Source organism: Kocuria arenosa, assembly GCF_042879215.1.
Lineage (GTDB): Bacteria > Actinomycetota > Actinomycetes > Actinomycetales > Micrococcaceae > Kocuria > Kocuria arenosa.
This window is the reverse complement of record NZ_JBHZTA010000009.1, coordinates 106,442-150,656: the sequence shown is the minus strand read 5'-3', so window position 1 is coordinate 150,656 and position 44,215 is coordinate 106,442. Positions and strand designations below refer to the sequence as shown.

General features: G+C 67.2%; 51 protein-coding genes, 1 pseudogene and 1 riboswitch (1 of these 53 only partly in view). Of the genes and pseudogenes, 32 read left to right on the top strand and 20 right to left on the bottom strand.

Features of this window, described 5'->3' with window-relative positions; all coding sequences use genetic code 11:
* A partial coding sequence (locus ACFYE3_RS15445; RefSeq protein WP_387610576.1) for an SRPBCC family protein occupies nt 1–170 on the bottom strand: 170 nt, incomplete at its 3' end.
* Nucleotides 171–421: 251 nt separating this feature from the next.
* Between ACFYE3_RS15445 and ACFYE3_RS15440 the strand changes: the two genes are divergently transcribed.
* Nucleotides 422–670 carry a WGxxGxxG family protein gene (locus tag ACFYE3_RS15440; protein WP_387610568.1) on the top strand — a complete coding sequence of 83 codons (249 nt, stop codon included), beginning with the start codon at nt 422–424 and terminating at the stop codon, nt 668–670.
* 196 nt (nt 671–866) lie between these two features.
* On the opposite strand, the gene ACFYE3_RS15435 is transcribed toward ACFYE3_RS15440, so the two are convergent.
* Nucleotides 867–1,349, bottom strand: coding sequence for an AI-2E family transporter (locus ACFYE3_RS15435; RefSeq protein WP_387610567.1), 483 nt, complete (start codon nt 1,347–1,349; stop codon nt 867–869).
* Between the two features lie 113 nt (nt 1,350–1,462).
* Nucleotides 1,463–2,155 (bottom strand): annotated as a pseudogene (locus ACFYE3_RS15430) (AI-2E family transporter); the annotation flags it as partial.
* Nucleotides 2,156–2,559: 404 nt separating this feature from the next.
* Between ACFYE3_RS15430 and ACFYE3_RS15425 the strand changes: the two are divergent.
* Nucleotides 2,560–3,738 (top strand): helix-turn-helix domain-containing protein, encoded by a 1,179-nt coding sequence (locus ACFYE3_RS15425; RefSeq protein ID WP_387610565.1) that lies wholly within the window; start codon nt 2,560–2,562, stop codon nt 3,736–3,738.
* 387 nt (nt 3,739–4,125) lie between these two features.
* Here ACFYE3_RS15425 and ACFYE3_RS15420 read toward each other — a convergent pair whose 3' ends face one another.
* Nucleotides 4,126–4,605 carry a DinB family protein gene (locus ACFYE3_RS15420; protein ID WP_387610564.1) on the bottom strand — a complete coding sequence of 160 codons (480 nt, stop codon included), beginning with the start codon at nt 4,603–4,605 and terminating at the stop codon, nt 4,126–4,128.
* A gap of 128 nt (nt 4,606–4,733) precedes the next feature.
* Nucleotides 4,734–5,108 carry an ArsR/SmtB family transcription factor gene (locus tag ACFYE3_RS15415; RefSeq protein ID WP_387610562.1) on the bottom strand — a complete coding sequence of 125 codons (375 nt, stop codon included), beginning with the start codon at nt 5,106–5,108 and terminating at the stop codon, nt 4,734–4,736.
* An 84-nt stretch (nt 5,109–5,192) separates the two neighbouring features.
* Here ACFYE3_RS15415 and arsB point away from each other — a divergent pair, with 84 nt between their 5' ends.
* The 7 genes from arsB to ACFYE3_RS15380 all read left to right on the top strand — a co-directional run bounded on the left by arsB (nt 5,193) and on the right by ACFYE3_RS15380 (nt 11,564).
* Complete coding sequence (gene arsB / locus ACFYE3_RS15410; protein ID WP_387610560.1) at nt 5,193–6,287, top strand: ACR3 family arsenite efflux transporter; 1,095 nt, start codon at nt 5,193–5,195, stop codon at nt 6,285–6,287.
* 25 nt (nt 6,288–6,312) lie between these two features.
* Complete coding sequence (locus tag ACFYE3_RS15405) at nt 6,313–6,750, top strand: arsenate-mycothiol transferase ArsC (protein ID WP_387610559.1); 438 nt, start codon at nt 6,313–6,315, stop codon at nt 6,748–6,750.
* A 62-nt stretch (nt 6,751–6,812) separates the two neighbouring features.
* A complete protein-coding gene (locus ACFYE3_RS15400) occupies nt 6,813–7,292 on the top strand; it encodes an arsenate reductase ArsC (protein WP_387610557.1) in 480 nt (159 codons plus the stop codon).
* Entirely contained in the window at nt 7,289–8,302 is a 1,014-nt protein-coding gene (trxB, locus tag ACFYE3_RS15395) for a thioredoxin-disulfide reductase (protein ID WP_387610555.1), read from the top strand. Before ACFYE3_RS15400 ends, trxB begins: the two co-directional genes overlap by 4 nt.
* Entirely contained in the window at nt 8,295–9,737 is a 1,443-nt protein-coding gene (locus tag ACFYE3_RS15390; protein WP_387610554.1) for an FAD-dependent oxidoreductase, read from the top strand. The genes trxB and ACFYE3_RS15390 overlap by 8 nt, the downstream gene beginning before the upstream one ends.
* A 28-nt stretch (nt 9,738–9,765) precedes the next feature.
* Nucleotides 9,766–10,401 carry an arsenate reductase ArsC gene (locus tag ACFYE3_RS15385; RefSeq protein ID WP_387610553.1) on the top strand — a complete coding sequence of 212 codons (636 nt, stop codon included), beginning with the start codon at nt 9,766–9,768 and terminating at the stop codon, nt 10,399–10,401.
* Between the two features lie 83 nt (nt 10,402–10,484).
* Nucleotides 10,485–11,564 carry an ArsO family NAD(P)H-dependent flavin-containing monooxygenase gene (locus ACFYE3_RS15380; protein WP_387610551.1) on the top strand — a complete coding sequence of 360 codons (1,080 nt, stop codon included), beginning with the start codon at nt 10,485–10,487 and terminating at the stop codon, nt 11,562–11,564.
* 34 nt (nt 11,565–11,598) lie between these two features.
* On the opposite strand, the gene ACFYE3_RS15375 is transcribed toward ACFYE3_RS15380, so the two are convergent.
* Together ACFYE3_RS15375 and ACFYE3_RS15370 are read right to left on the bottom strand one after the other, a co-directional pair.
* On the bottom strand, nt 11,599–12,132 hold the full coding sequence (locus ACFYE3_RS15375; RefSeq protein ID WP_387610575.1) for a GNAT family N-acetyltransferase: 534 nt from the start codon (nt 12,130–12,132) through the stop codon (nt 11,599–11,601).
* 50 nt (nt 12,133–12,182) lie between these two features.
* Complete coding sequence (locus ACFYE3_RS15370; protein ID WP_387610549.1) at nt 12,183–12,551, bottom strand: metalloregulator ArsR/SmtB family transcription factor; 369 nt, start codon at nt 12,549–12,551, stop codon at nt 12,183–12,185.
* A gap of 99 nt (nt 12,552–12,650) precedes the next feature.
* Here ACFYE3_RS15370 and ACFYE3_RS15365 point away from each other — a divergent pair, with 99 nt between their 5' ends.
* On the top strand, nt 12,651–13,151 hold the full coding sequence (locus tag ACFYE3_RS15365; protein WP_387610547.1) for an ArsI/CadI family heavy metal resistance metalloenzyme: 501 nt from the start codon (nt 12,651–12,653) through the stop codon (nt 13,149–13,151).
* Nucleotides 13,152–13,451: 300 nt separating this feature from the next.
* On the opposite strand, the gene ACFYE3_RS15360 is transcribed toward ACFYE3_RS15365, so the two are convergent.
* Nucleotides 13,452–14,387: an ADP-ribosylglycohydrolase family protein gene (locus ACFYE3_RS15360; RefSeq protein WP_387610546.1), complete on the bottom strand. Its 936-nt coding sequence runs from the start codon at nt 14,385–14,387 to the stop codon at nt 13,452–13,454.
* Between the two features lie 48 nt (nt 14,388–14,435).
* Nucleotides 14,436–14,849, bottom strand: coding sequence for a MerR family transcriptional regulator (locus ACFYE3_RS15355; RefSeq protein WP_387806144.1), 414 nt, complete (start codon nt 14,847–14,849; stop codon nt 14,436–14,438).
* Nucleotides 14,850–15,097: 248 nt separating this feature from the next.
* Between ACFYE3_RS15355 and ACFYE3_RS15350 the strand changes: the two genes are divergently transcribed.
* The 3 genes from ACFYE3_RS15350 (at nt 15,098) to ACFYE3_RS15340 (ending at nt 19,825) form a co-directional block, all read left to right on the top strand.
* Nucleotides 15,098–16,636: a SulP family inorganic anion transporter gene (locus ACFYE3_RS15350; RefSeq protein WP_387610543.1), complete on the top strand. Its 1,539-nt coding sequence runs from the start codon at nt 15,098–15,100 to the stop codon at nt 16,634–16,636.
* Nucleotides 16,637–16,733: 97 nt separating this feature from the next.
* On the top strand, nt 16,734–18,815 hold the full coding sequence (locus ACFYE3_RS15345) for an acyltransferase family protein (RefSeq protein ID WP_387610541.1): 2,082 nt from the start codon (nt 16,734–16,736) through the stop codon (nt 18,813–18,815).
* A 101-nt stretch (nt 18,816–18,916) separates the two neighbouring features.
* Nucleotides 18,917–19,825 (top strand): DUF1963 domain-containing protein, encoded by a 909-nt coding sequence (locus ACFYE3_RS15340; RefSeq protein ID WP_387610539.1) that lies wholly within the window; start codon nt 18,917–18,919, stop codon nt 19,823–19,825.
* Between the two features lie 394 nt (nt 19,826–20,219).
* On the opposite strand, the gene ACFYE3_RS15335 is transcribed toward ACFYE3_RS15340, so the two are convergent.
* Entirely contained in the window at nt 20,220–20,813 is a 594-nt protein-coding gene (locus ACFYE3_RS15335; protein ID WP_387610537.1) for a recombinase family protein, read from the bottom strand.
* Nucleotides 20,814–21,064: 251 nt separating this feature from the next.
* Between ACFYE3_RS15335 and ACFYE3_RS15330 the strand changes: the two genes are divergently transcribed.
* From ACFYE3_RS15330 to ACFYE3_RS15310, 5 genes are all read left to right on the top strand, one after another.
* Complete coding sequence (locus ACFYE3_RS15330) at nt 21,065–21,508, top strand: hypothetical protein (protein WP_387610535.1); 444 nt, start codon at nt 21,065–21,067, stop codon at nt 21,506–21,508.
* Nucleotides 21,505–21,816: a winged helix-turn-helix domain-containing protein gene (locus tag ACFYE3_RS15325; RefSeq protein ID WP_387610533.1), complete on the top strand. Its 312-nt coding sequence runs from the start codon at nt 21,505–21,507 to the stop codon at nt 21,814–21,816. Before ACFYE3_RS15330 ends, ACFYE3_RS15325 begins: the two co-directional genes overlap by 4 nt.
* Before the next feature lie 272 nt (nt 21,817–22,088).
* The gene (locus ACFYE3_RS15320) at nt 22,089–22,511 is read left to right on the top strand and encodes a hypothetical protein (RefSeq protein ID WP_387610531.1); all 423 of its coding nucleotides are present in this window, start codon (nt 22,089–22,091) and stop codon (nt 22,509–22,511) included.
* A 377-nt stretch (nt 22,512–22,888) separates the two neighbouring features.
* Nucleotides 22,889–23,104 carry a hypothetical protein gene (locus tag ACFYE3_RS15315; RefSeq protein WP_387610529.1) on the top strand — a complete coding sequence of 72 codons (216 nt, stop codon included), beginning with the start codon at nt 22,889–22,891 and terminating at the stop codon, nt 23,102–23,104.
* 253 nt (nt 23,105–23,357) lie between these two features.
* Nucleotides 23,358–24,053 (top strand): response regulator transcription factor, encoded by a 696-nt coding sequence (locus ACFYE3_RS15310; RefSeq protein WP_387610527.1) that lies wholly within the window; start codon nt 23,358–23,360, stop codon nt 24,051–24,053.
* A gap of 84 nt (nt 24,054–24,137) precedes the next feature.
* Here the strand turns inward: ACFYE3_RS15310 and ACFYE3_RS15305 are convergent, their stop codons facing one another.
* Complete coding sequence (locus tag ACFYE3_RS15305; protein WP_387610525.1) at nt 24,138–24,479, bottom strand: hypothetical protein; 342 nt, start codon at nt 24,477–24,479, stop codon at nt 24,138–24,140.
* 436 nt (nt 24,480–24,915) lie between these two features.
* Here ACFYE3_RS15305 and ACFYE3_RS15300 point away from each other — a divergent pair, with 436 nt between their 5' ends.
* From ACFYE3_RS15300 to ACFYE3_RS15255, 10 genes are all read left to right on the top strand, one after another.
* Nucleotides 24,916–25,950 carry a CBASS cGAMP-activated phospholipase gene (locus ACFYE3_RS15300; RefSeq protein ID WP_387610523.1) on the top strand — a complete coding sequence of 345 codons (1,035 nt, stop codon included), beginning with the start codon at nt 24,916–24,918 and terminating at the stop codon, nt 25,948–25,950.
* Entirely contained in the window at nt 25,937–26,959 is a 1,023-nt protein-coding gene (locus ACFYE3_RS15295) for an SMODS domain-containing nucleotidyltransferase (RefSeq protein WP_387610521.1), read from the top strand. Before ACFYE3_RS15300 ends, ACFYE3_RS15295 begins: the two co-directional genes overlap by 14 nt.
* Complete coding sequence (locus tag ACFYE3_RS15290) at nt 26,956–28,716, top strand: ThiF family adenylyltransferase (RefSeq protein WP_387610519.1); 1,761 nt, start codon at nt 26,956–26,958, stop codon at nt 28,714–28,716. Before ACFYE3_RS15295 ends, ACFYE3_RS15290 begins: the two co-directional genes overlap by 4 nt.
* A gap of 151 nt (nt 28,717–28,867) precedes the next feature.
* Nucleotides 28,868–29,062 (top strand): hypothetical protein, encoded by a 195-nt coding sequence (locus ACFYE3_RS15285; protein ID WP_387610517.1) that lies wholly within the window; start codon nt 28,868–28,870, stop codon nt 29,060–29,062.
* 21 nt (nt 29,063–29,083) lie between these two features.
* Nucleotides 29,084–29,557 carry a hypothetical protein gene (locus tag ACFYE3_RS15280; RefSeq protein ID WP_387610515.1) on the top strand — a complete coding sequence of 158 codons (474 nt, stop codon included), beginning with the start codon at nt 29,084–29,086 and terminating at the stop codon, nt 29,555–29,557.
* Between the two features lie 72 nt (nt 29,558–29,629).
* On the top strand, nt 29,630–30,292 hold the full coding sequence (locus tag ACFYE3_RS15275) for a hypothetical protein (protein WP_387610513.1): 663 nt from the start codon (nt 29,630–29,632) through the stop codon (nt 30,290–30,292).
* Between the two features lie 130 nt (nt 30,293–30,422).
* Complete coding sequence (locus ACFYE3_RS15270; protein WP_387610512.1) at nt 30,423–32,087, top strand: HsdM family class I SAM-dependent methyltransferase; 1,665 nt, start codon at nt 30,423–30,425, stop codon at nt 32,085–32,087.
* Nucleotides 32,088–32,999, top strand: a complete 912-nt coding sequence (locus tag ACFYE3_RS15265) for a hypothetical protein (RefSeq protein WP_387610510.1) — start codon at nt 32,088–32,090, stop codon at nt 32,997–32,999.
* Nucleotides 33,000–33,317: 318 nt separating this feature from the next.
* The gene (locus ACFYE3_RS15260; protein ID WP_387610508.1) at nt 33,318–33,656 is read left to right on the top strand and encodes a hypothetical protein; all 339 of its coding nucleotides are present in this window, start codon (nt 33,318–33,320) and stop codon (nt 33,654–33,656) included.
* A gap of 273 nt (nt 33,657–33,929) precedes the next feature.
* Nucleotides 33,930–34,259 (top strand): histone-like nucleoid-structuring protein Lsr2, encoded by a 330-nt coding sequence (locus tag ACFYE3_RS15255; RefSeq protein WP_387610506.1) that lies wholly within the window; start codon nt 33,930–33,932, stop codon nt 34,257–34,259.
* Between the two features lie 460 nt (nt 34,260–34,719).
* On the opposite strand, the gene ACFYE3_RS15250 is transcribed toward ACFYE3_RS15255, so the two are convergent.
* The 3 genes from ACFYE3_RS15250 to ACFYE3_RS15240 form a co-directional block, all read right to left on the bottom strand.
* Nucleotides 34,720–35,070, bottom strand: a complete 351-nt coding sequence (locus ACFYE3_RS15250) for a hypothetical protein (protein WP_387610505.1) — start codon at nt 35,068–35,070, stop codon at nt 34,720–34,722.
* On the bottom strand, nt 35,067–35,366 hold the full coding sequence (locus ACFYE3_RS15245; protein WP_387610503.1) for a hypothetical protein: 300 nt from the start codon (nt 35,364–35,366) through the stop codon (nt 35,067–35,069). The genes ACFYE3_RS15250 and ACFYE3_RS15245 overlap by 4 nt, the downstream gene beginning before the upstream one ends.
* 211 nt (nt 35,367–35,577) lie before the next feature.
* A complete protein-coding gene (locus ACFYE3_RS15240) occupies nt 35,578–35,826 on the bottom strand; it encodes a nucleotide-binding protein (RefSeq protein WP_387610501.1) in 249 nt (82 codons plus the stop codon).
* 206 nt (nt 35,827–36,032) lie between these two features.
* Here ACFYE3_RS15240 and ACFYE3_RS15235 point away from each other — a divergent pair, with 206 nt between their 5' ends.
* Nucleotides 36,033–36,398 (top strand): hypothetical protein, encoded by a 366-nt coding sequence (locus ACFYE3_RS15235; RefSeq protein WP_387610499.1) that lies wholly within the window; start codon nt 36,033–36,035, stop codon nt 36,396–36,398.
* Nucleotides 36,399–36,869: 471 nt separating this feature from the next.
* Here ACFYE3_RS15235 and ACFYE3_RS15230 read toward each other — a convergent pair whose 3' ends face one another.
* Together ACFYE3_RS15230 and ACFYE3_RS15225 are read right to left on the bottom strand one after the other, a co-directional pair.
* Nucleotides 36,870–37,343, bottom strand: coding sequence for a DUF4383 domain-containing protein (locus ACFYE3_RS15230; RefSeq protein WP_387610497.1), 474 nt, complete (start codon nt 37,341–37,343; stop codon nt 36,870–36,872).
* A gap of 370 nt (nt 37,344–37,713) precedes the next feature.
* Entirely contained in the window at nt 37,714–38,283 is a 570-nt protein-coding gene (locus tag ACFYE3_RS15225; RefSeq protein ID WP_387610495.1) for a hypothetical protein, read from the bottom strand.
* A gap of 561 nt (nt 38,284–38,844) precedes the next feature.
* Here ACFYE3_RS15225 and ACFYE3_RS15220 point away from each other — a divergent pair.
* Nucleotides 38,845–39,051, top strand: a complete 207-nt coding sequence (locus ACFYE3_RS15220; protein ID WP_387610493.1) for a cold-shock protein — start codon at nt 38,845–38,847, stop codon at nt 39,049–39,051.
* Nucleotides 39,052–39,153: 102 nt separating this feature from the next.
* On the opposite strand, the gene ACFYE3_RS15215 is transcribed toward ACFYE3_RS15220, so the two are convergent.
* The 4 genes from ACFYE3_RS15215 to ACFYE3_RS15200 all read right to left on the bottom strand — a co-directional run bounded on the left by ACFYE3_RS15215 (nt 39,154) and on the right by ACFYE3_RS15200 (nt 41,522).
* A complete protein-coding gene (locus tag ACFYE3_RS15215) occupies nt 39,154–39,291 on the bottom strand; it encodes a hypothetical protein (RefSeq protein WP_387610491.1) in 138 nt (45 codons plus the stop codon).
* A gap of 167 nt (nt 39,292–39,458) precedes the next feature.
* A protein-coding gene (locus tag ACFYE3_RS15210) for an IS5 family transposase (RefSeq protein ID WP_449274657.1) occupies nt 39,459–40,291 on the bottom strand; the annotation gives its coding sequence in 2 pieces (ribosomal slippage) (nt 39,459–39,943 and nt 39,943–40,291; 834 coding nt in all).
* Nucleotides 40,288–40,806, bottom strand: a complete 519-nt coding sequence (locus ACFYE3_RS15205; protein WP_387610488.1) for a hypothetical protein — start codon at nt 40,804–40,806, stop codon at nt 40,288–40,290. The genes ACFYE3_RS15210 and ACFYE3_RS15205 overlap by 4 nt, the downstream gene beginning before the upstream one ends.
* A gap of 194 nt (nt 40,807–41,000) precedes the next feature.
* Complete coding sequence (locus ACFYE3_RS15200) at nt 41,001–41,522, bottom strand: ParA family protein (RefSeq protein ID WP_387610486.1); 522 nt, start codon at nt 41,520–41,522, stop codon at nt 41,001–41,003.
* A 946-nt stretch (nt 41,523–42,468) separates the two neighbouring features.
* Nucleotides 42,469–42,654, top strand: a riboswitch (cyclic di-AMP (ydaO/yuaA leader).
* Nucleotides 42,655–42,659: 5 nt separating this feature from the next.
* Between ACFYE3_RS15200 and ACFYE3_RS15195 the strand changes: the two genes are divergently transcribed.
* Together ACFYE3_RS15195 and ACFYE3_RS15190 are read left to right on the top strand one after the other, a co-directional pair.
* The gene (locus tag ACFYE3_RS15195) at nt 42,660–43,160 is read left to right on the top strand and encodes an NlpC/P60 family protein (RefSeq protein ID WP_387610484.1); all 501 of its coding nucleotides are present in this window, start codon (nt 42,660–42,662) and stop codon (nt 43,158–43,160) included.
* A 219-nt stretch (nt 43,161–43,379) separates the two neighbouring features.
* Nucleotides 43,380–44,215, top strand: partial view of a pyridoxal phosphate-dependent aminotransferase gene (locus ACFYE3_RS15190; protein WP_387610482.1) — the 5' portion only. It continues 364 nt past the right edge of the window; 836 of the gene's 1,200 nt are visible here — the first part of the coding sequence; it begins with the start codon at nt 43,380–43,382; its stop codon lies off the right edge, out of view.

Below are 44,215 nucleotides of genomic sequence, written 5' to 3'. Positions count from 1 at the left end.
CGGCGCACACCACCGAGCTCGGCGACCCACTCGAGGCGGTCGTCGCCGAGCTGGGTCACGCTCTTCACGCCATTCATGAAATGGGGGAAGTCCTCGAACTGGGTCCACTGGTTGTACACCGTGCTCAGCGGCACCTCGACCACGACAGTCTTCTCGACCTTGGTGCTCATGGCATCTCCTTCGATCCGTTCCGACGATCAGGACTGGCGACAACTCGCCCATTCGCCAGGGTACTGACGCTACCGTCCGCCTGTCCCGGATGGCCATGCTCACGCCATGAGGGTGAAGCTGCCCTGCGTCGTCCTCCGCCGGGCCGGTCGAGGCCTCTGACCTGCAGGAGTCGCCGGAGAACTGTGTTGGAAGTAGGGTGACGATCAGACCTTCAGACGAGGGTCCTTCCCCGCACCGAAGGAGAGCGAAGATGCGCAAGACCGCAGCCACTGCCGCCCTTTCCCTGGCCGCATTGACCGGCGTGGCAGCCCCTGCCGCTGCCGCGGAAGTGGCCGTTCCCGCCACCACGACCCAGCAGAGCGAAGACGACAACGGCGAGATGGGCCTGTGGGGCCTGGCCGGCCTGCTGGGCCTGGCCGGTCTGGCCGGACTGAAGAGGAACAAGAAAGATCACACCGATCGCGGCTACAACACCGGTGTGGATGGCCCCGGCCGCTGAATTCTCGGTGGTGCAGACCTGAGAATCCGCACGCTTGAAGCACAAGGGCCCGCTTGTTCACGAGCGGGCCCTTGTGCTGTCCCCGGTTGACCAGGATCGGGCCGGTTTCGGCCGTTGATCTCCTCGCCGTCCCAGTATCAGATCGTTCATTGGTGAGGGATGGCCTGAGGTCGCCGCCCTGCTGCCCGCCCTGAGGTCATTGCTGCTGTCGCTGGGCCTGGGCGTGTAGTCGTTCCTTGGCCCGGGTCCGGCGGAAACGCTCCAGTTGCGCCATGACCTGCTCGCGGGTAAACCGGTCGTGACGGGCGTGCTTTTTGATCTCCCACGGGTAGTAATAGGGCTCCCAGGCGATCTCGTCGTCGGTGCGCCAGTGCCCGCCCGCCAGGTAGCGCACCACCGTGTTGAGGAAAGCCAGGACCGGGACCGCGAACAGGGCCCCGGAGATGCCGTAGAGGATGGCCCCACAGGCCACGGCCAGGAACACTGCCAACGGGTGCAGGGACACTGCCTTGCCCATCAGCAGCGGCTGCAAGACGTTGCCCTCGATCTGCTGCACCAGCAGCACCACCGCCAGCATGAGCAGCGCATTGGTGAATCCGTTGGCCACCAGCGCCACCAGCACCGCAACAGCCCCGGTGGCCACCGCTCCCACGATGGGAATGAAGGAGCCCAGGAACACCAGGATGCCGATGGGCAGCGCCAGAGGCACCCCCGCAGAGCTGCCCCGCCCCCGATGCCCACGGCGTCGACGAAGGCCACGAACCCCTGCATCCGGGCGTACTGCACCAGTGATCCCCACCCGTGCCGGCCCGCTCCGTTGATCGGCCGACGGACGTGGGACGGGAACAACCTGACCACGAACAGCCAGATCCGCTCTCCGTCCATCAGGAAGAACAACAGGGTGAACACCATGATCACCACACCGGTCAGCACGTTGCCGGCCGTGGCGCCGAAGGACACCGCCCCGTCCAGGATGGCCTGGCTGTTGTCCTGGACGGTGGTGCCGAAGTCGTTGATCCAGTCGTCGACGGTGCTCGCGCTCAGGTGCAGCGGTCCGTCCTCGAGCCAGTCGAGCAGCTGCTGGGTGCCTGCCACCACGCTGCCGGACAGTTGGGCGAAGCCCAGCACGATCTGCCGGCCGGCGATCACGAGCAGACCCACCACCACAGCGATCAGCCCCAGCACCACCAGTCCCGCCGCCATCCCGGCCGGCACGTGCTGGGCCCGCAGCCTCTTCACCAGCGGGAAGAGCAGCCCGGCCAGCAACCCGGCGATGAGCACCGGGATGATGACCACCGTGATCCGGGCGAGCAGATAGCCGGCCAGACCCACCGCCGCGAGGATGATGATCAGCCGCCACGACCACGCCGCGGCGACCCGCACCGGCACCGTGACACCTCCGGCGGCGTCGCCGTGGACCGGCGGCAGCTTGTTGCTGCGCCCAGGAGCCAGCGGACGCTGGGCGCCGTGCGATGTCGAGGGCATGGTCACATACTGGCACGCCCACCGACCACCACGGTGCGGGTCGAATCCGCCCCCCTCGGCCCTGACCGTGATCGGCTGGGCGACCGGCGACCGGCCACCGGCACCGGGTCGGCAGATCATCCCGCCGCTCCTGTGTGCGTGCCACGTGGAGATCGGACCTTACAGTGTTGCCTTGGACCCTGGCCCGTGTGGTGGTGCCGGCGGTGCAATAGAAGCAGGACCGATCTGCTGATGCTCAAGCAACCGGTCGCCGGGTGCTCGGCTCACCCTGCACAGGACAGCAGATGCGATCGGGCCAGATCGCCAACCATCGGCGTTCTACCTGACGCGTTGAGTGCTGCTCGTCTTCTGCGGGCCCGAGAGACGGTGGCGAGACCAGGAAATGGGGGTGCGCGGTGGTTGATGTGGATCGTGATCTGCCGTGGACGGCGCTGCCGCCGGCGCTCACGCCGCTGCTGACGGGGCATGTGCCCGCCTTCACGGAGGAGTTGCTGTCGGGGGTGCACCGGGACGTCCTGGTCTACGCCACCTCCTTGGACGGTCCGTTGCGGGGCGAGATCCAGCGGGGGGTCGAATCCGCCCTGACCCGTTTCCTGGACCTGGCCGGAACCGCCCAACCGGCTCTGCGCGATGAGGACCGGCTCGTCTATGAGTTGCTCGGCCGGGCCGAGGTCCATCAGGGCCGGCTCATGGACGCCCTGTTCGGCGCCTACCGCTCCGGGGCCCGCACCACCTTGCGGTCGATGTCGAAAGTGGCCATGGAAGCCGGGGCCGAGGCCTCGGTGCTGATCGTTTTGGCGGAGTCGGTGTTCGCCTACATCGAGGAGCTCTCCGCCGCCAGTGCCCAGGGCTACGCCGCCGAGCAGTCCGAGCGGGCCGGTGAGCAGGACCGGCTGCTGGACACGGTGGCGGAGATGCTCATCCGCGGCCACGCCGAGGAGGACGCCGTGCGGGCGGCCGTGCTCGCGGCCGGCTGGGCCCTGCCCGAGCGGGTGGTAGTGGTGACCCTGCCCGCCGACCAGCGCACGGGGCTGCGATCCCGCCTGGGCGCCCGCGCCCTGTTCACCTCCCGCCCCGGCGACGTCGTGGCGGTCGTGCCCGAGCCCTCCTCACCGACAGCGCGCCAGGAGCTGGGGCGTGCCCTCGCCGGTCGCAACGCGGTGGTGGGTCCGGGGCGCCCCTGGCAAGCAGCACCTGACTCCCTGCGCCTGGCTGTGATGGCCCGGGACCTGCTGCAGCACAACCCCGAGGAGGAAGGACCGGTGTGGGTCACGGAGCACCTCGCCCAGCTGCTGCTGCTCAGTGACCGCGCCATGGTCGAGGACCTCACTACCCTGCGGCTGGCCCCGCTGGAGCAGTTGCGCCCCGCTCAGCGGGAGCGGCTGGGGGCGACCTTGTTGTCCTGGCTCAAGCACCACGGGCACCGCGCCGCGATGGCCGCCGAGCTGGCCGTCCACGAGCAGACGGTCGGCTACCGGGTCAACCAGCTGCGCGAGGTCTTCGGGGAAGCACTCAACGACCCGCAGGCCCGGTTCGAGCTCGAGCTCGTCCTGCGCGCCCGACCCCATCAAAATCCCTCCTGAGCAACGATCACTGCGGTGCCGGGTCTGCCGGCCGTGGCACCCGGGTGCCGATGGTGGCCGCACCCACCGGTCCGGCCAAGCACACACCTGGTGAGGTCACAGAATCGGACAGTTCAGTCGGCTTGTTGGAAGAAGCCCTACTGCAGCGCGATCCGTATCGCACACGGTCGATTTGGCTTCAGGACTGGCACCATCTCGATGACCTCGCCTGGCGGGCTAGCCTCTAACCGGCCATATGTAAAGCGGAGGGGAGGAGTTCGCGTTCACCCCTTACCCATGGCCCCATCAGCATCAGCTTGGTTAATCCTGAAGTGACGATCCCGCCCCGAACCCAGGACGCCGAACTAGCCATCTCGACCGCGATCCCGAGCTCGCGAGAGGGGCTCTTCAAAATGGCCGGCTGAGGGTCAGCTGCTGTCGGTGGTGGTCGTAGTGCTGAGTGCCGTAGTGGTAGATCTCGGCCAGACTCATCCACTCCCGGAAGTACGGGTCCCAGGTCACGGGCATGTGCATCCCTCGGACCAGTGCGGCCGCGGGCTCGGCCTCCAGCTGAGCCTGCAGGGCGTCGAGGGTGCGGTCGAACCACCGGATGAGACGCGGGCCGCGGATCATCCGGGCCGCCCCGCGGTCGCTCTGGTAGTTGACGATGTGGAAGGGCCGGGTGCCGGCCTCCAGCACCTGGGCGAAGGTGCGGCTGACCGGTTCGGGAAGACGACCCATCAGACGCACCAGCGGGATCAGGCGCCGGACGACCAGGTAGCCGAAGAACATGTGGAACAGCAGTTGCCCGTTGGTCCACCGGGTGCCGGACGAGGGTCGGTGCAGGTCCGCTGGAGTCGCTGCGGCCACGAGGGCATGGAAATCCACCCGAACACGCTCAAGCTCGTCGCGAATCTCCTGGGGGGTGGGTGCGGTGCCGCTCATCGTGATCCTCCCCTCGTGCGGTGTGCTGGATGGGAGAGGGGCCGTTGCTCGGGGGACTTTGCGCCGGGGCGTCAGCGCAGGTCCAGGAACGCCCGCAGTTCGGCGAAGGCCTCGGGCACCACGGAGTAGTGCGCCCACTTGCCGCGCTGCTCGCGGGTGAGCAGACCGGCGTCGACGAGCTTCTTCATGTGGTGGCTGACCGTGGGCTGGCTGATGTCCACCACCGCGGTCAGATCGCACACGCAGACCGCACCGCAGCCCTGGGCCGCCACATGGGAGAGCAGGCGCAGCCGGGTCGGGTCGGACAGGGCCTTGAGTCGCCCGGCGATCCGCTGCGCGTCGTCCACGCCCATGGGCCCGCCCGCCAGCGTGCAGCACTGCGCGTCCGGCACGCCCTGGACGCACTCATCCGCGGTGGTGGCCTGGCGGTCCGGTGCGAGAGTCATCACCCCATCCTACATTGACCAATGTCGATGTGACCCCTAGTGTTTCCGATAGATAGTCGTCAATACGAAGGGCTGCCCCTGATCATGAGCAACACCACCACCGCCCCCGCCCCCCACCAGGGGGTGATGAAGGACCTGTCCTTCCTCGACCGCTGGCTGCCCGCCTGGATCATCGCCGCCATGGTCGCCGGCCTTCTGCTGGGCCGGTTCGTGCCCGGGCTGGACACCGCCCTGGAGGCCGTGCGGATCGGGGAGGTGTCCCTGCCGATCGCGATCGGGCTGCTGGTGATGATGTACCCGGTGCTGGCGAAGGTCCGCTACGACGAGACCCACCGTGTGGCCGGTGATCGGCGACTGTTGGGCGCCTCCCTAGTGCTGAACTGGGTCGTCGGGCCCGCCCTGATGTTCGCCCTGGCCTGGATTTTCCTGCCCGACCTGCCCGAGTACCGCACCGGGCTCATCATCGTGGGACTGGCCCGGTGCATCGCCATGGTGCTGATCTGGAACGACCTCGCCTGCGGGGACCGGGAGGCCGCGGCCGTGCTCGTGGCGATCAACTCGGTCTTCCAGGTCTTCGCCTTCGGCGCCCTGGGCTGGTTCTACCTCCAGGTCCTGCCCTCCTGGCTCGGGCTGCCGACGACGTCGGCGGAGTTCTCGGTGTGGTCCATCGTGATCTCGGTGCTGGTGTTCCTGGGGATCCCGCTGGTGGCCGGGTTCCTCACCCGCACTCTGGGTGAGAAGGCCAAGGGCCGCGAGTGGTACGAGGGCACGTTCCTGCCGAAGCTCGGTCCCTGGGCCCTGTACGGGCTGCTGTTCACCATCGTGCTGCTCTTCGCCCTACAGGGCGACGCCATCACCTCCAACCCGTGGGACGTGGTGCGCATTGCCTGGCCCCTGCTGGTCTACTTCTTCCTCATGTTCGGCATCGGGCTGCTCGCCTCCCGTGCCCTGGGGCTGAACTACGCGAAGTCCACCACGGTGGCCTTCACCGCCGCCGGCAACAATTTCGAGCTCGCCATCGCCGTGGCCATCGGCACCTTCGGGGTCACCTCCGGACAGGCCCTGGCCGGGGTGGTCGGCCCGCTCATCGAGGTCCCCGTCCTGGTGGCGCTGGTCTACGTGTCCTTGTGGGCCGGGCGGAAGCTCTTCCCCGGTGATGCCACCGTCCCCACCCGCTGACCCCATGACGTCCGAGGAGTACCCGATGAGCACCGAGACCACCAAACCCTCCGTCCTGTTCGTCTGCGCCAAGAACGGCGGCAAGTCCCAGATGGCCGCCGCCCTCATGGAAGAGCGCGCCGCAGGTGCCGTGGAGGTCCACTCCGCCGGCACCAAACCCGGCAACAAGATCAATGCGCTGTCCGCCGAGGTCGTCGCCGAGGTCGGCGCCGACATGTCCTCCGGAACACCGAAGCCCATCGATCCCGAGCTGCTGCGATCCGTGGACCGGGTCGTGGTGCTGGGCGATGAGGCGCGCGTCGAGCCCGTCGAGGGCATGACCGGCACCATCGAGACCTGGCACACCGACGAGCCCTCCACCCGCGGGATCGAGGGTGCCGAGCGGATGCGCCTGGTCCGCGACGACATCGACACCCGGGTGCAGCAGCTGCTCACCGAGCTCACCGACGGCAACCCCGCCTGAGTCTCCTGTCCCCTGCCCCTCCCCTTCCCCCTCTCTTCGTTGCGACAGAACGGATGATCCCCATGACTGCTGAGCCCACTTCCGCGACCCCCGCCGAGACCACGGACAAGCCCTCCGTCCTGTTCGTGTGCGTGCACAACGCCGGGCGTTCCCAGATGGCCGCCGCCTACCTCACCCACCTCTCCGGCGGGCGCATCGAGGTGCGTTCGGCCGGCTCCGCCCCGGCCGATGCGGTGAACCCGGCCGCCGTGGAGGCCATGGCCGAGGAGGGCATCGACATGAGCGCCCAGACCCCCAAGGTCCTCACCGACGAGGCGGTGCAGGACTCCGACGTGGTGATCACCATGGGCTGCGGGGACGCCTGCCCGTTCTACCCGGGCAAACGCTACGAGGACTGGGCGCTGGAGGACCCGGCCGGCAAGGGCGTGGAGTCCGTCCGGCCCATCCGCGACGACATCAAGGCCCGGATCCAGGCACTGATCTCCGAGCTGCTGCCCGCCGACGACACCACCGCCACCACGTCAGGGCGGCCACGGTCATGACCACGAACACCACCACCGGCCCCGCCACCGTTGCTGCGACGGACCAGCTGATCATCCTCGGCTCCGGCCCGGCCGGGTACACCGCCGCGATCTACGCCGCCCGGGCCGGGTTGGCCCCGCGGGTGATCGCCGGGTCCGTCACCCACGGGGGTGCGCTGATGAACACCACCGAGGTGGAGAACTTCCCCGGCTTCCCCGGCGGGATCCAGGGCCCAGAACTCATGGCGGGCCTGAGCGAGCAGGCCGAACGCTTCGGAGCACTCATCGACTACGACGACGCCGCCACCGTGCAACTCAAGGGTCACCTCAAAGAGGTCACCACCCTAGAGGGCAAGACGTACCGGGCCCCGGCGGTGATCGTGGCCACCGGCTCCGCCTACAAGGAACTCGGCCTGGACGAGGAGAAGCGCCTGTCCGGGCACGGGGTGTCCTGGTGCGCGACCTGCGACGGGTTCTTCTTCCGGGACCAGCACATCGTCGTGGTCGGCGGCGGAGACTCGGCCATGGAGGAAGCCCTGTTCCTCACCCGCTTCGCCGCCACGGTGACCGTGGTCGTGCGCCGCGACGCCCTGCGCGCCTCGCGGATCATGGCGCAACGGGCCAAAGACAACGAGAAGATCCACTTCGCCTACCACAGCGCGGTCACCGCCATCCACGCCACCGACAAGGTCACCGGGGTGACCCTGAGCGACACCACCACCGGGGCCACCCGGGAACTGGCCGCCACCGGGGTGTTCGTGGCCATCGGCCACACCCCGCGCACCGACCTGGTGGCGGGTCAGCTGGAGCTGGACGAGGAGGGCTACATCACGGTGGACTCGCCCACCACCGTCACCAATCTGCCCGGGGTCTTCGCCTGCGGGGACGCGGTGGATCACCGCTACCGCCAGGCCATCACCGCCGCCGGCACCGGGTGCGCCGCCGCCCTGGACGCCGAACGCTACCTGGCCGCCCTGGAAGATGCCGAGTCCATCGCCACCGCCCTTGTCGAGGAGACCACCCATGCCTGAGACCACCACCACCGCCGACACTGCTGTTCTGCCGGTGATCGTGATCGGGGCCGGGCCGGTGGGTCTGGCCGCCGCCGCGCACCTGCTCGAGCGCGGCCTCACCCCGCTGGTCCTGGAAGCCGGCGAGTCGATCGGCGCCGCCATCCGGGAGTGGGGCCACACCCGCCTGTTCTCTCCGTGGCGCTACAACACCGACGCCGCCGCCGCCCGGCTGCTGGAGACCCAGGGGTGGACCGAACCCGACCCCGAGGTCCTGCCCACCGGGGCGGAGCTGGTGGAGCAGTACCTGCAGCCCCTCGCAACCGCCCTGTCAGGACGGGTCCGCACCGGTGCCCGTGTGGTGGCCGTGAGCCGGGCGGGGATGGACAAGACCCGCACCGGCAACCGGGAGTCCACCCCCTTCCTGGTGCGTGCCCAGCACCCCGACGGGACGTGCGAGGACATCCGGGCGTCGGCGGTGATCGATGCCTTCGGGACCTGGGCCACGCCCAACCCGCTGGGTCAGGCCGGGCTGCTGGCCCCGGGTGAGGCCGAGGCCGTGACTGCCGGGCGGATCACCGCCCCGCTGCCCGATGTCACCGGCCGCGACCGGGCTCGTTTCGCCGGCCGCCACGTGCTGGTGGTCGGGGCCGGGCATTCTGCGGCCAACACCCTGCTCGAGCTCGGTGCCCTGGCCGAGACCGAGCCGGGCACCCGGATTTCCTGGGCCGTGCGCTCCGCTGATGTCACCGGCGTCTACGGCGGGGAGGACCGCGACGAACTGGCCGCCCGGGGCGCGCTGGGCACCCGGCTGCGCCATCTTGTGGAATCCGGGGTGATCGAGGTGCACACCTCCTTCATTATCACCGGCTTCACCTCGACCGCTGAGGGGTTGACCGTCCGGGCCACCACCCCCACCGGGGACGAAGAACTCAGCGTGGATCTGCTGGTGCCGGCCACCGGCTTCCGCCCCGACCTCGCGATGCTCACCGAGCTGCGCCTGGAGCTGGATCCGGCCGTGGACGCCGCGCGCCGGCTGGGCCCGTTGATCGACCCGGAGTTCCACTCCTGCGGCTCCGTCACCCCGCACGGGGAGAAGCTGCTGGCCCACCCGGAAGCCGGCTTCTACATCGTGGGCATGAAGTCCTACGGGCGCGCCCCGACCTTCCTGATGGCCACCGGCTACGAGCAGGTCCGCTCCATCGCCGCCGCCCTGGCCGGAGACCGCGCCGCGGCCGACGACGTGCGCCTGGCGCTGCCGGAGACCGGGGTGTGCTCCACCGACCTGGGAGGGTCCTGCGACCTGCCCGCCCCGAGGCCTGCAGACAACAGCACCGAGCATCAGAGCTGCTGCGCCCCGGCCGTGGCTGAGGATCCGGCCGATGCCTGCTGCTCGGCCCCGCAGCCGGTCACCATCGGGGCCGCCCCGGTCTCCGTCCGCTCGTCCTGCTGCTGACCATCACTTCACGACACCAGGAGTCGCCATGACCGAGTCCACCTCCACCTCCGAACTCGACACCCACGTCCTGCAGCGCACCGCCGCCCACTTGGCCGAACGCTACGCGGGGATCTTCTCCCCGGAGACGGTCGAGCGCTACGTCTTCGAGTCCTACACCACGCTCTCGCGCACCGCGCGCATCCGCACCTACCTGGCAACCACCGCCGGGCACTTCGCCGATGACCGGCTCCGGGCCCTGGCCCAGTCCCAGGGCAAGATCGACAAGCCGGTGGCACAGGTGCTGTTCGTGTGCGTGCACAACATCGGCCGCTCCCAGATCGCCGCGGCCCTGCTGTCCCACCACGCCGGAGACGGCGTGGAGGTCCGCTCCGCCGGGTCCCTGCCGGGGGCCGAGGTGCACCCGCTGGTGGTCGAAGCCCTGGCCGAGCGGGGGATCGACCTGTCCGGGGCCTTCCCCAAGCCGCTGACCGACGACGTGGTGCGCGCCGCGGACTACGTCATCACGATGGGCTGCGGGGACGCCTGCCCGGTGTATCCAGGTAAGCGCTACCTGGACTGGGGCATCGCCGACCCCTCCGAGGAAAACCTGGAAGGGGTGCGGGTCATCGTCGAGGCCATCGACGCCCGGGTCCAGGCCCTGTGGGATCAGATCCGCAACTGACCACACCCTCAAGTCCGGCCCCGCCCCGCACGGGGCGGGGCCGGACCCAGGTGGAGAGCGAAACCAATGGGAGGCTGAGCATCATGGGACACCAGGTGGACGTGGCGATCATCGGCGCCGGCCAAGCCGGTTTGGCCGTGGGCTGGTATCTGCGCCGCCGCACGGACCTGTCCTTCGTGATCCTCGATGACCAGCACACCCCCGGTGGCGCCTGGCGGCACACTTGGGACTCCCTACGGCTGTTCTCCCCTTCCTCTTTCTCTTCCCTGCCCGGCCGGCTCATGCCGCCCACCGGGGCGCAGAACCCGGACGCGGCCCATATCATCGACTACCTCACCGACTACGAGACCCGCTACGACCTGCCCGTCCGCCGGCCGGTGCACGTGACCGCCGTGCACCGAGACGGGGAGGGCTTCCGCCTGGAAACCACCGCCGGCACCTGGTCCGCCCGGGCGGTGGTCAGTGCGACCGGGACCTGGTCCCAGCCCTTCTGGCCCACCGTCCCCGGCCAACGAACATTCACCGGGACCCAGGTGCACAGCGCCCACTACGGTGGCCCGGCACCGTATGCGGGAAAGCGAGTGGTAGTGGTGGGCGGGGCGAACTCCGCCGCCCAGATCGCCGCCGACCTCACCGAAACCAGCCAGGTCACCTGGTGCCTGAACGGGGCCCCGCAGTACCTACCCGATGAGGTCGACGGCCAGGAGCTCTTCCGCGTGGCCACCGAGCGATCCCAGGCCCTGGCCGCCGGGCAGCCGGACCCCGGCGGGGTCGCCGCCCTGGGCAACATCGTCGTCGTACCCCCGGTCCAGCGCGCCCGCGACGCCGGACTGCTGCGGCCCACCCCGATGTTCGACCGCTTCACCCCCACCGGGATCGCCTGGGCCGACGGGCGGGAGCAGGAGGTGGATGCGGTGATCTGGTGCACCGGCTTCCGCCCCTCCCTACGCCACCTGCGGCCCCTGCAGGTACGGGAAGCCGATGGCACGATCCGCACCGACGGGACCGCCTCGATGCAGGTTCCGGGGCTGTACCTAGTGGGCTACGGAGACTGGACCGGGCCCGGCTCGGCCACCCTCATCGGAGTCGGCCCCACCGCCAAGGCCACCGCCGCCGCCCTGAAACGGCAGCTGAGAACCCCGACGCCGGTGCCCGCCCACTGACCCCCGGCATGCCCATCAAGCGACGGGGGCAGTTTCAGGTGCCGACAGTGTCGCTGCGCCGCTCAAGCAGGACCACATCGCGCCACCGCCCCGCCTGGGGTCCGTGGCTCATGCGTCCCAGCCGCCGGCGCACCCCCACCGGCTCGAAACCGAGCTTCTGATGCAGGGCCAGGCTGGCGGTGTTCTCCGGGCAGATCTTCGCCTCGATCGTCCACACCCCCGCGGCCTCCGCCGCGGCGATCAGGCTCTCCAGCAGGAGCCGCCCCACCCCGCGCCCAGCCGCCTCCGGATGGACGTAAACGGACTCCTCCACCACCCCGGCGTAGACCTGGCGGGCCGAGACCGGGGAGGCTGCGACCCAACCCAGCACAGCACCATGCTCATCCACGGCCACCTGGCGCAGGTGCGCCGGCCGGCCCGCCGCGAAGGTCTCCCAACTCGGTGGCCGGGACTCGAACGTGGCCTGGCCGGTGGCGATCCCGGCGGCGTAGATTCCCTGGACGCCCGGCCAGTGGGACTCCTCCAGCCCGACCACGGCGACCGACCCCGCGGCGCCGCCCGGCAGCATGTGTTCGCCCACCGGCATCGCCACCCCGTCCAGGGGCGCGGGGGTGCTCCTCATGCGGTGGCGGCCTCGGGGGCGAACAGGGTCACCAGAGCCTCCAGCGCCTCCGGACGGGTGCGGTAGTACACCCACACCCCGCGCTTGTCCCGCTCCAGCAACCCCGCCTCGTGCAGCACCTTGAGATGGTGGCTGATCGTGGGCTGAGACAGCTCGAACCCCGGCAGCAGATCGCACACGCACGCCTCCCCACCCGGGTGGGAGAGCACCATCGACAGCAGCTGCAGCCGCACCGGATCAGCCAAAGCCTTCAGCAACGGAGCGATCCGCTCCGCCCGCTCCCGCCCCAACGGCTCCCGCGACAGCGGAGCGCAGCAGGCCACGGCGGTCGGTGCCACCGAGGAATCGTCACCAGAAATAGACATAAATCTATATTGACCGCCGCCGATGTCGATGGCAACGTTAAGACATCGACGGTGATCTATATCCGATGATCGGCCGTCTGTTCAGGAAAGGAAACAGCCATGTCCAGAGTCCAGCTCGCCCTGCGCGTTGCCGACCTCGAGGCCTCCATCACGTTCTACTCCACGCTGTTCAACACCACCCCGGCCAAGCGCCGACCCGGCTACGCCAACTTCGCCATCACCGAGCCCCCGCTCAAGCTCGTCCTGCTCGAGGGCGAGCCCGGGGAGGAAACGCGGATGGACCATCTCGGGGTGGAGGTCGAGTCCACCGAGGTCGTCAACGCCGCCGCCCACCGCCTGGCCGACGCGGGGCTGGCCACCCGACCCGAGGAGGAGACCACCTGCTGCTACGCCGTCCAGGACAAGGTCTGGGTCACCGGCCCTGGCCAGGAGCCGTGGGAGGTCTACACCGTCAAGGCCGACGCCCGACCGGATCTGGAAGGCCAGACCGATCCTGAGCAGTCCGCGGTGGCCGGCGACGGCACCTGCTGCACCACTGACGACCGGTCCGCCCCGGCGGACGCCGGCGAGCAGACCACCAAGCAGCCCAGCTGCTGCTGACATACCCCTGAGGTCGAGCCGCCGTCGCGCGAGGGCGGCTCGGCCCCGATGGCCTGACGAACCGGCTACCGGCAGCCGTGTCGGCCAATGGACCGTCATTTCCAGGCAATGTCACCGGTAGCCGGCCCACGTGTGATGCAGGGAGCAAAGCCCGCGGTGACTTACTGAAGGCGGCTCGATCGGCATTGTCCGGGCGATCCCGGATGTAGCGCCTCCGGGCCGGGCTGCAGCGTGCGCGTGGAAGGGTTTCGGGCACAACACCGGATTGTTGCCGCGTAGCAAAGGCCCCGGTCCGGGGAGTTAGGTGTCGATCGACGCGGACACCAGGCGTGCGGCCGTGGCCGTAATCTGGTGGGCGGCTTCCAGGCGGGTGGTCCAGGCGGCCGGCAGCCTGGTGTGGCCGTGCCGGGCGCCGATCAGCGCCCCGGTCATCGCCGCGATGGTGTCGGTGTCCCCGCCGCAGCTGACCGCGAAGCGGAAGGCCGCCTCGGGGGATTCCGCCCGGGCCAGGAAGACGTACACGGCCAGCGGCACCGATCCCAGGGCGCTGACGTCGTGGCCCAGGAGGGCGGCCGCTTCCTCCGGACCGGCCTGCCGGGCGAGCAGGGCACGAATCTCCAGCAGCTTCTCGTGCCAGGCCCGCGACGGCACCACGGGGTGGAGCTGGTCCAGGAAGGCCGCAGCGTCCAGAGCGACGGAGAGGTCGCTGTGCAGGGCCAGGTGGGCGGCGGCGGCCTGCAGGGCCGCCCCGTGCAGGCCGTGCTCGTGGGCGTGGGTGATCTCCGCGCTCCGGCGCCCCAGATGGGCCGCTTCCAACACGGTCCTGCTCACGGCCGCGACCGGGGCGGCCCGCATGGCCGCCCCGTTGCCCCAGGACCCGGTGGGGAACACCGACACCGCCGCCTGACGCCAGGCGGTCCCGCCGAGGACGGCGGCCAGCACCTGGGCGGCCCCGGGCCCGTAGCCGCGCAACGGTTCATGGTGCCAGGCCACGGCGAAGTCCGAGGCCAGCACCGCCTGGTTGATGCCTCCCTGGTGGCTGAGGTGCTCGGCCAGCACCAGGGTCATCACGGTGTCATCGGTGTGGTGCAGCGCCTGGGAGGAGAACGCCCACCGGGTCAACGCCGTGGCCGGTACCACCTCCCGCCCCTCGAACGGGGCACCGAGCCCGTCACCGACCGCGGTACCGGTCAGCATCCCGTGGACGCGGTCATGGAATGTCGGCGAGGGAACCATCACTGCCTCCTCGGGGATCAGTGCCGACCTGGCGGCGCCCGGTAGCAATCACGCCACCTCGGTCGCCCGGGCCTGTCCTTGCCGCAGGGCCTCGATGAGCCGATCGGCGCAACGCAGTCCTTCGGCCAGTCTCCCCCGTTGCTGATCGGCCTCAAAGGTGTGCGCCGACAGATCCCGCAACAACGCTGTGCGCCCGGTCCGGGTCAGCGGGGCTTCCAGCTCGGTGAGGGTGTGCAGCACCTCGGTGACCCGCTCCAGGGACCAGCCCAGGGCCTTCATCCCCTGGATGCTCTGCAACCGTTGGTAGTCGTCCTCGGTGTAGAGCCGGCACCCGCCCTCGGAGCACCCAGAGGGCGGCAGCAGCCCGATGGTGTCGTAGTGGCGCAGGGTCCGCAAGGACACCCCGGCCCGCACGGCCAGCTCCCCGATCTTCAGCATGGTGGCGCACGACCTTCTGCCCATGTGAGGCACCTCCTACCGCCGACCCCACAACCCTACCATCACGTTAGGGTAGAGTTGAGGGGTCGGGGCGGCCGGCCGGCCATCGCACCCCGGTCCCGCCCCTTGCCCGGCGCGACGGCGCGCCCTCTTCTTCTTGCCTCACACAGACCTCACCGTGGGCGCCCGTACGCCCGGAACCGCAGCATCGGAGCCTTTCTATGCCAGACACCCACGACGAACGCCCACCGCGCACCGGATCCCTTCCAGTCATGAGTCCGGCCGAGGAGGACCAGAAGGCCCCCGGCCACCTCGAGCTGACCCCCGAGCAGCGCCAGTCCGTGCTGGGCACCCTGCGGTCCCCGCGCCGGCTCAAGACCGAGGTCCTGGCCGGCCTGGTGGTGGCTTTGGCGCTGATCCCCGAGGCCATCGCCTTCTCCCTGATCGCCGGGGTGGACCCCCAGGTGGGCCTGTTCGCCGCCTCCATCATGGCCGTGACCATCTCCTTCCTGGGCGGGCGTCCGGCCATGATCTCCGGGGCCACCGCAGCCACCGCGCTGGTCATCGCCCCGCTGGTGGCCTCCCACGGCATCGACTACTTCATCGCCGCGGTGATCCTGGCCGGCATTTTCCAGGTGGTCCTCGCGCTGGTCGGTGCCGCGAAGTTGATGCGCTTCATCCCGCGCTCGGTCATGGTGGGCTTCGTCAACGCCCTGGCCATCCTGATCTTCACCTCCCAGATCCCCGAACTCATCGGGGTGCCCTGGCTGGTGTACCCGCTCACCGCCCTGGGCCTGGTGATCATCTTCGTGCTGCCGCGCTTCACCAAGGCGGTTCCGCCCCCGCTGGTGGCCATCGTCGTGGTCACTCTCATCGCCGTCCTCGCCGCGATCATCGTGCCCACGGTCGGCGACAAGGGCGAGCTGCCCGACGCGCTGCCCACCTTCTTCCTCCCGAACGTGCCGCTGACCCTGGAGACGTTCCAGATCCTGGCCCCCTACGCCTTCACCATGGCCATCGTGGGACTGCTCGAGTCCCTGATGACGGCCAAGCTCGTCGACGACGTCACCGACACCCACTCAAACAAGACCCGCGAGTCCTGGGGCCAGGGCGGGGCGAACATCATCACCGGCTTCTTCGGCGGCATGGGTGGGTGCGCGATGATCGGCCAGACCATGATCAACGTGCGTGCCTCCGGGGCCCGCACCAGGATCTCCACCTTCGCCGCCGGCGTGCTGGTCCTCGTGCTGGCCGTGGCCCTGGGCCCGGTCGTGGCGATCATCCCGATGGCCGCGCTGGTGGCCGTGATGATCTTCGTCTCCTACGCCACCTTCGACTGGCACTCCATCCGCCCCACCACCCTGTCCCGGATGCCCCGGTCGGAGACCATGGTCATGCTCTCCACCGTGGTCGTGACCGTGTGGACCCACAACCTCGCCATCGGCGTGATCGTCGGCGTGCTGGTCGCCATGATCGCCTTCGCCCGCCGCGTCGCCCACATGGTCACCGTGGAACGCACCGTGCAGACCCACTTCGGCGAGGAGATCGCCAAGTACACCATCAGCGGGGAACTGTTCTTCGCCTCCTCCAACGACCTCTACACAATGTTCGACTACGCCGGGGACCCGAAGCACGTGGTCATCGACTTCTACGACTCCCACCTCTGGGACGCCTCCACGGTGGCGGCCCTGGACTCGGTGACGGACAAGTACGCCCACTACGGCAAGGACGTGGAGATCGTCGGCCTGAACCAGGCCAGCCGCCGGATGCGGGTACGCCTGGGCGGCAGGCTCAACAACGGCGGGCACTAGCAGCACCGGAACCGGTGCCGGGCCCTTTCTGAGGGGTGGCCCGGCACCGGTTCGGCAGCTCTCCACCCGCCACCGACCCGGACAGGCACCGTCTCTCATGACGCACCCGACACCGACCGCCACCACGACACCGGCCGTTCCCGCCCCCCGGACCCGGCACCGCCCGGACCTGCAGGGTCTGCGCGGGGTGGCGGTGCTGCTGGTGGTGGCCTTCCACGTGTGGACCGAGAAGGTCTCCGGCGGGGTGGACGTCTTCTTCGTGCTCTCCGCGTTCCTGCTGACCGGTTCCTTCGTCCGTCGGATCGAGACCGGCCGGTCCCTGGCGGTGCGGGCCTACTGGGTGCGGACCTTCGCCCGGTTGCTGTGGCCGGTGGCGGTGATGCTGCTGGCCGTGCTCGCCGCGGTGTTCCTCTGGTTCCCGCCCAGCCGGTGGGCGGAGCTGCTCACCCAGGCCTGGGGCTCGCTGTTCTACGTCGTGAACTGGGTGCTGGCCGCCCAGGCCGTGGACTACTACGCCGGCAACACCGCGGCCACCACCCCGCTGCAGCACATGTGGTCGCTGTCGATCCAGGGCCAGGTCTTCCTGGCCTGGCCGCTGCTGCTGGCCGGGACCGCCGCCGCCGCCCGGTGGACGGGAATCCGGTTCCGCCCGGTGGCCTGGGGTGTGTTCGCCGCCGTGTTCGCCGGCTCGCTGGCCTGGTCGGTGATCGCCACCGCCACCGCCCCGGAGGCCGCCTACTTCAGCACCCTCACCCGCCTGTGGGAGTTCGCCCTCGGCTCGATGGCCGCCCTGGTGCTCGCCACCACCGGCACCTCGAGGACGACTCCCCCGCACTGGACCACCCTGGCCCGGGTGACCGGGGTGATGCTGGGCTGGGTGGGGCTGACCGCGATCGTGGCCACCCCGTTCCTCATCAGTGCCGACATCCGCTTTCCCGGCACCATCGCCCTGGCCCCCACACTCGGGGCGACCGCGATCCTGCTCGGCGGGGCGCTGGCCCCGGACTCCCGGGCCGGCGTCACCCGGCTCCTGGCGGCTCGCCCGCTGCAGTGGTTCGGGGACCGCGCCTACGGGATCTACCTGTGGCACTGGCCGCTGCTGATCCTCTACCTGCTGCTCACTGCCCGCGACACGGTCCCGGTGCTGCACGGGCTTGGCATCATCGCCGCTTCCGTGCTGTTGACCCGGGCCACCGCCCTGCTGCTGGCCGGCTGGCGCGCCCTGCCCGGGATCCGAGCCGGGCACGGGATCCGACTGATCGCCACCGGAATGCTCGTGGCCCTCCCGCTGACCGGAGCCCACAAGTACACCGTCCTGCGCGATCCCACCGCCGGAGTGGAACGCACCGCGGAGAACTACCCCGGGGCCGCGGTGCTGCGCGGAGAGGTGACCGACGTCCCGGACGTGCCGATCATCCCCACCGACGCCGAACGCGAGCACGAATGGGGCGACACCGGCGCACGCTGTGCACCCGGGGAGGTCCCCGCCGGCATCGGCGACCTCGGCAACTGCTGGGTCATCGAACCCGACGACGGCGCCACCCCCGAACGAACCCTGGTGGTGATCGGGGACTCCCACGCCCAGCAGCTGCTCACCCCGATCCACCGGGTCGCCGACGCCAACGACTGGCGGGTGTTCTCCTACCTGCGCATGGCCTGCCGGTACACCTCCGAGTCCGGCAACCGCGACGAGGAGTGCAACGAGTTCAACGCCGCCACCCGCCAGGCGGCTCTCGAGGCCGACCCCGACGCCATCGTCACCATCGGCACCCTGTCCCTGGCCGAGGCCCCGCATGAGAAGCTCGTCGACGGCTACGAGGACGGGGTCACCCCCTTCCTGGACGCCGGGATCCCGGTCCTCGCCTTCCGCGACAACCCGCGCTTCCCCTTCAGCATGTTCGCCTGCGTGGAGACCTACGGCCCCGACCACGACCGCTGCAACCCGGCCCGCTCCAAGTCGCTGCTCCCCATCAACCCCCTGGAGGACGTCGCCGCCCGGCACGAGGACCTGCACGCCATCGACCTCACCGACCGGCTGTGCACCGACACCACCTGCCCCGGGGTGATCGGCAACATCCAGGTCTACATGGACCTCGACCACGTCACCTCCACCTACGGCGAGACCCTCGCCCCCGACGTCGGGGCGCGGATACTTGAAGCCCTCGACTGGGAGCGTTAGCCGAGGTTCTCCGCATCACCGGGTGGTCCGGGAGGTGAGCCGCGGTCCTCTCCCTAGATCAACCGCCGATAAGATCACCGAACACTTCGAACGAGGACGTGATGGCCAAGAAGCTCACCGTGGAAGCACCCCTGCACGGTCCCTGGGGTCAGATCCAGGCATGGTTGCAGTCCGGCCCACCGGATGCGGGACAGCTGCTGGAGGCGGTGGCCTGGTCGCCGGTGCTCACCGACCAGTCTTTCGAGCCCGGCGACGAGGAGCTACGTGAGCTGTGGACCACCGGGGGCTGGATCAGCTGGCTGGGCGGGCCTGCGGCCGCGCCCCTGGATGACTGGCCCCGGCGGGCCGACGGTACGGCTCTGGCCCACGTCCTCACTCTGGACCTGTCCGACCTCGACGGGGTCGTTGACGCCCAGGGCAAGGCCGTGTGGCCCGGTTTGCGGGAAGGCCTGCCGGCCGAAGGAATCTTGGAGGTTTTTTACGACCTGACCAGCTTTGGTGACCAGCTCGAGGACGCAGCCGGCGGCGCTTGGCTGGTGCGGTGGGTTCCCCACCCCGACCGCACCAGTCTGGTGGAGCCCCCCGCCGACGTCGAGGTTCCAGCCCCGGCATGCCAACCTGTCATAGCTCTGCCAGGGTTCACGCTGCCTCCGGCGGCGGATGCGGCAGGCGGTCCGGTGACCGCATTCGAGACCGCCGATGCCCTGGAGGAGTCACTCCAGCGGGCCTGGCTGGCCCATCGCACAGGATCCGCCGACGGGTACCCCACCCCGGTCAGCCACATCTACGGACACAGTCAGCACGGAGAGATCAACGCCCGAGCCCTGCTGGCGACCCTGCTGCCCCTGACCGAGCCCGGTGACGAGCACCGCCTGATCGTGGATCTGGAGAGCTGGACCGCCCTGGAAGGCTGGTTCGGTGACGCCGGCAGCCTCGAGGTCTGGATGCGCGCCACCGACCTGGAAGCCCGCGACTTCACCCGGGCGTGGTGCCTGATCCGCACCGACTGACGTTCCTACACCGGGACCGGCCTCTGTCCACCAGCACGCGGACGCGGCCTAGCCAACGAAGTCCAGCTCTTCCCTCACACGGGCAACAACACGACTGCCCACGGTGTCCTCGCACTAACATTCACGCGCCGCTGTCCACCACGCCCAAAACCCACGGGGATGAAGCCCTCGTCCACCAGTTTTTTTTCGCCAGGACGCCGCCACTCATCGCCAAAAGCCACACGCTTCAAGCGCGGCTGGGTAACGCACGATAGGGGGACCGCAGCTGGGCGCTGACATGCTCCCTGGGGAGCCCCAGGGGTCCGCTGACTACTGATGCCCGTTTGACCCGCCCGGTGATATGCCTGCTGAGGGGACGACATATGCATCATGGCTTCAATGGGCCAGGACGACCTCAGATAGTGGTCGCTTGCGGCAGCTCCCGGATCCGCCGGTAGAGGGTGGCCCGGGACATGCCGAGGTCGCGGGCGACCTGGGTGGCCGGCTCCCCACCATCGATGAGCCGGAGGGCGTTGCGGATCTGGGAGTCTGTGAAGGTCTGACGGCGTCCGCCGAGGTCCTTGCCGGCGGCCCGGCGCTTGGCCACGGAGTCGGTGATCCGCTCCCGTTTGATCTCCAACTCCATCTGCGCCAGCGCGGCCATGACGGTGAAGACCATTGACCCCATCGGGGTGGCGGTGTCCACGTCTCCCCCACCGAGGTTGAGCACCCTCAGCCCCGCATCCCTGCCCCGCAGTGCTTCGGCGAAGGCCAACATGTTCTGCGTCGAGCGTCCCAGCCGGTCCAGCGTGGTGATGACCAATGTGTCGCCCTCCTCGAGCGCAGCCACGGCACGGTCGAACTGTGGACGCGACGCGCGGCCTCCAGACACTCCACTGTCGACATAGATGTCATCGCGCCGCACGCCGGCAGCCAGGAGGTCAGACACTTGGCGGTCTGCGTCCTGTTGTCGCGTCGACACACGTGCGTACCCGATCAGCTTCCCCATGTCCACCTCATCTGTCTCGCAACTGACGTTGAGTATCAGATTCTAGGGGCACGGATAAAGCACATAGATGCGAGACACGCTTAGCCGCGGAAACATGCGGGCGCAAATTTTCTGGACGAGACGTCTCGCATCCCATGGCTTGAGCGACGCGACGATTCGACTGGCCGCACCTGACTCAGAGCAAGTACTTGCTATATCGACAAGTACTTGCTTTGATGATGTCATCACCGAATCTTCTCCAGGAGGACCCCATGAGCCATCACCTCACCCCCGAACAAGCCCGCGGACAGCTGGCCACCATCCAGGCGCGCACCCTCGACACCTCCCGTGACCGTGCGGTGCATGCCGGGGCAACGGCGGTGTTCGGGGTGGCCTCGGCCCTGTACATGGCTGCGCAGAACATCTTGGCCGACTGGGTGAGTCACACCGTGGGCACCGCGGTGTTCGCGGCCGCCTGGTTGGTGACGGTGTGGTGGATCGAGCAGGTGGCGCGCACCGTGCCGCGCCGGGCCAAGGTGTGGTCGCGGGGCGGGATCGTGGCCTCCTTCGTGCTGACGCTGACCGTGGTGCTGCCGTGGTTGAACCTCTCCGCCCAGACCGCACCCAATACCTGGCCCATGGTCGCCGCCGGGGCGACCGCCGCCGCGGTTCCCGCCGTGGTCGCCGCGGCCGTGATCCGCTGGGGGTCCAAGTGAGCACCGCCGAAGGACAGCACGCCCGGCACCGGTTGGACGAGCTCATCCACGCCCCGGTGCGCTTGAGCATCGTCGCGGCCCTGGCCCAGGTCGACGAGGCCGAGTTCGCCCGCGTCCGGGACACCGTGGAGGTCTCGGACTCGGTGCTCTCCAAACAGGCCACCCAGCTCGAGGCCGCCGGCTACGTGAAGATCCGGAAGGGCTATGTCGGCAAACGCCCCCGCACCTGGCTGTCGCTCACCCCTGCCGGGCGCACCGTCTACACCGGCCACCTGGACGCCCTGCGCGCCATCGCCGAGGGTCTGTAGAAGTCCCGCCGGCCCACCTCCGGGGCAGCACGGGCAAGAGCGACCACCCTGCTCACCCTCGCCGGAAGGACTCGATCAAACCCTGCCTGACGAGACGTCTCGCATCCCTTGGCTTCGAAGACACTCCGCCGTCCCACTGGTCAGCTTGCTTTCGGAGTTATCAACTTGCCCTAGGGTGGATGACTGGCTTGGGCTCCCCCGAGCTGCCCGGTGTGGTCCCGCCCCCGACCCTCACCGCGGTCCCACCCTGCAACGATGCACCGGAAAGAAGCATGAACACCTCCACCACCGGGGCCCTGGCCATCGAACTCCAACCCCACTCCCCCACCCAGTGGATCGCCACCTATTACCCCATGGTCGACACCCCGGCCGGTCGCTGGGCCGACGTCACCTGGGTCCTGCACCAACACCTGATTGCGGTCACTGCCGATTCCCGGCAGCCGGCACGATGGCTGGACGCGCGCAGCGCAGACTCCGGTCATTGCTGTTACACCAGCCATCAGGCCTGGAGGCAGCCGCTGGCCGCCGGCTACGCAGCAGCCCTGGCCGTCTACGAGGCCGAGGCCATCGAGAGCTCTCTTTCGCCTCAGGATGCCCAGCACATCCGTGACAGCGCCGTCGTGATTCCGGCCGGACAGCTCGCGGAATGGGTGCTCGACGATCTCCAGGACGAGACCTCGGGCCTGCGCGGCTGATCCAGCGCCGGCACCAAGCCGCCACGTCGCCCCCGACAAGGAGGCCCGGTTCCCCCGGTGTGCCTTGAGGCAGAGGCCCCAGCATCACGCCGGGGCCTCTGCTGCGCCGGTGATGTTAGCCCACACCCCAGTGCGCCCCTGACACTACCGGCCAGTCCGCCTGACCGGCCTCGTGCAAGCCGCGACTCCGACCGCACCGTGCCGCACCAGAGGGCCGACCGGATACACCGCGCGTCAGGACGATCCACTAAGCGCACCTGGTGTGCACCTGCTCGCGTGCGGGGCTATCTACTGGTGCCACAGGGGTGGTGAAGCAGCCCGCCGCCCCTCTTCACCACGCAGGCTCCCTGCCGGACCCCGACACTGAAGGAGCCCCCATGCTCGACGCCCTCGCCGCCCAGCAAGCCCGCCTGCTGCACCACACCCTTGTGGGGGCCGGGATCTCGGTAACCCAGCTGTGGTGGCACTACTTCAGCCTGGGCGGCAACGCCCGCCAACTGGAAGTCGACGCCTACGTCCATCAGGCCCTGCACCTACCCCGCCTCGATCGTCAACTGCTCGACCACGCCGCCGAGGAACTCCTCACCGACTAACCGCAACACCAGCCCGACGAATCTCCGGCGGCTCCTGCCCCAGGACCTCGCGCAGCCTCAGCGGCATCGCGACACAGCCCTCACCACGCACTCCAAGCATGGCTTCCCCGGTGGTCTCGCCACCTAAGCATCTAGTAACCCATGGATTCCCTGACGTACGTGTGCCGACAAACACCGTCTGAACGCCGCAGCTGCTATGGCGAGGGTCTTTACACTGACAGCTCAGGCCGTACGCCAGAGTGGAGACACACGAGTGGTCCAGATCCTGATGCTGACCGACACGGACGGTCCCCCAGCATCGGTGCTGCCGGCCCTGGAGGTGCTCAACCACAAGGTCACGCTCACCCCGACCCGCACCGCCTCCGGCAGCCTCGAGGACCGCGATCCCGACGTCGTGATGCTCGACGGGCGCACCGACCTGATCACCGCCCGCAACCTCGCCCAGCTGCTCACCACCACGGGCCTGACCGCCCCGCTACTGATGGTCCTCACCGAGGGCGGGATGGCCGCGGTGGCCGCGAACTGGATGGTCGACGACGTCGTGCTGAACACCGCTGGCCCCGCCGAGGTTCAGGCCCGGCTGCGCCTGGCCTCCTCCCGCACCGCCGAGGTCGTCGAGGACGACACCCGCATCCGCGCCGGCTCCGTGATCATCGACGAGCACGCCTACTCTGCCCACCTCAACGGCGTGCCGCTGAACCTGACCTACAAGGAGTTCGAGCTGCTGAAGTTCCTCGCCCAGCACATCGGGCAGGTCTTCACCCGCGCCCAGCTGCTCAGCGAGGTCTGGGGCTACGACTACTACGGCGGCACCCGCACCGTGGACGTGCACGTGCGGCGCCTGCGCGCCAAGCTGGGCGCCGACCACGAGCACCTGATCACCACCGTGCGCAATGTGGGCTACAGCTTCACCAAGGTGGACCTGTCTCGCAACCAAGACGCCTCATAACTCATGACCTGCGAGACGCGCCAACGCGCCGAAAGCTGATAAGACTCGGTCTCACCCGCCGGCGAACCCGCACCGGATGCGGTGTCAGTCGGTGAAACGCTCGTAGGCACTCTGCCGGGAGGTGTTCAACGCCCAGCCGACCCCGGCCCAAGAGGCCCCGCTCCCCCGGGCGTCCTCCACGGCATCGCGCAGCGCCACGCCGGCCCCGCGCTCGAGCAGGCGCAGGAACCTCACTCGCTCCAAGGCGCGGTCGGTGCTCTCCTCAGTCTTCGCGGCGGCCCACGCCTCGGCGGCCATGCGCAGGAACTGGGCTACAGCCACTCCGTCGCGGTCGTCCACTGGCACGGAGTGATCAGCCAGGGCGGCCCCCAGCTGCCACGCCGCGTGCGGGGCCGCCACGCCCTGCTGTCCATCGTGCTCGAGCACGTCCACCTCCGGTGTCATGAAACCCTGACACTGTCAGGATTCCCTGACATGACGGCAAGGTCAAGCACCAGAGCAGGAAGCAGAGCGCGCACTTCCTCGCGCCGGCTCAAGTCTGGCAACTAAGACGTCGCGCAACCCTTACGTTGCGCACCAACAGGCCGACGGACGGCGGATGATGATGCGGGGATTGGCGGGGAAAATTCCGCCCGCGTATGTGGACTATACAAATAACTCGTTGCAGCACGAACAGGCCGGGAGACAGGACGGTTCCCACGCATGCCACTGACACAGCAGGCCGGCCCTCGTCGCGGAAGGGCGTCGGATCGGCCAAGTATCTTAAGTACATGCTTGCCATTCGCGAATCCCTGTTCCGGACCGGCCCACGTCTTACGAAGCGCGACCCCGGAGTTTTCCTGGTTGAAGAGGCTGGATGCCTGTGAACTCCCTGCTGGGCGCATCAGAGATCGGCGAAACGACACCTTCTCGCTTTCAGATACTCGCCCTCGACGGAGGCGGTGCGAAGGCTCTGTTCACCGCACATGTCCTGGCGCGCTTGGAGGAGGATCTTCAGGCCAACATCCACGAGTCCTTCGACCTCATCACGGGCACCTCAGCGGGCGGAATCGTAGCCCTTGCCTTGGGCGCGGGACTGCGACCGGCTGAGATCGTGGAGCACTACACCGAACTTGTCGAGGCCGTCTTTCCTGCCTCACGACGCCGATGGTGGCGACGCCCTCGGCAGCTCAGTGCCCCGATCTACGACGATGCAGCCCTGCGCTCGGCCCTCATGGACGTACTGGGCGATCGGTTGCTCGGGGACAGTACGAAGCGCCTTGTCATCCCATCCTGGGATGTGCAGACCAGCGGCGTCCACATCTTCAAGACACCTCACCATCCCCGTCTCGTGCGGGATTGGCGCATCCCCATGGTTGATGTCGCAATGGCGACCTCAGCGGCCCCTATATATTTCCCCGCCGCTAGCGTGGACGGACAACGTCTGATCGACGGGGGCATCTGGGCGAATAATCCCTCGATCGTGGCCGTGGCCGAGGCGGTCAGCATGCTCGACGTAGCCCTTGAGGACATCCGTGTCCTCAATGTGGGAACCATCGACCAGCGCACGGACCACCCGAAGCGGCTGGATTCCGGAGGTTTCTTGAACTGGGCGACGCCCATCGCTCCGCTCATCCTTACCGCCAGCAGCCGGGGAAACCAGGGCCTCGCCGAGCATCTCATCGGCAAGGATCACTACAGCCGCTTCGACGCTCAGGTTTCCGGAGATCTCTACTCCCTGGACGCAGCCGCTCCGAAGGACCTCTCAGGGCTGGCCGCTGCAACCAGCCGGCACCTTAGCCCTATCTTCGCCAACCGTTTCGCCGACCACCGCGCCGTCCCCTACCACCCCCTGGCCGGCGTGAAGAACCCCAGTGCTAGTTCCACCCCCTTGGAGGACCCCCATGCAGCACACTGACCACTTCGATGTCCTCCTAAAGGACACCGTGAACTTGAGTCAGCCGAAGCTTGACGTGCTCTCTGAGCGAGTCGAGGCGATCTATCAGGCACTCCGCAAGGACGAAGAGATTGGCTCGCTCGTCCAGGACAAGCTCCCGCAGGGCTCATGGGCCCACCGGACCATCATCAACCCGGTAGGGAACAACGAGTTTGACGCCGACTTCATGCTCCAGATGGAAGAAAACCCAGATTGGTCAGACAGCCCGAAGACGTACGTCGAGCAGGTCTACGCCGCACTCCACCGCAACAGCACATACAAGAACATGCCGCACACCCGTAAGTGCCGATGCGTGCAACTGACCTACGCCAACTCCATGCACGTCGATATCGTCCCCTATCTCACGCTTAGCAACGGGCGACAGGTCATCGTCAACCGAGACGAGGATGACTGGGAGGACACCAACCCCGAAGGGTTCACTGCCTGGATGCATGACAAAGACGGGGTGGCCGGCGGCAACTTGCGCAAGGTCATCCGCCTGATGAAGTATCTGCGCGACCACAAGAACTCGTTCACCGGCACCCGCTCGATCATCCTGACAACCCTGCTCGGCGAACAGGTCGCCTCCATCCGGAAGCTCAACGAGCCCGGGTACTACAGCAACATCCCAACCGCCCTGTTCCACATCGTGCGAGATCTCGACGAGTGGTTGCAGGAGCGACCTACGAAACCTTCCATCGTGGACCCGTCTGGGGCCGCCGCCCCTGATGGATCGCGGGTGGCCTTTGACCACCGATGGGACCAGAGCACCTACTCGTACTTCCGGGAGCGTATCCACATCCACGCAGCCGAGATTGAGGCCGCCTACTACGAGCCGGACAAGGAGGAAAGTTTTCGGCGATGGCAAACAATCTTCGGGGATGGCTTCAAAGCGCCGGAGCCTTCGACGAACGGACGTAAATTCCCCGCCTCCGCTTCAGCAGCCGCGGTGGCTACCACCACCGTCGGGCGCTCCGGCCGCGCAGGGTGACCAAACGGCGCAAACCGACCGTCACACTCAGCGGTTGGCAAAAGCAGGCGATCGCTGAACTCAAGGCCATCGTCGGCGATCAGGGTGACGTCCTGCGCATCAGCCAGAAACCTACACTTCGCTCCGATGGGATGGCGGTGCTAAAAATGCGCGTGGCCACCTCGGAAATCGCGACGGTCCCCGGCGGACTGCCCCTTGAGGGTGTCGAGGAGTTCGTCGTGGGCATTGCGGCTTCGCCCTTGATCCCACCTCGCGTAGAGGTCGAGCACGTCCGTTTCAGCGGTTTCCCCCATGTTCTCCAAGGCCAGCGACTGTGCCTCTACCTTGATCCATCGAGAGAGTGGAACCCTCTCGGAGGCATTGCAGCCTTCCTCAACCGCCTCTGGGACTGGCTCACTGATGCTGCCGGCGACAAGTTCGATCCGTCCAAGGCCATGTACCACGCTGTGGGAGGGGTGCTCCATCAAGCGGAAGGCACTCCCACCGTTGTGGTCCGCACAGCAGGACCACCGTCAAGGTTGCAAACAGCCCACCTGATCGAGCGATCACCATATCGATTTGACCTCTGCTACGGGCCCTCTAACGGCGATCACCTTCGCCTTCCAGTCATCACGCTTCACACCGCGCTGCCCTACGGAGCCAGCAGCACCCTTGCCACGATGCTTGCCTCCATTGACGACTCCTATCTACGCAGGTTCGAGCACCGACAACCTAAGATCCAGCCTCAGTCGCCCGGTCTACTAACCGCTCTAGCCGCCAGTGCATATCGCAACCCCCACGACTCAGCGCAGTATTTCGTTCTGGCGGTACCACACCCCCTCGGCGGGGCCCCGCAACTGCTGTGCGGACGGCTCCCCGGCTCAACAGCCAACGCGTTACGTCATGTCGTCGCGGAGCGAGGAACCGCGATCACGATCGATCCCTCCGAGATCAATCCCGATATCCCGGTCGAGTGGTGCCACATGTCCGACGAACGCCCAGAGGTCACCACGCGACGCGACAGCAACAGACCTGTCAACAGTTTCCAGGACAAGAAGGTCCACGTCTGGGGATGCGGCGGCATCGGATCATGGATGGCCGAATTCATCACACGCGCCGGCGCCGCCCACATTACCCTTTGCGACCCCGGAGCCATCACAGGCGGTCACCTCGTCCGACAGAACTACCTTGAAGAAGACATCGGGACCACCAAGGCACACGCCCTTGGACGTCGGCTTCAATCAATCCGGGATGACATCACGGTTGAAGTCGCAGAGGGACTGATTCCTGGGGACCCTCAAACCGTCATCGCCGACACAGACATCATTATCGATGCCACCGTCAGCATTGCCATAGGCCAGTACCTTGACGGCCTGGTAACAGCACATGGCCGCAAGGCCATTCTGGCCCAGGTGGCGACAGATTCCCTGTCCGGAACCTTGGGCATGCTCACCACTGTTGCTCCTGGAACAGATATGGCGCTCACAGAACTGGATCACAAAGTAGGGACTTACGTCACGGCCGCCGCAGACCTCGAGCTCTACCACTCGCTCTGGCAGGAACCACTCAGTGGGCAGGAACTCATACCAACCCGAGGTTGCTCAGTGCCCACATTCCACGGATCGGCGGCTGACCTAGCTGCCATTGCGGCCTCCTTGGTTTCCCTCCTTGGCCTACAGCTCTCCGCGCCAAGCTCCGGAACGCATCTGATTGCCCTACCTCACGCAGATCATGGGCCCCGCCATCGATTCGTCTCAGTCGGCGGGCTCGTACCGTAATGGATTGGGGAGACGTCGATGTTGACTGTCCCACTATCAAGGAAGTGGGACAGCCACCCCAAGCCCGATAAAACGTCTCCCATCCCCTGCCTTCAGAGAGACACACGATGAGTAGCGCATAACTGTTGGCCAAATAAGTGCAACGGTTACGATGAACGCCATCGTGATCAATCGCGAGCTGGTCGGGCAAGTTTCAGAAAAAGTGGCGGATATCTACAGCTCCAAGGTCTGGCCCAGCTTCGAAGCCACCCAGAACCAAGCTTTAGCCCTAGAAACGGCCCTACTGTCGACCATGGGGATGAACCTACAACGCGACCTAGTCGATCAGCGTAACGCGACTCTATAAGATATCTACAATTGAGGCATTATGAATTGGTCTGCCGTAGTCGGTCCAGCAGTGGTGGCTGCCATTATTGCGGGCTTGGTTTCCGTGATAACAAACAATGCAAATTCCCAGCATGACAAGACGACATGGAATCGCGACAAGAAATACGAGTCCTACACGGATCTGCTGGAAAAAATAGAAAATCTTCTTAACTTCATTGGATTTGCAATAAGCCACCAACGTCTCGACGAGACGAAATATCGTGAACTCACGGCAAACATTAAGTCTCCTACGATTCGATTAGTAGCACCCAAGACCGTTCGTTCGGTAGCAAACGCTACTCGCACCGAGGTTCGAAATTATGGCAGATACGTAGCTAGCCTTACCTTGGAGTCCGCCACGGTTGAAGAGGTTGCCGAAACGGCGGAGCTTTACGAAAAAGCAATAGCCGCCAATGAAAGACTAGCTCAGGCCATGAGAGATGACTTGGGCTTCAGCAAGTACAACAAGGAATAAAAATTATTCCTAAGTTCGCCGCATCACAGCTTTTCCCCAATGAGCGTCAGAACCGTATACTACGATGAGCACATGATTTCCTCGACAACCCTGGCATCGGTGTCACTGACTACTACTCAAGTCACTTTGCTGCCGGCTCTTATTGCAGCTGTCGTTGCGGTCCTGGCCACAGTCGCCGCTCATGCCTTAACTCGTAGAAGGGATCACGAGAAGTGGCGTATTGAACAGTTGTATGAGGCGACGGGCAAGCTTTCGGCTGCCTTCCACGCACTCGACGATGCTATTTTCGCGTCTCCTCCATACGTGACGGCCAAACGTTTAGGCGCTTACCCTCACCCAATCCTGGATGATGATCCGCATGTTGCACTGGTCAAAGCTTCACGGAACTATGAAACTTCTCTGGACACGGTAGAAATGCTGTTGCGTGATCCCGAAGCTCGCATGGCGATCGAAGGTATCCGCACGCAGTTGAAGGCCACCACTAATGGTTTGAGTCGGGTCTACGAAGAGCAGCAGGTGCCGGGGTCGTCCTTCCACGACATTGACAGCGAACATCACGGAAACGGATCAAACCTTACTGCCCGGCATCAAGGTTTGGTTGCCACACTTTCGATTTCCTACTTTGCGCCGCGCAAATCGTGGCTACGCAGGCGATTGTTGTTGATGAGTGTCCGTCGCTGGGCACGGCGAGAACTTCGGATCGAACGGAAGCAGGCCAGCGCTGGCTTCAAATGAAGGGGTGGCACCAGCCTGCGCTGCACTTGGCTGAGTCGACTCGTCGGTCTGACCTGGACCGAGACGGTCGCCGGCCGCTGGCCGCTGGCCGCTGGCTAAGGGTGACAGGGGGGCGCCCTAGGATGAACCTATGACCGAAGCTGTGGCTCTTGATGTACTGCGTGACGGGGACACCGTCGATCTCCGCAAGGCCCGGGGGGCGTTTTTCACCCCGGGTGCGATCGTGGACTTCATCGCCCAGTGGGCCATCGACGAGACCACCGAGGCGGTCCTGGAGCCGGCCGCCGGGGAAGCAGCGTTCCTGCTCTCCGCCGCCACCCGCGCCCAGGAGATAGGCGGGACGGTGGAGCTGGTCGGGGTGGAGCTGCACGAGTCCTCGGCCGCCTTCGCCGGGGAGTTCCTGGCCGATCACGGGGTGCAGGCCCACCTGGAGGTCTCGGACTTTTTCGAGGTTTCGGCCTCCCCGCGCTTTGATGCGGTGATCGGCAATCCCCCCTACATCCGTTACCAGGCCCACGCCGGGGCCTCCCGGGCCGCCTCCCGGGCCGCGGCCACGGCCGCGGGGGTGGAGCTGTCCGAGCTCGCCTCCTCCTGGGCGGCGTTCGTGGCCCATTCCACCGCGTTCCTGCGGACGGGCGGGAAGCTCGGGTTGGTGCTGCCGGCCGAGCTGCTGTCGACGAACTATGCCGCCCCAGTCCGGTCCTTCCTGATGGAGAACTTCGCGGCGGTGGACTTGGTGCTGTTCTCCGAGCGGGTCTTCCCCACGGTCCAGGAAGAGGTCGTTCTGTTGCTGGCCAGCGGCTGGGGCCAGGGGCCCACGGACCGGTTCCAGCTCTTCCACGCGCACAACGCCGCGGATTTGGCCCACCTTGGGGCCCCGGCCATCTGGGTGCCGACCAGCACCGGGGAGAAGTGGACGGCCGCGATGGTCTCCCCTGTGGCCAGTGCCCTGTTCCACACCGTGGTCGATTCCCCCGGGTTCACCGAGCTGCGGATGTGGGGCAAGACCAGCCTGGGAGCGGTGACCGGCGGAAACCGGTACTTCACCATGACCGCCGAGGAGGTCGCAGAGCTCGGCCTGGGACGCGGCGAGGTGGTGCGAATCTCCCCACCGGGCTCCAGCCATCTGCGCCATCTGGCCCTGACCCCGGCCCGGTTGAAGAAACTCACCCAGGACGGCTCCGCCACCTACCTCTTCCGCCCCGGGCTCAACCCGTCGGCGGCGGCGAAGGTGAAGATCGCCGCCGGAGAGGCTGCCGGGGTGGATCAGGCCTATAAGTGCCGGGTCCGCACCCCGTGGTGGCGCACCCCGCTGCTGGAGGCCCCGGACCTGTTTTTGACCTACATGAACGCCGACATACCGCAGTTGGCCACCAACACCGCCCGGGTGCGGCACCTGAACTCCGTGCACGGGGTGTACCTCGCCGACCCCTACCACCAGTTGGGTCAGGAGCTGCTGCCGCTGGCTGCACTGAACACGGTCACCTCCCTGAGCGCGGAGACCGTGGGCCGGGCCTACGGGGGCGGGATGCTCAAGATCGAACCCCGCGAAGCCGACCGGTGGCACGTCCCCTCCCCCGAGCTGCTGGAGGAGCACCGGGAAGCACTGTTGGCGATCAAGCCCGAGGTCACTGCCCTGCTGGAGGGCGGGGAGCGGGGCCGGGCCACCGCCCTGGTCGACCAGGTGCTGCTCGTCGACGGGCTCGGGATGGCGCAAGAGGATCTGGAGGCCCTGGCTCAGGGTCGGGCCACGCTCAAGGCCCGTCGGGTCGCCCGCTCCAAGTCGGTGAAGTAAGTGGCGGCCGAGCACGGGGAGTTCGACGCTGTCCTGGCGGCAGCCGATTTGGCCGAGAATCCGTGGGACCACACCGGGGCCAAGCCGCGGTACCGCATCGCCACGGACCTGCTGCAGGACCTGGTGCGCCTGCCCATCGCCGATGAGGCCACCACCCAGAGCGGGCGCCTGGCCAAAGGCATCGACGCCTGGGTGGCGCATGAGTTGCGCCGGGCCGGCTTCGACCCCGACGACGTCTGGCCCCGGGCCACCAGACCCCGGGTGCTCCCCCGGGATGTGCGGCTGCTGATGGAAAAACTCCCCAAGGCCCTCAGTGCGGAGATCGCCCGCCGCCTGCCGGCCCTGACCAGTGTGGCGCCCTCCGACGCCCGATTCTTGGGGCGGGCCTACGTCAAGCAGGTCGATGTGGCCATGGCCCGCTGGGACCGGGGGCCGGAACTGCTGATCTCCACCAAAGCCATGACCGCCTCCTTCGGCAAGAACGTGGCCAACCGCTTCGAAGAAGCCTACGGAGACGCCGGCAACCTCCGGGCCCGCTACCCCCTGGCCGGAGTCGGGTTCCTCTTCGTCCAACGCGCCACCATCCTGGGCGAGAAGGACAAGGCGGCGTTCGAGAAGACCGTGGACATGATGCGCAAACTGCGCGACCGCGGCGACGGCAACGGCTACAACGCCACCTGCCTCCTCTTACTGGAATGGGACGACGCGAACCCCGGGGAATCCGTGCGGGTGCTCGACCACACCACCGGCCCCGACGATGAGCTCAGCGAAGGCGTGCCCGAGGACCTCGGAGCACCCCAGTTCTTCGCCTCCCTGATCGAGACGGTCCTGGAGGCCACCCCGGTCTCCGAACACGTCAAAGCCCGCGGACGCTACGCCGGGAAAGAACTCGCCGTCCACGAAGGGGAATAACCCCCCGGACCCAGCACTGTCTGGGCACCTGCTGCCGTGAACAGCCTGACTTGTGCCGCTTACCTGGTGATACGCCGTGCGCTGCACCGTATCTAGACCTGCCCACATTTGGGTGCAGAAATAACGGCGAGGACCTGCTGCAACGCACTATTGCTGGTAGGTGAGCCGTCGCTGCAGGGCATATTTCAGGTGACTCGAACAGATACCGACACGGGATCAGTGAATACCCGCGGTTGACCCGCCTCAGCAAGTTATCGTCGGGCAGACGCCGGTACGCGGTCTACTGCAATCGAGAATTGATCGACCTGAAAGGACAAAATGGGCACTTTTGACATCCACTCGGACATTCACGAGCTACCGGGCATCGCAGGTCCCGACGGCCTGGCCGCCTACGGACTTTGGGCGAGGGGCGGGGCCTGGAGCTCCCGCAACGGCCGCACAGGCATCGTGCCCAAGAAGATCGTGGAGGAGTTTGCCAGCGACGACCAGGAGTCCATCGAGCGACTCGTCTCCGCAGGGTTGTGGGAACCCATTCCTGAGGGCTACCGGATGCTCCGGGGCCCTAACGCCGATCCTGACCTACTCCTCCCACTGTGGCGCTACGGAGACGACGACGGCCGTTTCCTCTTCGAAATCGATGACACCCCAAACACGTAAGTTAGCGGCCCCCAGCCTCAAGTAGTTGAGCTTTTTGGGCGTCGTGGCGTGCACAGGACTTCGGTAAACGGCCGGCACATACAGAACTCGACTTGTCGATGAGAAGATCAACGAGAATTTACCGGTAGGATAACTGGTGCGCGAAAACGCTTACGGAAGTTTCAGACACCTCGATCTCCCCAACGGCACGCGGGAACGCGGGTCCGTTGCGGTGTTCCAGACCGTGAGCGCATTACCGCGAAAAAACGATCAAGCCAACGGAAAGGTGCTGTGATGGCCCAGAGCGTACAGATCATTCTGGAGGACGACCTTGAGGGTGGTCCTGCTGAGGAGACCGTCCAGTTCGGTGTGGACGGCCGGCAGTACGAGATCGATCTCTCCACCGCTAACGCGGAGAAGTTGCGGGAGGCCTTGCGCCCCTATGCCGCCTCCGGCCGGCGGGCTCAGGGCAAGTCGGCCCGGGCCACCGGGCCCCGTTCCTCCACTGGTGGCAACCCGGAGACGGCGATGATCCGGGCCTGGGCGAAGGAGAACGGTTACGAAGTTTCCGACCGCGGCCGCATTCACCAGTCCGTCAAGGACGCCTACTACGCCGCCCAGTAGCCCCCACTCCCTCATCCGGCAGTTGCCCGCCTTCCCGGCGTTCCGCAACAGCGGGCCCGGTGCTGGGCGGTCACTGCTGCAGCATCGCCGTGCAACGCCTCGGGCAGGGCTTGAGCACGGTGAGCGTCACCGGGCCCCTCCTCACGATGGCGCGCCGGTGGCAGGCTGACGGTCCCTGCCCCGTACGAAACTGCCGGGACGCCCCGCGTCCGGCCTGAACCGCGCTGGTCGCCCCTTTGGCGCCCGACAACTGCCCTCGCTGGGGGTTGGCCCTGGCAGCTTTCGGACCGAGCGCGGGCACCCGCGTCGTTCGAAGACCCACGGAACCACCCACCCCATCCCGCCGCCTGTCCAAAGAATAAGGAACCCGGCCCACCAGCAACGGTGAGCCGGGTTCCTTCCTCGCCGACCATGGGAAAGCCGCCCGCGGCCGCACCCCCTCCCCTATCGGGGGCGGGTGTTATCGGTTGAGTTGTTGGGCGTAGGCGCGCACCGCGTTTTCGATCACCGCGCGGGCGGTGCCGTCGTGCTCGGTGAGCTCTTCGATCAGATCGGAGACGTCCTGGGCCACCCGCACCCCGAGCTGGATCATGGATTCCCGGCGAGGCCGGCCACGGCCGCGCTTGGGTGCGGCCGCCGCAGGCTCCGCCGCCGGTGCCGCTGGCACCGGCGAGGACGACACCACCGGTGTCGCGGGCTGGGGTGAGGTGGCGCGTGGGGGTGTGTAGTCGACCGGGTCGATATGCTCATCCGGTGCCGGGCGGGGCCGGCGGCGGGCGAGTGAGGCGGGGCGCTCGGGCTGCTCGGTCATCGCAGCACCTTCTTCGCGATAGCGGTGTAGGCCTCCAGCACACGGGAGCCCTTGCGGTACTGGCCGTACCACTCCCCCGATATCCGTACCTCCTGGACGATCGCCCGGTCCGGGATCAACGGCTCCAGGAACAACCCCGTGGCACGCAGCTCCTCGAGGCTGGCCACCGCCGCCCGGCTCATGATCGTCTCCTTCACCCCGCCGACGACGATGCCGGCCTCGGTCAGGGTGTCCGGGGTGCTGCGCTGCTGGCGGTGCCGGCGGAACTGGGCGACCGTGCGCCGCGCCCCGTCCACCTGCGTCGATGCCGTCGCTGGTGGCGGTGGCGGCGTAGACCACGGTGTCCCCCGCGTTCAACGCCGACAGCGTCAACGGGCCGCCCGGCCGGTTGGGGCAGTCAATGACCACCACCTCCGCGGCCAGACCGGTCAGCGAGATCAACAGCGGCCGCTCGTCCATGATCGACCCGGTCCGCTTCCCGGTGGGAGACGGTGCGGGCCGAGGGAATCACCCGGAGGTTGGGGTGCCATCTACTGGGCACCGCGAGGTCCTCGGCCCAACTTTCGGGGTTCTTGTTACCCAGGATCGGCCTCGACGTGCATTCCTTCCGCCGTGGGCTGCACCCCGAACCACTTGGTGGAGGCCGCAGGGGTCGAGGTCGATGAGGACGACTTGGCGCCCCTGGGCGGCGGCGACCATTGCTCGGGAGACGGCGGTGGTGGTCTTGGTGACTCCGCCGGCGGCCGCTGCTGGCATCGAGGGCGACCTTGTTCACCGCCGCGCCAGGACTTGTGCTGCCCCGGGACAGCTGCGGTGAAATCCCTGTCCACGTCATCGCGGGAAGGGGAGGTCATACTCGGCCTTCCCTGCGCCTGCCGGGCTCGAGTGTTCCTGAAGGTGGGTAGCGTAATTCGGGCGGACGCCCTCGGATTCGCGCACTGCACCGATGAAGGGATGAAGAGATGGGCACCCCACAGGACTTCGGATTCCAGTACAACGATGCCACCGGGCTGACAGAGGAGGATTTCCAGCACCTCCTGAAGGCCGAGCCGGAGAAGTACCCGGAGCATCTACAGATCGCAATGTCCCTGGATCAATGGGTCCAGACCGTGAAGAGGCAAAAGGCCTCCGGCGAGGTGAACAGCCTGGACCAGCAGCGCCTTGAAAGCTTGCTGGTCGCACTCCCCGAGGTCGCCACGGCCATGCGGCAAGGACACTTCCTGCCCGGTAAGCAGCACCGGGCTCCCACGGAGGCAGAGCTGGAGAACGCAGAGCGCGCTGCGGACGCCAAGCTCAAAGCGGCTTACGAGGAAGGCTATAACGGCTAAAGAGGGCCAGGACCTGCGGTGTTCCGAGGGCCTGACCTCTATCGCGTCGGAAGTGCTCTCAACAACCTTTGCCGGATAGTCGCCAGCGCGATTGGTGATGGCCGCGGCCGGCGAAGCGGCAATGGCCAGCGAGGGCATGACGTTATGTCCACGGGCCGGACTCGTAGAACTGGGGGCTGCCCACCCCCTGTGCTCATGCGGAAGACCCCGCACCCGTGATGCGGGTGCGGGGTCTTCCGTCTGTTGCCGCCAGGTGGACCTGGCCGGGATCCTCAGTCGCAGCCCACCCCCCTCGCCGTCGCAGCCCGGTGAAGGGCCGTGGCCGGGCTGGTCGACATGGACTAGGGCTTCAGCGGCCCCGCCACGATGTGGGAACCGATACCACTGGCGGGCATCTCTGCGATGTCAGGAGCCCGGTGCGAGCACAGCGAGTGGTTGCTACACCACCTGCCGCCCCTGCAGGCCCAGTGATCAGTAGGCCGGGCCGGTGGTGATGCGTGTGGGGCCGCCGTGGGTGTCCCGGCGCAGGAAGGACAGACCCACCATGGTCACGCCCAGCACCAGGTGCAACCAGTTGTCGGCGTCGTTGAGGGGAACGAAGTTGGCCTGCGAGTTCTGTCCCACGAGCAACCCGTAGATCCACAGCACGAGATAGACCGCCCCGCCCCAGCGCAGATAGTTCCGCGCCCCGGAACCAGTTCGGGCCAGGACGATACCGGCGACGCCGTAGAACAGGTGGACGATGTTGTGCAACCAGGAGACCTGGAAGAGGCCCATCAGCATCGCCTCGGAGTGGTGACCGGCGGCCATCAGCTGGTCGTAGTTCGTGGTGACCCCGGGGATGAACCCGGCGAGACCCACGAGCAGGAACACGGCCCCGTAAAGCAGGGCCGCGATCTGGACCGGTGAGCGGTGAGAGGTGGCCCGGTCGGCGGGAACAGTCATGATCTTTCCTCGTTTCGATCGTGGCGGACACGGCCCCCCAACAGGGACATCGCAACAACGAACAAGCACTCACCAGCGCTGCAAAGCATGCTTACGGTACCCAGCCTAGGCAGTCGCCAATCCTTAGCCCAAACATTTCTCCACCTGGTCAGTGACCCTCACGGTGCTCCACACTGGTGCTGTGGCGGAATGCATCACCCACGCAGAAAGCCGGGCACCACCCCTGGTCCGGCTTTCTGCATGTCCCGCATGGCGCTCACCGGTCACTCGAAAAACTCTGTTCGATAATGCTCCCCGTGCGGGCCACCGCGGGCCGGGGTGCCGGTACCGGCGAAAGTGTTGTGGAAGTGAGCTCGCCCTCTGGGGGTGCTCAGCTGATCCAGGCGTGCTGGGCCGGGGACCAGAACACGACCCCGGGCCCGTGCTCGGCCAGCTGCTCGCGGATCTGCTCATCGGTCATCGCCGAGGACCCGGCCAGGGGATGGACGTCCAGGCGCGCCACCGCGGTGCGGGAGGCGGCGTAGTACCGGTCGGGCTCCTGGGCGAAGATTGCGGTGAGCTCCGCTTCGGCCAGCAAAGCGATGGCCACCAGCTCCCGGTCGTAGGGAACCTCGTAGAGACGTCCGCCGATGAGCTCCTGATAGCTCAGCCCGGCCCGGGTGAAGTCCCCAATCCACGCCGCCAACTGCTCCTCGCGCACCTGGCACTCCTGCTCGGTCGCCCCCCGGACCCTCAGCTGCTCCGGGGCCCCATCGCCCTCGGTGACGACCGCGACCACGGTGCCCTCCAACAGCAGTTCCAGGCACTGGGCCGGATCCGCCCCGGGATAGGCCTCCTGGCTGGCGGTGTAGGCGCCCAGCACGTAGTGCGTGGTGGCCGGGACGGGCCGCAATGTGGCCGGCAACAGGCGGGTCGGAATCGTGGTGTGAGCAGGTGCCATCTGTTCTCCAGTAGGTGAGGCGGGAGGGGGACGACCCCAGTCTCCGCCACCGCACCAGCGATTGCCCGGCACCAGGGCACGGCATTGGGTGTGCGACCGGGTCAGGGTGGCCGGTCACACGATGACCACATCCCGCGGGGAGCACTGAGCGGGCACCGAGCCAGCCCTCCGGTCGTGCGTCCGGGGGCAACCACCCACCGTGGCGGAGATGGGTCACAGGCTCTATCAGGCGTCATCTTCCTGACCTCCTCGCACCAGCACTCCGGAATCAAGGCGGGACACGTGAGAGTCCGTCCCCGTCCCCGCCCCTCCCCCGCCGGCGGTGCGACCCCGGTGACAGGACCGGTGAGCCGGCCCGAGACCACCCACCCGGTGAGCACAGCAGGCAACGTGGTATCACTGACACCCCCGGAGCAGGTGATCCATGCGTCGCATGCGATCAGCCCCTGTCCGAGGACGGTCCTTTCTGCCAGGGTGGACACCGTACGTCCCTGACGTGCACGAGCCCTCCGAACCTCGGGGGTGGCTCGACAGTTCGCAGAACAGAAGTAGGTAGAAGATATGACTACTGGTGTGGTCAAGTGGTTCAACGCCGACAAGGGCTTCGGCTTCATCACCCCCGACGACGGCTCCAAGGACGTGTTCGCCCACTACTCCGCCATCGCCTCCAGCGGGTTCCGCTCCCTCAATGAGGGCGACCACGTGGAGTTCGAAACCCAGTCCGGCCCCAAAGGCCCCCAAGCCGCGAACATCACCGTCATCCCCTAACACGCACCGATCTCCCCGCGGAGATCCCCGGTAGCAATTGGAAGGTTGCAACACCGCTGAAGACGATCGCCACCCCGTCCCTCAGGCGGGGTGGCGATCGCCTTACCCTCGGCGCACGTTCAGCAGCGTGTAGCCATCAGGAATGGTGGTCAACAGCTTCTGCCGAGCCTGGTCGTAGTCCGCGCCTTCGGCTTCGATTTCCTTGACCTCATGGGGCCGGATCGTCCCGATGACCATCATGGGCACGTCCTTCTGCCCGACCTCACACCCCGGCGGGGAGGCGAAACCCGGCCGTCACAAGAAGCGACTCATTGAATATAGGCACTGCATGTAAGGCTTTCACTAGGCGCAATGCATGCGCTGATGGAACTCACTTGCTGTGTCAGCGGGTGGGCTTAGACATGGTCTCATAACTCCGTTGCCTTACGCAGTCGACGGAGGTTGATGAGCGTGACAGCGAGCAGAAGCAGGGGCAGCAGAGTGGCTTCGGTGCGGTCGTAGCGGATCCCGAGGCGCTTGAAGCGCAGCACCCAGGAGATGGTGCGTTCCACGACCCAGCGGTGCCGACCCAGGTGGGTCTTGGCCTCGATCCCGCGTCGGGCGATCCGAACTTTGATGCCCCGCCGGTGCAGGTAGCGGCGGCACCTTGGGTAGTCGTATCCCTTGTCCGCGTGCAGTTTCTCCGGCCGGCGGCGGGGCCGCCCCGGACGACCGCGTCGGCCGCGCACACTCGGGTTGGTCTCCAGCAGTGGCTCGAAGAGTTTGCTGTCGTGGACGTTGGCTGCTGAGGCCAGGACGTGCAGTGGCAGGCCGGCCGCGTAGGTGAGCAGGTGGTACTTCGTGCCCGGTTTCCCGCGGTCAGTGGGGTTGGGGCCGGTCAGCTCACCCCCCTTTTGGCACGTACGGACACCGCGTCGATGCTGGCCCGGGACCATTCGAGGATCTCCTCCTCGGAGAGCTCCTCGAGCACGGCTCGGTGCAGCTTCTCCCACACCCCGGCCTCCTGCCAGGCGCGCAGCCGGCGCCCGGCGGTGTGCCCGGATCCGCACCCCAGGGCCGGGGGCAGGTCCCGCCACCGGCACCCGGTGTGGAGCACGAACAGGATCCCCTCCAAGGCCGCCCGGTCCTCAATCCTGGGTCTGCCACCGGGGCCTCGTGGCGGTGGCTGGGGCGGGATCAGCGGGGCGATCAGCTCCCACAGACGGTCATCGACCATCCACGACTGCGTCCTCGTCGTCATGCAGGCACAGTGAACCACTCACAAACGAGTGGGCAACGACAGATCAGGTTTTGAGAACAGGTCTTATTGGGCAGCCGCTTCGGGGGCACCGGCAGACTCCCGCCGTTGCGCTGGGTGGCCTCTTGGATGGCGATGCGCAGGGCTTCGGCTGCCAGTTGACTCACAGACTGCATGCGCCCGGCGCGGCGGTCGATGCCGGTGGTCTCCTCCATCTTCGAGATGGTGTCCACAGGCAGGATGGAGGCGCGGTGGACCTCGCGGTTGCCTTCTTCCGGATCAGGATGGGCCTCGGCCAGCTGCGCCCGCTCGGCCGGGGTGCGCCGCGTATGAGTGTCCAGGGCGGTGGCGATCCAGCGGGCGAAGCTGGTGGGCGGAGTGCTGAGAGTATCCGGATCGGCCACATAGGCCGACTTCGCCCCCTCCAGGGTGCCGTGACGTAGATACAGACCCAGCCGGGCCGTGCCGGCCGGAAGGGTTTGAGGTCGGCGCAGGCCGCTACCGCCACGCACGGTCACAGCCGGCTCCTCGGTCGACTCAGCGGCGACGGATGGCGCGGCGGGCCGCTCACCCGCCGACTGCTCCGGTGCTTCCGCTACAGGGGCAGCGGCAGGTCCGGGAACTATCTCAGGAGCAGGTTCGACCACGGGTTCTTCGATGGGTCGGGAGATGGCGGCCTTGTTGCGATCTTTGAGAGACTTCCGCGCCGGCATCAGACTCGAGCTCCTGTGCTGGCTGAGATGATCGGAGACACAGCCGCCCGGTAGTCGGCGGCGACCTTGGAGGACGGGTCGTAGACGGACACCGGCATCCCGGCCGTGTAGGCATCACGCACGGACACCGCCTCGCGCACCGGTGCAGTGACCTTGCCCGGATGCATCTGCTCGAGCATCTCCACTACCTCCTTATCCAGGGTCCGGCGCCCGTCGTAGCGGGTGGGCACCACCCAGGACACCGCCGGTCCAGGACGGATCCGGCGGGTCAGGCGGGCCTCGATCACATCGGTGAGCCGGGTGAGCTGGTCCAAGGCCTCCACCTCACATGCCACCGCGGCCACCACCACATCAGCAGCAACCAACCCGGCCAAGGTCAGCCCCGACAGCGCCGGCGGGGTGTCGATGACCACGTCGTAGAAACGCTCGGCCACCGTGGGCAGATGATCGCGCAAAGCGGTCACCAGATCAGAGATCTGATGGGTGTCCATGTCGGCCAGTTCATGGGTGCCGGCCAGCACGTGCACCCCTGGCACCGTGTGGTCAGGTGTAAGTGGGCATGACGTTATTGACTCGGGTCGGGATTCGTGGGGCCGAGGGCAGTTGCGCCCCGACGTGTGTTGCTTCCGCCGAGGCCTGCCCCTCGAACCACTTGGTGGAGGCCGCGAGGAGGTCAAGGTCACCGGGTACGACTTGGCGCCTCTCGGTCGCGGCAGGCCGGCGTCCAGCTTCGATTCCGATGCGTACGGCCAAGAACATCACCGCCACACATGCCTGAGGCGACGAGGTGAACCCGTTGGTGCCAATCTGTCGCTGAGCGCTGTTGGTACCGCCCGTACCGACCCCGTGACTCGCACGGAAGCCCGCATCCTCGGTGTCCACCATCGGCGGACCCTGCGGAGGGAAGCCGGACCCCCACCATGCCGCCGCCACCTCGCCCCTCGTCGAAGCAACGCCTTCGACGGAGCGCTGCTGACTCGCTGGAGTGAAGCGCGTACCCCAAAAGCGTCCGCAAAGAAAACCAACCCACGCCGAGGAATCACCACGAACACAGTCCTTTCTTTTTGTGAATTCATGTCTGAACCCCGGAACGCACAAAAGAATCGTCCTTACCGCCCTGGGGGAAGGGACCGCTCACGACGACAATCAAAGGCTTCGTGGAGCTTTCCCGACAAACTATGGCGCCATGACACAGGTGTCGCCATCGGACACTCCACTCCAGAGCAAGGGCGTGCTCGGCCGCCGGCATGACTTCGGTAGAGGCCCAGGTCAAGACCACTTTCGTCTCGATTTAAGCCTCCCTGGGGATCTCCATCGGTGCCCCTCACCAAGCCACGCTGTCCGGGCGCGGAGGTGCCCTGCCGGGCCGACACAGAAGCCGAGACACGCCCGTGATCAAAACGAGACTTTCCCGTTATTTTTCGATTAGTGTTCTCTCCGTACCGACCGCCTCACCGATCGGTATCCCCGTGCACATCGCCGAATTCTGCCGGTGCTCGGGGCCCCCAGAACACATCGCTCGGCAGAAGCGGGGGAACCATGAACGGTCCCTCCCCCGGGACCTAGGGGTTAAGTCGTCAGGGCCCCCACCCTGCGACCGGGTGTCTCCCACCCGCATCCGACAGCTCACCTCGCAGGCAAGAGGGAGGACATCACTCATGCCCATTTTCCAGTCCCGCACGCCCCGTCACCGCGCCCAGAGCTCGTTCCGTCCCGGGCGCAGCGCGATCCTGGCCGTCGCAGGCGGCGCCTTGGCGCTCAGCAGCGTGGCCCCGGCCCAGGCCGCCCCCGCCGCAGCCCCCCAGCAGCTCGTCAGCATCCAGTCCCAGTCCGGCAAGGCCGCGACCATCGCCGCCGCGGCCAGGAACCAGCTCGGCGTGGGCCAGGACTGCACCGCCCTGGTCACCAAGTCCTTGCGCGCCGCCGGGATCAACCACCACGGGTGGCCGGCCTCCTACCTGAAGCTCGGCACCCGGGTCTCCGCCGCCCAGGCCCAGCCCGGTGACCTGGTCTACTACGCCAACGGCGGCATGGGCTTCGCCCACATCGCCGTGTACATCGGTGGCGGCAAGGCCGTCCACGGCGGCTGGAACGGCAACCAGACGGTCATCCAGACCGTCAACGTCGGCTCCGGTCCCGTCTACATCCGCGTGCGCTGACCCCACGCACATGAGCAGGGAGTGCGGTTCCCGACCGTCCGGCCGGGAACCGCGCTCCTGAATCCCACGGGGAGGACCACTGGACGTGGGAAACCTCGCGGCGACGTGCACTGTGAAAATCCATCCGGGGACTGCCCTTCCCAGACTGATATATGAGTCGTATGCTCAGTTCGGATCCGTAGGAGGATCTATCGCCAACTCGACGAGGAGTGGAACAGCATGCGGCAACTCGCGCACCGGCTCGAACGGCTGGGCACCGAAACCGCCTTCAGCGTCGCCCAGGCTGCTGCCGCCTGGAAGGCGGAGGGGAACCGCGTGTACCCCTTCCACCTCGGCGACATCAACATCCCGACGGCCCCGCACATCGTCGAGGCGATGAACCGGGCGATCGCCGACGGCTACACGGGCTACTGCCCCGGCCCCGGCATCCCGCAGCTGCGCGAGGCCCTCGCCGAGGACCTCGGCTCGCGTCGTGGCATCGACCTCACGCCCGACAACGTCGTCGTGATGACGGGCGGCAAGCCCGTCATCACGAAGTTCCTGCAGGCGGTCATGAACCCCGGCGAGGAGGTGCTCTACCCGAACCCCGGCTTCCCGATCTACGAGTCGCAGATCGAGTACCTCGGTGGCACGGCCGTGCCCTACCGCTACCTCCCCACGCCGGAGGGCTTCGCGATCGACCTCGACCAGGTCCGCGCGTCGATCACCCCGAACACGGTCGCCATCATCTACAACGACCTGCAGAACCCCATCTCGGCCGAGTCGACGGCGGCCGAGCGCGAGGCCGTCGCGCAGCTCGCCCAGGAGCACAACCTCTGGGTGCTCTCCGACGAGGCCTACTTCGAGACGCGCTACGAGGGGGTCTCGAGCTCGATCGCGTCACTCCCCGGCATGGCGGAGCGCACCGTCATCCTCTACACGTTCAGCAAGAAGTTCGCCATGACCGGTTCCCGCCTCGGCTGCGCCGTCGCGCCGGTCGAGCTCGCCAAGGTGCTCAGCACGCTCAACACCAACGACGAGTCCTGCACCACGCACTACGTGCAGTGGGCCGGCAT

Excerpts from the sequence above, each read along its gene's own strand:
- ACFYE3_RS15280 (WP_387610515.1), top strand. The coding sequence starts at position 29,084 with ATGAATTGGTCTGCCGTAGTCGGTCCAGCAGTGGTGGCTGCCATTATT.
- ACFYE3_RS15355 (WP_387806144.1), bottom strand. The coding sequence starts at position 14,849 with ATGGGCAGAAGGTCGTGCGCCACCATGCTGAAGATCGGGGAGCTGGCC.
- ACFYE3_RS15315 (WP_387610529.1), top strand. The coding sequence starts at position 22,889 with ATGCTCGACGCCCTCGCCGCCCAGCAAGCCCGCCTGCTGCACCACACC.
- ACFYE3_RS15365 (WP_387610547.1), top strand. The coding sequence starts at position 12,651 with ATGTCCAGAGTCCAGCTCGCCCTGCGCGTTGCCGACCTCGAGGCCTCC.
- ACFYE3_RS15415 (WP_387610562.1), bottom strand. The coding sequence starts at position 5,108 with ATGACTCTCGCACCGGACCGCCAGGCCACCACCGCGGATGAGTGCGTC.
- ACFYE3_RS15405 (WP_387610559.1), top strand. The coding sequence starts at position 6,313 with ATGAGCACCGAGACCACCAAACCCTCCGTCCTGTTCGTCTGCGCCAAG.
- ACFYE3_RS15255 (WP_387610506.1), top strand. The coding sequence starts at position 33,930 with ATGGCCCAGAGCGTACAGATCATTCTGGAGGACGACCTTGAGGGTGGT.
- ACFYE3_RS15345 (WP_387610541.1), top strand. The coding sequence starts at position 16,734 with ATGACGCACCCGACACCGACCGCCACCACGACACCGGCCGTTCCCGCC.
- ACFYE3_RS15270 (WP_387610512.1), top strand. The coding sequence starts at position 30,423 with ATGACCGAAGCTGTGGCTCTTGATGTACTGCGTGACGGGGACACCGTC.
- ACFYE3_RS15275 (WP_387610513.1), top strand. The coding sequence starts at position 29,630 with ATGATTTCCTCGACAACCCTGGCATCGGTGTCACTGACTACTACTCAA.
- ACFYE3_RS15400 (WP_387610557.1), top strand. The coding sequence starts at position 6,813 with ATGACTGCTGAGCCCACTTCCGCGACCCCCGCCGAGACCACGGACAAG.
- ACFYE3_RS15370 (WP_387610549.1), bottom strand. The coding sequence starts at position 12,551 with ATGTCTATTTCTGGTGACGATTCCTCGGTGGCACCGACCGCCGTGGCC.
- ACFYE3_RS15295 (WP_387610521.1), top strand. The coding sequence starts at position 25,937 with ATGCAGCACACTGACCACTTCGATGTCCTCCTAAAGGACACCGTGAAC.
- ACFYE3_RS15230 (WP_387610497.1), bottom strand. The coding sequence starts at position 37,343 with ATGACTGTTCCCGCCGACCGGGCCACCTCTCACCGCTCACCGGTCCAG.
- ACFYE3_RS15340 (WP_387610539.1), top strand. The coding sequence starts at position 18,917 with ATGGCCAAGAAGCTCACCGTGGAAGCACCCCTGCACGGTCCCTGGGGT.
- ACFYE3_RS15350 (WP_387610543.1), top strand. The coding sequence starts at position 15,098 with ATGAGTCCGGCCGAGGAGGACCAGAAGGCCCCCGGCCACCTCGAGCTG.
- ACFYE3_RS15320 (WP_387610531.1), top strand. The coding sequence starts at position 22,089 with ATGAACACCTCCACCACCGGGGCCCTGGCCATCGAACTCCAACCCCAC.
- trxB (WP_387610555.1), top strand. The coding sequence starts at position 7,289 with ATGACCACGAACACCACCACCGGCCCCGCCACCGTTGCTGCGACGGAC.
- ACFYE3_RS15260 (WP_387610508.1), top strand. The coding sequence starts at position 33,318 with ATGGGCACTTTTGACATCCACTCGGACATTCACGAGCTACCGGGCATC.
- ACFYE3_RS15240 (WP_387610501.1), bottom strand. The coding sequence starts at position 35,826 with ATGCCAGCAGCGGCCGCCGGCGGAGTCACCAAGACCACCACCGCCGTC.
- ACFYE3_RS15250 (WP_387610505.1), bottom strand. The coding sequence starts at position 35,070 with ATGACCGAGCAGCCCGAGCGCCCCGCCTCACTCGCCCGCCGCCGGCCC.
- ACFYE3_RS15360 (WP_387610546.1), bottom strand. The coding sequence starts at position 14,387 with ATGGTTCCCTCGCCGACATTCCATGACCGCGTCCACGGGATGCTGACC.
- ACFYE3_RS15285 (WP_387610517.1), top strand. The coding sequence starts at position 28,868 with ATGAACGCCATCGTGATCAATCGCGAGCTGGTCGGGCAAGTTTCAGAA.
- ACFYE3_RS15335 (WP_387610537.1), bottom strand. The coding sequence starts at position 20,813 with ATGGGGAAGCTGATCGGGTACGCACGTGTGTCGACGCGACAACAGGAC.
- ACFYE3_RS15235 (WP_387610499.1), top strand. The coding sequence starts at position 36,033 with ATGGGCACCCCACAGGACTTCGGATTCCAGTACAACGATGCCACCGGG.
- ACFYE3_RS15330 (WP_387610535.1), top strand. The coding sequence starts at position 21,065 with ATGAGCCATCACCTCACCCCCGAACAAGCCCGCGGACAGCTGGCCACC.
- ACFYE3_RS15440 (WP_387610568.1), top strand. The coding sequence starts at position 422 with ATGCGCAAGACCGCAGCCACTGCCGCCCTTTCCCTGGCCGCATTGACC.
- ACFYE3_RS15195 (WP_387610484.1), top strand. The coding sequence starts at position 42,660 with ATGCCCATTTTCCAGTCCCGCACGCCCCGTCACCGCGCCCAGAGCTCG.
- ACFYE3_RS15375 (WP_387610575.1), bottom strand. The coding sequence starts at position 12,132 with ATGCTGCCGGGCGGCGCCGCGGGGTCGGTCGCCGTGGTCGGGCTGGAG.
- ACFYE3_RS15215 (WP_387610491.1), bottom strand. The coding sequence starts at position 39,291 with ATGATGGTCATCGGGACGATCCGGCCCCATGAGGTCAAGGAAATCGAA.
- arsB (WP_387610560.1), top strand. The coding sequence starts at position 5,193 with ATGAGCAACACCACCACCGCCCCCGCCCCCCACCAGGGGGTGATGAAG.
- ACFYE3_RS15225 (WP_387610495.1), bottom strand. The coding sequence starts at position 38,283 with ATGGCACCTGCTCACACCACGATTCCGACCCGCCTGTTGCCGGCCACA.
- ACFYE3_RS15220 (WP_387610493.1), top strand. The coding sequence starts at position 38,845 with ATGACTACTGGTGTGGTCAAGTGGTTCAACGCCGACAAGGGCTTCGGC.
- ACFYE3_RS15380 (WP_387610551.1), top strand. The coding sequence starts at position 10,485 with ATGGGACACCAGGTGGACGTGGCGATCATCGGCGCCGGCCAAGCCGGT.
- ACFYE3_RS15385 (WP_387610553.1), top strand. The coding sequence starts at position 9,766 with ATGACCGAGTCCACCTCCACCTCCGAACTCGACACCCACGTCCTGCAG.
- ACFYE3_RS15390 (WP_387610554.1), top strand. The coding sequence starts at position 8,295 with ATGCCTGAGACCACCACCACCGCCGACACTGCTGTTCTGCCGGTGATC.